The 57,671-nt window shown below is 47.6% G+C and carries 52 protein-coding genes, 1 tRNA gene and 2 riboswitches (1 of these 55 running past the window's edge); of the genes, 13 read left to right on the top strand and 40 right to left on the bottom strand.

What is annotated here, in order from left to right; genetic code table 11:
* Positions 1–301: the final stretch of a M23 family metallopeptidase gene (locus NO352_RS02545; RefSeq protein ID WP_268599237.1), read on the top strand. The gene continues 767 nt to the left of window position 1, outside the view; 301 of the gene's 1,068 nt are visible here — the last part of the coding sequence; its start codon lies off the left edge, out of view; the stop codon is at positions 299–301.
* A gap of 27 nt (positions 302–328) precedes the next feature.
* On the top strand, positions 329–736 hold the full coding sequence (locus NO352_RS02540; protein ID WP_262866973.1) for a bactofilin family protein: 408 nt from the start codon (positions 329–331) through the stop codon (positions 734–736).
* A gap of 118 nt (positions 737–854) precedes the next feature.
* Here the strand turns inward: NO352_RS02540 and ispG are convergent, their stop codons facing one another.
* From ispG to NO352_RS02515, 5 genes are all read right to left on the bottom strand, one after another.
* Complete coding sequence (gene ispG / locus NO352_RS02535) at positions 855–1,952, bottom strand: flavodoxin-dependent (E)-4-hydroxy-3-methylbut-2-enyl-diphosphate synthase (protein ID WP_005547310.1); 1,098 nt, start codon at positions 1,950–1,952, stop codon at positions 855–857.
* Positions 1,953–1,995: 43 nt separating this feature from the next.
* On the bottom strand, positions 1,996–3,243 hold the full coding sequence (clpX, locus tag NO352_RS02530; RefSeq protein ID WP_005547308.1) for an ATP-dependent protease ATP-binding subunit ClpX: 1,248 nt from the start codon (positions 3,241–3,243) through the stop codon (positions 1,996–1,998).
* Positions 3,244–3,256: 13 nt separating this feature from the next.
* Positions 3,257–3,853, bottom strand: coding sequence for an ATP-dependent Clp endopeptidase proteolytic subunit ClpP (gene clpP / locus NO352_RS02525; RefSeq protein ID WP_005547306.1), 597 nt, complete (start codon positions 3,851–3,853; stop codon positions 3,257–3,259).
* 353 nt (positions 3,854–4,206) lie between these two features.
* Positions 4,207–5,493 carry a trigger factor gene (tig, locus tag NO352_RS02520; RefSeq protein WP_005547303.1) on the bottom strand — a complete coding sequence of 429 codons (1,287 nt, stop codon included), beginning with the start codon at positions 5,491–5,493 and terminating at the stop codon, positions 4,207–4,209.
* A 172-nt stretch (positions 5,494–5,665) separates the two neighbouring features.
* On the bottom strand, positions 5,666–6,616 hold the full coding sequence (locus NO352_RS02515) for a hypothetical protein (protein WP_268599238.1): 951 nt from the start codon (positions 6,614–6,616) through the stop codon (positions 5,666–5,668).
* 256 nt (positions 6,617–6,872) lie between these two features.
* Here NO352_RS02515 and NO352_RS02510 point away from each other — a divergent pair.
* A tRNA-Arg gene (locus tag NO352_RS02510) sits at positions 6,873–6,949 on the top strand.
* Between the two features lie 156 nt (positions 6,950–7,105).
* Here the strand turns inward: NO352_RS02510 and NO352_RS02505 are convergent.
* From NO352_RS02505 to NO352_RS02495, 3 genes are all read right to left on the bottom strand, one after another.
* A complete protein-coding gene (locus tag NO352_RS02505) occupies positions 7,106–7,234 on the bottom strand; it encodes a hypothetical protein (protein ID WP_005547207.1) in 129 nt (42 codons plus the stop codon).
* 73 nt (positions 7,235–7,307) lie between these two features.
* Positions 7,308–7,658, bottom strand: a complete 351-nt coding sequence (locus NO352_RS02500; RefSeq protein WP_005547205.1) for a hypothetical protein — start codon at positions 7,656–7,658, stop codon at positions 7,308–7,310.
* Positions 7,645–7,971: a hypothetical protein gene (locus NO352_RS02495; RefSeq protein WP_268621089.1), complete on the bottom strand. Its 327-nt coding sequence runs from the start codon at positions 7,969–7,971 to the stop codon at positions 7,645–7,647. The genes NO352_RS02500 and NO352_RS02495 overlap by 14 nt, the downstream gene beginning before the upstream one ends.
* 205 nt (positions 7,972–8,176) lie before the next feature.
* Between NO352_RS02495 and asnB the strand changes: the two genes are divergently transcribed.
* Positions 8,177–10,024, top strand: coding sequence for an asparagine synthase (glutamine-hydrolyzing) (gene asnB / locus NO352_RS02490; protein ID WP_289354856.1), 1,848 nt, complete (start codon positions 8,177–8,179; stop codon positions 10,022–10,024).
* 99 nt (positions 10,025–10,123) lie between these two features.
* On the opposite strand, the gene NO352_RS02485 is transcribed toward asnB, so the two are convergent.
* From NO352_RS02485 to NO352_RS02470, 4 genes are all read right to left on the bottom strand, one after another.
* Positions 10,124–11,431, bottom strand: a complete 1,308-nt coding sequence (locus NO352_RS02485; protein ID WP_005547200.1) for a homocysteine synthase — start codon at positions 11,429–11,431, stop codon at positions 10,124–10,126.
* A gap of 206 nt (positions 11,432–11,637) precedes the next feature.
* Complete coding sequence (locus NO352_RS02480; RefSeq protein WP_289354855.1) at positions 11,638–12,297, bottom strand: XTP/dITP diphosphatase; 660 nt, start codon at positions 12,295–12,297, stop codon at positions 11,638–11,640.
* A complete protein-coding gene (gene rph / locus NO352_RS02475) occupies positions 12,281–13,066 on the bottom strand; it encodes a ribonuclease PH (protein WP_005547193.1) in 786 nt (261 codons plus the stop codon). Before rph ends, NO352_RS02480 begins: the two co-directional genes overlap by 17 nt.
* Positions 13,067–13,147: 81 nt before the next feature.
* Entirely contained in the window at positions 13,148–14,215 is a 1,068-nt protein-coding gene (locus NO352_RS02470) for a GerMN domain-containing protein (protein ID WP_268599240.1), read from the bottom strand.
* A 274-nt stretch (positions 14,216–14,489) separates the two neighbouring features.
* Between NO352_RS02470 and NO352_RS02465 the strand changes: the two genes are divergently transcribed.
* Positions 14,490–15,041, top strand: coding sequence for a phosphatidylglycerophosphatase A family protein (locus NO352_RS02465; RefSeq protein ID WP_005547188.1), 552 nt, complete (start codon positions 14,490–14,492; stop codon positions 15,039–15,041).
* A 4-nt stretch (positions 15,042–15,045) separates the two neighbouring features.
* Here NO352_RS02465 and NO352_RS02460 read toward each other — a convergent pair whose 3' ends face one another.
* The 8 genes from NO352_RS02460 to NO352_RS02425 all read right to left on the bottom strand — a co-directional run bounded on the left by NO352_RS02460 (position 15,046) and on the right by NO352_RS02425 (position 23,828).
* Complete coding sequence (locus tag NO352_RS02460) at positions 15,046–16,017, bottom strand: MBL fold metallo-hydrolase (RefSeq protein ID WP_268599241.1); 972 nt, start codon at positions 16,015–16,017, stop codon at positions 15,046–15,048.
* Positions 16,018–16,120: 103 nt separating this feature from the next.
* A complete protein-coding gene (locus NO352_RS02455) occupies positions 16,121–16,858 on the bottom strand; it encodes a class I SAM-dependent methyltransferase (protein WP_268599242.1) in 738 nt (245 codons plus the stop codon).
* 236 nt (positions 16,859–17,094) lie between these two features.
* A complete protein-coding gene (locus NO352_RS02450; RefSeq protein ID WP_289354854.1) occupies positions 17,095–18,231 on the bottom strand; it encodes a glycosyl hydrolase family 8 in 1,137 nt (378 codons plus the stop codon).
* Positions 18,232–18,893: 662 nt separating this feature from the next.
* Entirely contained in the window at positions 18,894–19,943 is a 1,050-nt protein-coding gene (locus tag NO352_RS02445) for a Gfo/Idh/MocA family protein (protein ID WP_289354853.1), read from the bottom strand.
* Between the two features lie 39 nt (positions 19,944–19,982).
* Positions 19,983–20,702 (bottom strand): ThuA domain-containing protein, encoded by a 720-nt coding sequence (locus NO352_RS02440; protein WP_268621093.1) that lies wholly within the window; start codon positions 20,700–20,702, stop codon positions 19,983–19,985.
* Between the two features lie 154 nt (positions 20,703–20,856).
* Positions 20,857–21,825 carry a sugar phosphate isomerase/epimerase family protein gene (locus NO352_RS02435; RefSeq protein ID WP_289354852.1) on the bottom strand — a complete coding sequence of 323 codons (969 nt, stop codon included), beginning with the start codon at positions 21,823–21,825 and terminating at the stop codon, positions 20,857–20,859.
* 59 nt (positions 21,826–21,884) lie between these two features.
* Positions 21,885–22,967 (bottom strand): Gfo/Idh/MocA family protein, encoded by a 1,083-nt coding sequence (locus tag NO352_RS02430; protein WP_268594120.1) that lies wholly within the window; start codon positions 22,965–22,967, stop codon positions 21,885–21,887.
* A gap of 93 nt (positions 22,968–23,060) precedes the next feature.
* Positions 23,061–23,828, bottom strand: coding sequence for a sugar phosphate isomerase/epimerase family protein (locus NO352_RS02425; RefSeq protein WP_268621096.1), 768 nt, complete (start codon positions 23,826–23,828; stop codon positions 23,061–23,063).
* Positions 23,829–24,033: 205 nt separating this feature from the next.
* Between NO352_RS02425 and NO352_RS02420 the strand changes: the two genes are divergently transcribed.
* From NO352_RS02420 to nagA, 4 genes are all read left to right on the top strand, one after another.
* The gene (locus tag NO352_RS02420; RefSeq protein ID WP_005547179.1) at positions 24,034–24,903 is read left to right on the top strand and encodes an AraC family transcriptional regulator; all 870 of its coding nucleotides are present in this window, start codon (positions 24,034–24,036) and stop codon (positions 24,901–24,903) included.
* Between the two features lie 155 nt (positions 24,904–25,058).
* Positions 25,059–25,916, top strand: a complete 858-nt coding sequence (locus NO352_RS02415) for a MurR/RpiR family transcriptional regulator (protein WP_163978770.1) — start codon at positions 25,059–25,061, stop codon at positions 25,914–25,916.
* An 8-nt stretch (positions 25,917–25,924) separates the two neighbouring features.
* Positions 25,925–26,653 (top strand): glucosamine-6-phosphate deaminase, encoded by a 729-nt coding sequence (gene nagB / locus NO352_RS02410; protein ID WP_005547177.1) that lies wholly within the window; start codon positions 25,925–25,927, stop codon positions 26,651–26,653.
* Complete coding sequence (nagA, locus tag NO352_RS02405; protein WP_289354851.1) at positions 26,646–27,824, top strand: N-acetylglucosamine-6-phosphate deacetylase; 1,179 nt, start codon at positions 26,646–26,648, stop codon at positions 27,822–27,824. Before nagB ends, nagA begins: the two co-directional genes overlap by 8 nt.
* Before the next feature lie 276 nt (positions 27,825–28,100).
* On the opposite strand, the gene NO352_RS02400 is transcribed toward nagA, so the two are convergent.
* Positions 28,101–28,325 carry a helix-turn-helix domain-containing protein gene (locus NO352_RS02400; RefSeq protein WP_005547175.1) on the bottom strand — a complete coding sequence of 75 codons (225 nt, stop codon included), beginning with the start codon at positions 28,323–28,325 and terminating at the stop codon, positions 28,101–28,103.
* Positions 28,326–28,570: 245 nt separating this feature from the next.
* Positions 28,571–29,413, bottom strand: a complete 843-nt coding sequence (locus NO352_RS02395; RefSeq protein ID WP_289354850.1) for a YhcN/YlaJ family sporulation lipoprotein — start codon at positions 29,411–29,413, stop codon at positions 28,571–28,573.
* A gap of 319 nt (positions 29,414–29,732) precedes the next feature.
* On the opposite strand from NO352_RS02395, the gene NO352_RS02390 reads away from it, so the two are divergent.
* The gene (locus tag NO352_RS02390) at positions 29,733–30,743 is read left to right on the top strand and encodes a ketoacyl-ACP synthase III (RefSeq protein ID WP_289354849.1); all 1,011 of its coding nucleotides are present in this window, start codon (positions 29,733–29,735) and stop codon (positions 30,741–30,743) included.
* A 97-nt stretch (positions 30,744–30,840) separates the two neighbouring features.
* Here the strand turns inward: NO352_RS02390 and NO352_RS02385 are convergent, their stop codons facing one another.
* The 10 genes from NO352_RS02385 to NO352_RS02345 all read right to left on the bottom strand — a co-directional run bounded on the left by NO352_RS02385 (position 30,841) and on the right by NO352_RS02345 (position 43,052).
* The gene (locus tag NO352_RS02385) at positions 30,841–31,887 is read right to left on the bottom strand and encodes a DUF4340 domain-containing protein (protein WP_289354848.1); all 1,047 of its coding nucleotides are present in this window, start codon (positions 31,885–31,887) and stop codon (positions 30,841–30,843) included.
* The gene (locus tag NO352_RS02380) at positions 31,884–33,269 is read right to left on the bottom strand and encodes a GldG family protein (protein WP_289354872.1); all 1,386 of its coding nucleotides are present in this window, start codon (positions 33,267–33,269) and stop codon (positions 31,884–31,886) included. Before NO352_RS02380 ends, NO352_RS02385 begins: the two co-directional genes overlap by 4 nt.
* Before the next feature lie 6 nt (positions 33,270–33,275).
* Complete coding sequence (locus NO352_RS02375; protein WP_005547168.1) at positions 33,276–33,983, bottom strand: ABC transporter permease subunit; 708 nt, start codon at positions 33,981–33,983, stop codon at positions 33,276–33,278.
* Positions 33,976–34,920 carry an ABC transporter ATP-binding protein gene (locus tag NO352_RS02370; RefSeq protein WP_289354847.1) on the bottom strand — a complete coding sequence of 315 codons (945 nt, stop codon included), beginning with the start codon at positions 34,918–34,920 and terminating at the stop codon, positions 33,976–33,978. Before NO352_RS02370 ends, NO352_RS02375 begins: the two co-directional genes overlap by 8 nt.
* A 251-nt stretch (positions 34,921–35,171) precedes the next feature.
* On the bottom strand, positions 35,172–37,502 hold the full coding sequence (locus NO352_RS02365) for a histidine kinase (RefSeq protein ID WP_289354871.1): 2,331 nt from the start codon (positions 37,500–37,502) through the stop codon (positions 35,172–35,174).
* Positions 37,503–37,550: 48 nt separating this feature from the next.
* Entirely contained in the window at positions 37,551–38,135 is a 585-nt protein-coding gene (kdpC, locus tag NO352_RS02360) for a potassium-transporting ATPase subunit KdpC (protein WP_005547162.1), read from the bottom strand.
* Between the two features lie 97 nt (positions 38,136–38,232).
* Positions 38,233–40,242, bottom strand: a complete 2,010-nt coding sequence (gene kdpB / locus NO352_RS02355; RefSeq protein ID WP_289354870.1) for a potassium-transporting ATPase subunit KdpB — start codon at positions 40,240–40,242, stop codon at positions 38,233–38,235.
* 94 nt (positions 40,243–40,336) lie between these two features.
* Positions 40,337–42,016: a potassium-transporting ATPase subunit KdpA gene (kdpA, locus tag NO352_RS02350; protein ID WP_430112316.1), complete on the bottom strand. Its 1,680-nt coding sequence runs from the start codon at positions 42,014–42,016 to the stop codon at positions 40,337–40,339.
* 54 nt (positions 42,017–42,070) lie between these two features.
* The gene (gene kdpF, locus NO352_RS25000; protein ID WP_227775128.1) at positions 42,071–42,148 is read right to left on the bottom strand and encodes a K(+)-transporting ATPase subunit F; all 78 of its coding nucleotides are present in this window, start codon (positions 42,146–42,148) and stop codon (positions 42,071–42,073) included.
* 304 nt (positions 42,149–42,452) lie between these two features.
* Positions 42,453–42,630, bottom strand: a riboswitch (cyclic di-AMP (ydaO/yuaA leader).
* Positions 42,631–42,644: 14 nt separating this feature from the next.
* Positions 42,645–43,052, bottom strand: a complete 408-nt coding sequence (locus NO352_RS02345) for a hypothetical protein (RefSeq protein ID WP_005547154.1) — start codon at positions 43,050–43,052, stop codon at positions 42,645–42,647.
* A gap of 70 nt (positions 43,053–43,122) precedes the next feature.
* Positions 43,123–43,313: riboswitch (cyclic di-AMP (ydaO/yuaA leader) on the bottom strand.
* Between the two features lie 392 nt (positions 43,314–43,705).
* Here NO352_RS02345 and NO352_RS02340 point away from each other — a divergent pair.
* Positions 43,706–44,077: a hypothetical protein gene (locus NO352_RS02340; RefSeq protein ID WP_005547152.1), complete on the top strand. Its 372-nt coding sequence runs from the start codon at positions 43,706–43,708 to the stop codon at positions 44,075–44,077.
* Between the two features lie 139 nt (positions 44,078–44,216).
* Here the strand turns inward: NO352_RS02340 and NO352_RS02335 are convergent, their stop codons facing one another.
* The 5 genes from NO352_RS02335 to NO352_RS02315 form a co-directional block, all read right to left on the bottom strand.
* The gene (locus NO352_RS02335) at positions 44,217–44,435 is read right to left on the bottom strand and encodes a hypothetical protein (RefSeq protein ID WP_005547150.1); all 219 of its coding nucleotides are present in this window, start codon (positions 44,433–44,435) and stop codon (positions 44,217–44,219) included.
* 51 nt (positions 44,436–44,486) lie between these two features.
* Positions 44,487–45,875, bottom strand: coding sequence for a glycosyltransferase family 2 protein (locus NO352_RS02330; protein ID WP_289354846.1), 1,389 nt, complete (start codon positions 45,873–45,875; stop codon positions 44,487–44,489).
* Positions 45,876–45,958: 83 nt separating this feature from the next.
* On the bottom strand, positions 45,959–46,951 hold the full coding sequence (gene rfbB / locus NO352_RS02325) for a dTDP-glucose 4,6-dehydratase (RefSeq protein WP_289354845.1): 993 nt from the start codon (positions 46,949–46,951) through the stop codon (positions 45,959–45,961).
* Complete coding sequence (locus NO352_RS02320) at positions 46,948–47,679, bottom strand: sugar phosphate nucleotidyltransferase (protein WP_005547145.1); 732 nt, start codon at positions 47,677–47,679, stop codon at positions 46,948–46,950. Before NO352_RS02320 ends, rfbB begins: the two co-directional genes overlap by 4 nt.
* Before the next feature lie 230 nt (positions 47,680–47,909).
* Complete coding sequence (locus tag NO352_RS02315) at positions 47,910–51,593, bottom strand: WIAG-tail domain (protein WP_289354844.1); 3,684 nt, start codon at positions 51,591–51,593, stop codon at positions 47,910–47,912.
* Positions 51,594–51,885: 292 nt separating this feature from the next.
* On the opposite strand from NO352_RS02315, the gene NO352_RS02310 reads away from it, so the two are divergent.
* Entirely contained in the window at positions 51,886–52,983 is a 1,098-nt protein-coding gene (locus NO352_RS02310) for a YheC/YheD family endospore coat-associated protein (protein WP_289354843.1), read from the top strand.
* A gap of 160 nt (positions 52,984–53,143) precedes the next feature.
* Complete coding sequence (gene asd, locus NO352_RS02305; protein ID WP_163978725.1) at positions 53,144–53,962, top strand: archaetidylserine decarboxylase; 819 nt, start codon at positions 53,144–53,146, stop codon at positions 53,960–53,962.
* 861 nt (positions 53,963–54,823) lie between these two features.
* On the opposite strand, the gene NO352_RS02300 is transcribed toward asd, so the two are convergent.
* From NO352_RS02300 to NO352_RS02295, 3 genes are all read right to left on the bottom strand, one after another.
* Positions 54,824–56,152, bottom strand: coding sequence for a Spo0E family sporulation regulatory protein-aspartic acid phosphatase (locus NO352_RS02300; RefSeq protein ID WP_268620035.1), 1,329 nt, complete (start codon positions 56,150–56,152; stop codon positions 54,824–54,826).
* Positions 56,153–56,259: 107 nt separating this feature from the next.
* On the bottom strand, positions 56,260–56,370 hold the full coding sequence (locus NO352_RS24995; protein WP_157267298.1) for an aspartyl-phosphate phosphatase Spo0E family protein: 111 nt from the start codon (positions 56,368–56,370) through the stop codon (positions 56,260–56,262).
* A gap of 829 nt (positions 56,371–57,199) precedes the next feature.
* A complete protein-coding gene (locus NO352_RS02295) occupies positions 57,200–57,430 on the bottom strand; it encodes an aspartyl-phosphate phosphatase Spo0E family protein (protein WP_005550971.1) in 231 nt (76 codons plus the stop codon).
* Positions 57,431–57,671: the final 241 nt, after the last annotated feature.

Below are 57,671 nucleotides of genomic sequence, written 5' to 3'. Positions count from 1 at the left end.
CTTGGATATTGGAGGAGATACAGGGGATCCGGTATACGCAACTGCCGAAGGGGTTGTCCTTGCATCAGATAGAGATGAATTGAAAGGAAATTATATCATCATTAGCCATGGGAACGGACTTACAACCCGATACTTGCACTTAAGTGAAAGAATGGCAGCAAGCGGAGATAAGGTGAAGAAGGGAACACAGGTTGGCAAGGTTGGCACAACCGGTCGCAGTACGGGGCCACATTTGCATTTTGAAATTCGCAAAGACGGCGAGCCAATCGACCCAACCACTTATGTGGGTACGCCTGAATAAAAGCAATCAGAAAGGAAAGGAGCAGACATGTTCGCAAAAACATCTTCCGGCAAAAAAACAATCGGTACAGACACCTTAATTGGGCAAGCGACTACAGTGGAGGGCAAGCTGGTATGTGAAACTGATCTGCGGATTGAGGGGACAATTACTGGAGATGTTCACTGCAGCCAAAACGTGATTATAGGGGAATCTGGCAAGGCTTACTCGAATATTCATGCTTCCAGTCTTATTATCGCCGGTCTGATGCAGGGCGATGTCAGCGTAACAGAGACCGTCATTATCGAGAGCTCCGGTAGATTAGAAGGCAATATATTGTGCCGTTCCTTTATCATCAAAGAAGGCGGGAAATTCAACGGCAATAGCCAAATGCAGCAGGACACCACTGCAGTGGCAAACATTTCTACATCTACAGATATCATCACTTCTGACCTATAAATCAGAGACCGTAACAAAATCGTATAAGCACAATAGGAACACCCGACAGCAGCCAACCTGCATGTAGGTGTTCCTATTTTTCGTAAAATAACTGGATTATCTATTTGTCTATTCCCGATTAGTGCTTGCGTCCAGGAATAGTGCCTGTCCGCTCATACTCAGCAACAATGTGGTCGATCTCTTTCTTCAATTCGGAGACAAGCTGATCCTCTGGCACTTTTCGAATCATCTCTCCGTAACGGAACAACAATCCTTCGCCACGAGCTCCAGCAATACCGATATCTGCTTCGCGCGCTTCACCCGGTCCATTTACCGCACAGCCCAGCACCGACACCTTAATCGGAACCTTCACCTTAGAGATATATTCTTCTACTTCGTTCGCAATCGAGAACAAATCAATATCAAGTCTGCCGCAAGTTGGACAAGAGACAAGTGTAGCCGCATTCGAGATTAATCCAAAGCACTTCAGCAGTTCGCGTGCGACCTTCACTTCCTCTACCGGATCCGCACTTAAGCTAACGCGTACTGTTGAACCGATACCAAGCGACAGCAAGGCACCTAGCCCCGCAGAGCTCTTAATCGTACCAGAGAACAGTGTCCCTGCTTCCGTAATCCCCAAGTGAAGCGGATAAGGAATCACCTCAGCAGCCTTGGTATACGCAGCTATAGCCATAGGAACATCAGACGCTTTCAGCGAGACAATAATATCATGGAAATCGAGCTCCTCTAGAATTCCGATATGGAACAGAGCACTTTCTACCATGGCCTCTGGCGTTGGATATCCATATTTCTCAAGCAGGTGATTTTCCAGCGACCCTGCATTAACTCCGATCCGAATCGGAATACCGCGTTCTTTGCAGGCCTTCACGACAGCTTCCACTTTCTCACGACGCCCAATATTGCCCGGATTGATCCGCACCTTATCGATGCCGTTCTCAATCGCCTTCAAAGCCAGTCGATAGTCAAAATGAATGTCTGCTACAAGCGGAATGGAGATACGCTTCTTAATCTCCTTAATCGCATTCGCCGCATCCTCATTGTTGACAGTTACACGGACAATCTGGCATCCAGCTTCTTCTAGTCGATGAATCTCTGCAACAGTAGCTTCTACATCTGCCGTCTTCGTCGTGCACATGCTCTGAATGACAACTTCATTGTTGCCGCCAATCGTTACATTGCCTACTTTTACAGCTCTAGTCTGATGTCGCAAATACATGATACATTCTCTCCCATGTCGGAAACGGACGGAAAAGCGCCTATTAGGCGCTTTCCTCTTGTTTCTTATCTGTCGTCAGTTCCGGAATCATTCGTTCTTTCACTACTTGCTCCGTAATGACACACGTTGTTACATCGTCGCGTGACGGCACCTCATACATCACGTCGAGCATAATGCCTTCGATGATGGCACGCAATCCACGAGCTCCTGTATTCCGCTTAATCGCTTCCCGAGCAATGGCCTCCAATGCTCCAGACTCGAAGTCAAGCTTCACGTTGTCCATCTCCAGAAGCTTCTGGTACTGCTTCGTCAGTGCATTCTTTGGTTCGCTCAAAATACGAACCAGTGTATGCTCATCAAGCGGCTCCAATGTCGAGATAACTGGAAGACGACCAACGAACTCTGGAATAAGACCAAACTTCAACAAGTCCTCTGGAAGTGTCATCGTCAAATATTCGCCAGGCTTCAAGTCCTTCTGACCGCCGTCAGCATTGAAGCCGATAATTTTCTTACCTACACGACGCTTGATAATTTGTTCCAGTCCATCAAATGCACCGCCGCAAATGAACAAGATGTTCGTCGTATCGATTTGGATAAATTCTTGGTGCGGATGCTTGCGTCCACCTTGAGGAGGAACGGAAGCAACAGTGCCTTCCAAGATTTTTAGCAATGCTTGTTGTACGCCTTCGCCGGATACGTCGCGCGTAATCGAAGGGTTTTCGGATTTGCGGGCAACTTTATCAATCTCATCGATGTAAATAATGCCGCGCTCCGCCTTCTCTACGTCGTAATCTGCAGCTTGAATCAGCTTCAACAAAATATTTTCAACGTCTTCGCCTACATAGCCTGCTTCAGTAAGCGATGTTGCATCAGCTATCGCGAATGGCACGTTCAAGATTTTAGCCATAGTCTGCGCCAAGAGCGTCTTACCGGAGCCGGTAGGCCCTACAAGCAAGATGTTACTCTTTTGCAGTTCTACATCCTCAATCTTATTCTGTGTGTTGATCCGCTTATAGTGGTTATATACCGCTACGGACAACGACTTCTTCGCTTGCTCTTGACCAATAACATACTGATCCAGAATAGCACGAATTTCCTTTGGCTTTGGAATGTCTTTCAGATCGACTTCCTCTTCGTGACCGAGCTCTTCCTCTACGATCTCATTGCAAAGCTCGATGCACTCATCACATATATATACGCCAGGACCGGCAACCAACTTGCGCACTTGTTCCTGCGACTTGCCGCAGAACGAGCATTTCAATTGCCCCTTCTCATCATTAAATTTAAACAATCGGTGTCCCCCCTTACTTCAAACCCGGGCTTGCCGGATGCAAAACTTGGTCAACAAGGCCGTATTCCTTCGCTTCATCAGCGCTCATGAAGTTGTCGCGATCCGTATCGCGCTCAATCTTCTCGATCGGCTGACCTGTGCGTTCCACATAAATCTGGTTGAGCTTATGTCTTGTCTTCAAGATCCAGTCTGCGTGAATCTTAATGTCGGACGCTTGACCGCGTACACCACCAAGCGGCTGGTGAATCATAATCTCACTGTTCGGCAATGCGATACGCTTGCCTGGCGCTCCAGCTGTTAACAAGAGCGAGCCCATACTGGCAGCCAAGCCGACGCAAATTGTAGATACGTCCGGTTTGATATGCTGCATTGTATCGTAAATTGCCATGCCGGCCGTAACTGAACCGCCCGGTGAATTGATATACAAGAAAATGTCCTTCTCTGGATCATCTGCTTGGAGGAACAGCAATTGCGCAATGACGCTGTTCGCTACGTCATCATCGATGGCGCTGCCCAGAAAGATAATGCGATCTTTCAGCAGACGCGAGTAAATATCATAAGAGCGTTCGCCGCGATTTGTCTGTTCGATGACCATCGGGATTAAATTCATGGTACCGACCTCTTTTCTTTACATAGCTTTACATTTTTATTTTAACATTTTCTGACCGTGGTGTCATTTTTACACCGATTACCATTATTGTATGTGCGGCAAATGCCCGTAATCCCTACAGATAAGCTCTATATTACAGCTCATCCACAGACGGAATTCACCTAATATGTTACATATTGATTATGTACACCCATAATAGGGTGGTGAAACGTTATGTGGTCAATCAAAGAACTTACAATTCACAAACTTTCGCCAAGCAGGTGGTAAAAAATAAGGCACGCCCTTGAAAGTAACGTGCCTTATCCTGTTACGCCACGCCCGCATTTTCCATGCGTTGCGTAGCCGATATGCAATTAATTTTTGCTATTGTCCACGATGAATTTAACTGTTTTGCGAAGAGCTGCCTCTTCACGCAAGTTTTCGAGCGTACCGTTTTTCTCCAAGATTGTGCGAATTTCCTCCGCAGAACGTTGGTAGGAAGCTGCCATTTTGTCAAGCTCTTCTTGAAGCTCTTCATCGGAAATCGTGATGTTTTCCTCTTTAACGATTTGCTCAAGAACGAGGTTGTTTTTCACACGCTTGTTAGCCTCTATTTGCATTTGCTCGCGCAAGTCTGCAATAGTTTGGCCGGACAAAGTCAAGAACATGTCCATGTTCATGCCTTGCATGCGAAGACGGTTGTCCAAATCTTTTACCATGTGCTGAATTTCAGTTTCGATCATCGCACGTGGAATTTCTACTTCTGCGTTAGCAGATGCTTTTTCAACGAGTTCAGCTTCACGAGTTGCTTCCAGTTCGCGTGTTTTGCGTTCTTTCAACTGTTTTGTAAGATCAGCTTTGTACTCATCCAAAGTTTCGAACTCGCTAACGTCTTTAGCGAACTCATCGTCAAGCTTAGGAAGCTGCTTGCGCTTGATTTCATGAATTTTCACTTTGAATGTTGCAGGCTTGCCAGCCAAGTTTTCTGCATGATAGTGCTCAGGGAATGTAACTTCAACGTCTTTGAAGTCGCCTGTTCCAAGGCCAACCAATTGATCTTCAAATCCAGGAATGAACGTATTAGAGCCAAGCTCCAATGTGTAGCGCTCACCTTTGCCGCCTTCAAATGCTTCGCCATCAACGAATCCTTCGAAGTCGATAACAACGCTGTCGCCTTTTTGTGCTGTTTCTTCATCAACGATAACGAGTTCAGCATGACGCTCTTGCAGACGCTTCAACTCAGCGTCAAGCTCTTCTTCAGTAACTTCAGCTTCCTTAGTTTCCACTTCAAGACCTTTGTAGTCTCCAAGCTTAACTTCAGGCTTAACAGTTACTTTTGCTTTGAATTTGAACGTTTTGCCTTTTGCAAATTGTTCAACTTCGATTTCCGGCTGATCAACCGGTTGGATGTTTGTTTCTTTTACAGCTTGTGTGTAAACTTCACCCAAGATGATGTCAATTGCATCTTGATACAAGCTTTCCACACCATATTTAGCTTCGAAAATTGGGCGAGGTACGCGACCTTTACGGAAGCCTGGAACGTTTACACGCTTTGACACTTTTTTGAATGCCAAGTCCAATCCTTCTGCTACGCGATCTTCATTAACCTCAACTTCTAATACCCCAACGTTCTTCTCTATTTTTTCCCAAGTTGCTTTCATTTTATGCCTTCCCCTCCAAAAAAGATCATGGCTAGAGTGTACCTACCATAACACGTCCTGAATAACCATTTTAGTATAGCCGACTATGATAACTTTTTCAAGGAGTGCATCATTCCTACATTCACCCTCCTTGGAAAGCGCTATCGGCCGCCTGTTGCTTAGCATCCGGATCCTATGATTGCACGCGCAAGGATCGATTCAGCGATCGAAGTGCAAGCTCATATTGGACGCGCATCTCATTACGAATGCCGTACAATTGCTTTACTTCCACTTCTTCATCTATATGCAGCATTCGAGCTATGATAAAGTGCAGGGCTGCTGCCCATGCGACTGACTCCTCCTGCCCATGCTCACACAACTTCTCGTAAGCGGATGAACCGTAAATATGCTTCACATATTGCTGCCATAGCTCTTGAGCAAAATAGGCTAATGACGGCTCTCTTACAGAGGCAGCCTCGTTCACGCGCTCTGCGGGTGCCTTCGCCGCTGCCGGGAACGCCGTATAGTCAAGTGGCGTATCCTCTACTCGAACGTTCAACCATTCCTGCCCGCGAGGGAATCGAATTTCGCCATGCATCCCCCTCCGCTTCAAGACTTGAAGAATTCCGAACTGAAGCAAAGAGCTCAGTTCCTCCTCCTTCAGCAGTTTGACCAGAGCTTCGTCAATCCCCGCATCTTCTGCTGCCGCAAGCTGCTCCAGCACAAGAAGTTTACGATCATCCATTTCCCCATCCGCAAGTGTCGCGAGCAATCGTTCCATATATTGTCCATCTGCATTCAACTTCTGCTGAAATTGACGTCGCAGGATATCTTGTTCGGTTTCTTCCGATTCCTCTTCTGCAGTTGATTTCGTCCAGCCGGCTAATCCCTCTGGTATGTCCAGTTCGCGAGCATCTCTCTCTGCTTCTGGAAACGCCGATACGAGCCATTGAAGCAGCGCATCCCACTCTTCCCGAATCCGTGCATCCTCGCCATCACAAGTCAGCAGGAATTGAAGAAGGGCAATGGCTTCACCGTAGCGTTCAGATTCCAGCATCCGTGTTAACTCAATTTGGTAATAATCATGAGTTTTCGGAAATAGGATAACGTTGTTCCTGGACGGCTCTTTGTAATCTTCTGACATACGAACACCTGCTTTCTGTACTGCGCCTATATATTGCAAAAATCTCTGCTATGTATGCAACTGTATCAATTTATTCAGGCAAGTCTCTTATACGATGCATTATATCATACTCGCCCTTTATCCTGCGCGGTTGCCACGAGTGCTTTCCTGCACATCCAACTGTAAATATGATAGGTAAAATATTTTTTGATTTTTATGTTGCTAAAATTCAAATTCTTTGCTACAATCATACATGTTCTAAATTTACTTAACTTATGTCCCAGTAGCTCAGCTGGATAGAGCAACGGCCTTCTAAGCCGTCGGTCGGGGGTTCGAATCCCTCCTGGGACGCCATTCATTGCTTACAATATACATGAGCAGCCTCGCAGAGCCTAACTTGGTATGTGAGGCTTTTTTTATATCCCCAAAATCTCTACGGACATCTAACTGCATAAGAGGCCCTGCATATCGCAGAGCCTTGAATAATTGCGCTTCATTTCAGAATCCAGCTTATTTATTGTGAAACTCCCAATGGTTCTTTTCGCCCGGATGCTTGAAGTTCTTCGACAGAACCGCATCCGCATGTTTCTTCTGATGCGCATATTTATTGCCCTTATTTTGCTTGAATTGTTCTGGCATATTTACTCACCTCCCTTCATCGTACATCAATCACCTTAGTATGAACACGATGATAAGAAGCAAACCAAGTTGTTTACCAATTCATTTGGAACAAGTCGTCAACCGCTTCCCGTACCTCACTCGATCCAAGCACTGCATCTACGATCGAATCCCGGTCGCTGCAGCTAATTTCGTTATTATTGATAAATGTCTCTGCAGCCACTTCCTCAAAGGCATTATGCAAATTATTGTCGTACCAGTCTGCTTCAAAATGTGAATCATTGCGCAGCAAGCGAACAATCTCATAACCGCCATTTTGTACAGGAGCCACATACGCAAGCAGGGGAGTCTCCTTGTCATCATCTGGGATAAGTCCTACTTCTGCACACAGACGCCCTTCGATTTCAACCGGACGGCGAAATTTTGCAGCCTTAAATTCCATCATTGTCTTCGCTCCTCACTTCTCGTATTTGCTCCACAAATTGCTTTGTTTCTGTGGTTCCGAATTTGTGTATGTAGGCATATACACTATTGAGGTTTTGCTGATACGGCTCGTTAATCATGTCATTCGATTTGCTTGTAAATAACATGAAGCTGTATACTTGATCCGTTTCGGCGTCTCCCACCCCATTCAGCAGCCTTTGAAGCTCATCCCTTTCTGCCTCATTCACATGGACTACAAATTCATAATCACCCGCATCTTGTTCCGCAACAACAGAACGATTCTGTACGGATACATAATAAGGTCGGCGCTCCATTAAGCACCTCCTTTCCTTAATAGAACCATTGCTTCGCTTTGTTTAGATCAGGTTTCAGCTTTTAAGGGAAGCTTTTTTTATCATCTCCCGATGGACATACATCTTATGCCGATTTGCGCATACCCATGGTATTATCTCAATCTTCCAGCATACCGGTATTCGGTCTTCCGGGTGGACAGATTGGTGCGGAAAGGATGAACGTAACATGTGTGGAATTACAGGATGGATTGACTGGAACCGTGATTTGGCCCAATGTTCCGACGTTATCGAGCAAATGACCGAAACATTATCTTCTCGGGGCCCTGATGCGAAGGGAACATGGATAACCGGTCCATGTGCACTGGGACACCGGCGCTTGTCTGTTATTGACCCAGCTAACGGCGCCCAGCCGATGATTCGGCACACGGAGCATGGCGTGTTCGCGATTGTGTATAATGGCGAGCTGTACAATATGAGGGAATTAAGATCGGAGTTAATGAGCCGAGGACATTTATTTGTAACACAGTGTGATACGGAAGTGCTGCTTGTAGCCTATCTGGAATGGAAAGAAGCATGCGTAGAACGGTTCAACGGCATCTTTTCTTTTGCCATATGGGATGAAGCTGGAAAGCATTTGTTCATGGCCCGCGACCGGCTTGGGGTGAAGCCTCTATACTATTCTCAAGGTGAAGGATGGTTCGTATTTGGTTCCGAGCCTAAGGCGCTGCTTGCCCATCCGGACATTGAGCCTGTCATCAGCTTAGAGGGAGCAGCTGAAATATGGATGATCGGGCCTGCCCGAACTCCAGGACACGGCATCTATCAAGCAATGTCAGAGCTGCGTCCAGGTCACACCTTGCAGTATAATCCAGATGGCCTGCGCATCCGCAGTTATTGGAAGCTGGAGAGCACTCCGCATGAAGAGGATGCCGAACAAACAGCCAAACATGTGCGCGAACTTCTGGAGGATACCGTTGAACGCCAGCTTATTTCTGATGTTCCTGTATGTACCTTATTGTCAGGAGGATTGGACTCAAGCGCGCTAACCGCCCTAACGGTTCAACATTATAAGCGTCACAAGCTTGGTCAGGTGCATACGTATTCGGTGGACTATGTGGATAACGACCTTTACTTCCAATCTCACGCCTTTCAACCAAATGCGGATGAGCCTTGGATTCGACGAATGGTAGAAGAGCTCGGAACGACTCACCATTGGATTCAATTTGATACCCCTGAGCTCGTTGCTTCGCTTGAGCACGCGGTAAGGGTTAGAGACATCCCGGGCATGGCCGACATTGACGGTTCATTGCTTTTATTTTGCAAAGAAATCAAGAAAGGCGCCACTGTCGCACTCTCTGGTGAAGCTGCTGACGAAGTATTCGGCGGATATCCTTGGTTCCACCGGAAAGAGGCGCTCAATGCCGGGACATTCCCTTGGGCGCTTGCTACGCCTCTCAGAGCCAGTTTGTTGAAGCCTGAGGTCGCTCATTTGCTCCGCGCAGAGCAATATGTAGCTGACCGCTATGCAGATGCGGTGCGCGAGGTGCCTGTATTGCCCGGAGAAGAGGCTCAAGCCGCGAAAATGAGAAATATGTCCTATCTCAACATTACCCGCTTCATGCCAACCTTGCTGGATCGCAAAGACAGAATGAGTATGGGCGCTGGTCTCGAGGTTCGCGTCCCATATACCGATCATCGGCTCGTCCAATATGTATTCAATATTCCATGGAACATTAAAACTTACGGCGGACGGGAGAAAGGGATCTTGCGAAAGGCGCTGGAGGGCGTTTTGCCAGATGATGTCCTCTATCGCAAAAAGAGCCCTTATCCAAAAACCCACAATCCAAATTACTTGAATACGGTTCGCCGACTGGCACTTGAGAGATTGGATGACCCTTCATCCCCACTCCATCAATTTGTCAATGCAGAACGAATACGGACGATTGCCGCTTCCGAGGAAGCAAGCTCAAATCTGCCTTGGTTCGGCCAGCTGATGTCTGGCCCTCAATTATTCGCTTATCTGCTGCAGGTAGATGCATGGCTGCGAGAATACGGCATCCGTGTAGCATGGTAATCTAACACTGAAATGCTGGTACCCACTGGCTTCCAACAAAAAGACACACGGTAAACGCTGCAGCGTACCGTGTGTCTTTCTTCATTTGTACATCGATTCTTATTTTACTGAGGCAGGCTGACTCGCGCGAATCGCCTGATCCAAATCATACAAAATATCGTCAATCGATTCCGTACCGATAGATAAACGTATAAGTCCTGGAGTTACACCGGCAGTAATTTGCTCCGCTTCATTCAATTGCTGATGCGTCGTACTTGCTGGATGGATGATGAGCGACTTGGAATCGCCTACATTGGCGAGATGAGAGAAGAGTTTGACATGATTTATTACCTGCCGCCCCGCTTCGATTCCACCCTTGATCTCAAATGTCAAAATCGCACCCTGTCCCTTAGGCAAATACTTCTGTGCCAACTCATAGGAAGAATGGCTTGATAGGCCGCTGTAGCTGACCGACTGCACCCCTTCATGCGCTTCCAAGAACTGAGCTACCTTCAAAGCATTCTCGCTATGGCGCTCCATGCGCAGATGAAGCGTTTCGAGCCCCTGCAGAAGCAGGAATGCGTTGAATGGAGAGATCGTAGCCCCCATATCACGCATCAATTGTACACGAGCCTTAATAATATATGCAATTGGCCCGACTGCATCCGTATACACTAACCCATGGTAGCTAGAATCTGGCTCTGTCAATCCAGGGAACTTATCAGTGGCAGCCCAATCGAACTTGCCGCCATCCACGATAATCCCGCCAATCGAAGTACCGTGGCCGCCAATGAACTTCGTAGCGGAATGTACGACAATATCCGCACCATGCTCAAGTGGACGAAGCAGGAATGGACTCGGGAACGTATTGTCCACGATGAGTGGAATGCCATGCTCGTGTGCTATATCGGCCACTGCCTCGATATCCAGTACATCGCCCTTAGGGTTGCCAATCGCCTCCGCATACAGCGCCTTTGTCTTATCCGTGATCGCCTTGCGGAAGTTTTCCGGATCACTGGAGTCAACGAAGCGGACTGTAATGCCAAGCTTCGCCAATGTCGTTGAGAATAGATTGTAGGTTCCGCCATACAGACTCGTCGCAGAAACAATCTCATCTCCTGCTCCCGCGATATTCAAAATGGCATACGTGATCGCAGCTTGGCCTGATGCCGTAGCCAATGCCGCTGCCCCACCTTCCAATGCGGCTACACGCTTCTCAAATACATCTGTCGTTGGATTCATCAGCCGTGTATAGATATTGCCGAATTCCTTCAAACCAAATAAATCTGCAGCGTGATCGGTATCTTTGAAAGTGTAAGACGTTGTTTGATACAACGGGACTGCACGCGATAGTGTAGTCGGGTCGACCTCCTGTCCTGCATGTACAGCCAATGTTTCCAAGCCAAGTTCACGTGGCGCTTCACTCATCTTCATCAATCCTCCTTCGTCTTATTGCCCATAATTTTCTCATATTTTTCCGTTGTTGGAAAGTATAAAATCTGAGTATTTTGATAAGAAAAAAAGGACACCTAAACTGGTCATCTAGTCAGGTGCCCTTCGCTGAAAGGTTTTTGCTTTTAATTTTCTTATCTTTGTTGTGTCATCACGCTTCGAAATACGCTCGATTGACATGGTTACACTTGTGAGTGCTCCTTCTGCAGTACATCAAGTAGCATACGAATTGCATTTCCACGATGGCTAATGCTCTGCTTCTGCTCCGGAGTCAGCTCCGCCATTGTCTTGCCGAATGCAGGAACGTAAAATAGCGGATCATAGCCGAAGCCATGTTCCCCGCGCGCCTCGTCCAAGATGAACCCATCACATGTACCGGTCACATCGACATACTGCCGCTCTGCAGGATCATACAGTACTAGGCAGCAAACGAATTGCGCAGCACTAAGCACATGCTCCGAAGCTTCTCCCAGCTTATCGTGCTCCACGCGGCGAGCAGGCAGCTTCTTCAGCTCCTCAAGAAGCTTAGCATTATTCGCCTGCGTATCCCCGTGCCCACCGGCATATCGTGCGGAGTATACGCCAGGCGCACCAGCTAAACGTTCTACACAAAGGCCCGAATCATCAGCAAGAACAGGAAGTTGTATCGCTTCTGCCACTTCCTTAGCCTTCTTGAGCGCATTCGCATTGAAGGTATCCCCATCCTCTATCACTTCAGGCAATTGAGGATAGTCGGCCATACTGAGCACACGCTTGCCGAGCGAGGCGAAGGCAAGCTGAAATTCCTTTAGCTTGCCTTGGTTGCTGGTTGCAACAATAATCGTATCACTTGCTAGATGCATGTCCGGCCGCCTCTCCGCGTTCTAACGCTGCTCGTGCAGCAATCTTGTCCGCAATTGGGCCGAGTGCCTCCTTCTGCATCTCAACAAGCTCCAAGATTCCCTTCTCCGCAATGGCCAGAAGCCCGTTAAGCTCTTCGCGCGTAAATGGACTCTCTTCCCCTGTACCCTGTACTTCGACGAACTTGCCCTGACCTGTCATCACGACATTCATATCAACCTTCGCCGTGGAATCCTCTTCATAATTCAAGTCAAGCAGCGTATTTCCTTGGATCACTCCAACACTAACCGATGCAAGAAAATCCGTTATCGGATATTTATTTAATGAATGCTGGCTCGCTACTTTATGAATCGCCATTGCCATCGCAATAAAGGAGCCGGTAATGGAAGTCGTACGCGTACCGCCATCAGCCTGAATAACGTCGCAATCAAGCGTTATCGTTCTTTCACCTAATGCATGCAAATCAACAACCGAGCGCAATGCCCGTCCGATCAACCGCTGGATTTCCATCGTACGACCGGTTAGCTTGCCTCGATTCGCCTCACGCTGGTTGCGTGTCTGCGTTGCACGCGGGAGCATTGAATATTCCGCTGTAATCCAGCCTTTGCCTTGCCCCTTCATAAAAGGAGGAACTTTCTCGTCAACCGTAGCCGTGCACAGCACCTTCGTGTCGCCTACTTCAATGAATACGGAGCCTTCCGCGTATTTGTTCGTGTTAGTTCGAATCGTAACTGGGCGGAGTTCATCCGCCTTTCGTCCGTTGCTTCTCATTTAATAGTGCCTCCTACATTTCCACTGTCGTCCGTAAAAAGTAACATCCCCTATTCTACCAAAGAGCTTGGCGAAAAGCATCTATCCTTTCCAAGCCATGTTCACAACAGGCCGCGAAACCGGCTCCGAATAGTTTATCTTGTCTGTTCCTTGAATATCCACATCGCCATTGATTTTCAACTTCACCTTCTTCACGCCCTGGCGCTCTGTAAGGGATAGAACGACAGCCTTAACCAACTCCGCAGGGACTTGATCTCCTTTTTCGAACATCGTGTCTGCCAAATCGATCGTAAGCATATCGCCATCAACCGCAATATCATTTATTTCCGTTTCCTTGGTTGCAACCATGTTCATCGATTTTTTGTCCAACGGTCCCGCTATCATCTGTTCGAGCGTTGTTCTCACTGGATCAGAAGATGGCTCAACCAATCTTGTCACAGGAATAAAGTAAGCTCTTCCCTCTTCGCTGTAGCTTGAGAAATATAAAGTCACCGGCATCGAGTGCAGGTAATTGACCGATAGATCCTTCTCTAAATTAATTCCAATTTGGCGTGACAATGGGGTGTCCATCGGCGTATGGTCAACCGGCATTTCGGTCAGTCTCTTGGAATCCATCCATAACTGCACCTGATCTACATTTGGCAGCGATGTAAGGGTCCAGGCGATAGACTCCATCACCTTACGTTCATCGTTTTTGTCGTATGAAGCAAATTCCTTGGACAGCTCCACCAATGCGGTCTTCTGCTCTGGCTTGAGGGTAACCTTTAAACTCGTCCCCTTCGGAAGGGTAGCGGTAAATCCCGGAGGCAGCATTCCCTGATGCACACCATCCTTCACAAGCATCTCTAGTGATGCTTGGGCAACAACGGCAGGATCTTCAGAGCTCCATTGATACGAAATGGGCGCCAAATAGCCATGGCGATCTTGAGCGTAAACCGTCATATTTGCTTTCTGCTGCGCTGCATCAGTTGGATTGACAGCACGATCAACCGCACCGCCCTCTCCTCCTGCTGCAGCCATCATTTTGGCTTCCACATCTGCTGGCGGCGGATCGATTGCACCGCTTGTGCCACCACAAGCCGTCAATAGAAAGGGCAGCATCAGTACTGCTGCCAGTACACCTTGTCGAAAATATTTTGTCCGCACCATAAGCGCAGCAACCTCCTCTATGCATCTATCGTGTGATCTGCGGGAGCCTGTCTACCTACATCGTGCATGCATAGGCGTCCCTTCGTCATACCCCTATATATACGATAAGGCTGTCCAAAACATGACCTAGTTTCATACATTGTGGCCTCAAAAAGCAAAAAGGAAGAGTAAGGAGAGAAGGGAATGGGTATATCATTGTCATATACCTTTCTCATGCTATGGTGAAGAATGAGTAGGTAGCATGCAATACGAATCAGAGATCGAGGTGACTTCCATGTCAGAACAAAAAGACACGAGAACAGCCAAAGCCTACAGCCTGGACAGCGAGAAGGTCGAAGCAGAAACACGCGAGTGGCTGCGCAAACGGGGAGTTCGTGTAGAGGATATTGCAGAATTGGTCATGTTCCTGCAGCAGAATTACTTCCCTGAATTGACAATAGACTACTGCATCTACAATGTGGAACAGGTGCTGAGCAAACGCGAAGTTCAAAACGCCGTCCTGACCGGAATCCAGCTTGATATTATGGCAGAAGAGGGCAAGCTTACACCTGCGCTGCAAGAGATGATTGAGAATGATGAAGGATTGTACGGCGTGGATGAAATACTCGCCTTCTCCATAGTCAACGTATACGGAAGTATCGGGTTCACCAATTATGGCTATGTCGACAAGTTGAAGCCAGGTATATTGGAGCGCTTGAACAATAAGGACAGTGGACAAATCCATACGTTCCTCGATGACATCGTAGGCGCAATTGCTGCAGCGGCAAGCAGTCGGATTGCCCACCGCAAGCAGGCAGAGCGTGAACAAGAAATGCAGTCCTTGTAATTCACTAAGATGATTGCCACCTTATGACTTGCTCAGAGTCCGTATTGGCAAGGCCACGACGTCTAAGCTCTACGAGATGAGCAAGAGTCTCACCCATGGCGAAACGGAACTGATGCACCGTTAAACGATCCAGCGTACCGAAGCTGATACAGCACAACTCGTAAGCCGTCATCGGCTGATGAAGCGCGGCCTGCATCTCCTGTAGCCGTGCTTCATGATGCCGGATCAGCTCATCTGTCCGGTTCTTATAATAAGGAAACGGATGCCGGTGTCCCGGAAGCGCCAGTTCAACATCGAAAGCAGCGAGCCGTTCCAACCCAATAAGGAAGGAGTACAGCGGCTCGGGATCACTATTCGGCATAAGGCTAACATTGGGCGTAATTTGCGGCAGAACGTGATCACCGCACAGCATAATGCGCGAATCAGCATGATAGAAGCTCATATGCCCCGGAGCATGGCCACCCGTCTCTATTGGCTGCCAGTAATTATCTCCCAACAGCAATGGTTCTCCATCTCTGATGAAGGACACTTCCGGCAAAGGAGAAACTTGGGGGATAAAGCTATTCATATGTATGCCAATTGATTCTACAACCTCTGCAGGCGCTCCCTGCTTGTGGAACAGATCCTGCATATCCATCGTCATTGCAGCAGTTCCAGCCCACATCCGTTCCACATGTCTCCACCCGATTTCTGATAACCATACTGGTGCAGCTAAGCGCTGCTGAAGCCAGCCTGCCATACCGCTGTGATCTGGATGATAGTGTGTAAGGACGATGGAAGCCGTGTTTCCAGCCTCTATATTCAACTCTTCCATCAGATCAAGCCATGCAGCCTCTGTTTCCTCAGTTCGAAGACCTGGATCGACGATTGTCCATCCGGTTGAGCCTTGCAGTAAATATGTATTCACCCACCGAAGCGAGAAAGGAAGCGGCATTCGAACCAGAAAGATATGCTCATTCACTTGCTGAAACTTCATCTTAGCGTTCCCCCCAGACTAGATTGAGTCAATCACGAACCACGCATGCCATTATTTTCCTATCTTATCATCAACAGTGCTAGCATACCAACATCTCAATATCTCATTCCGGACGGGATCCAACCATAATCATTCGGGAGGAAGTAAACTCATCATATAACGACCCGTCATACCCGCCATATACCCTATCCATATGCAGCCCAGCCTGTTCAATCATCGAATGAAAATCCGCCAATTCATACAAACGAACAATTTCTTCATAATGGCGCCGTTCCCCTGTAGACTCGTCTGTTAGTGTAATCTCCTTCTTCACGAACCCATCCTCAATGAACCGGCGCTCTTGAATGGTTACCTCTTCATCCCTACGCTCCGATTCTGGAACCAGATGCTGTGATACATAGCTTGGATTTAGGAAATCAATAATAAATCGTCCGCCTGGGCGAAGCACCCGATTAATTTCATGGAATACCTTTCCATTGTCTTTGTCCACTTGAAAATACCCAAATGAAGTAAATAAATTCACGACGGCATCAAACGGCCCGCTAACTGGGAGCTCCCGCATATCCCCGGATAAGAAGGTTACTGCATGCATCTCATCTTGCTTAATCGCTTCCTTCAAAAGAACCTCAGATAAATCCACTCCTGTCACCTTGTACCCTACTTCCGCAAGCGCAAGAGAATGTCTGCCCATCCCACAGCATAAATCCAGTACCATCGCTGCAGGAGAAAGCTCCAGCCATTCCATCATCTGATGCACTTCCTTAGCTGCACCCTGAAAATCACGATGCTTATATACAACCAAATAGTCACGACCGAAGCTTCGCTCGTACCATTCTTTCATAACCATTCACCTCAATTTAAGTCTTCACTCCATTGTATCGAGTTGGGTTCGAAATGCAAAGATTCTTGCCTCATCCCTGCTGCAGGGTTTACACATATGATGGAAAAGGACTGCCCGACAGATAAGTAATTATCAGCGCTAGGCAGCCCCTTCCTATTAATTACAAAGGCAAAAAAATTCTTATTCCCTATTCGTTCGATTCCCTATTATTTCCCTTTTCCTTGCACACTTTCGTTCTACTTCCCGGCAGGATTGATTTCAGTGAGCAGTACTTGGAGCTGATCAAACGAATAAGCGCTGTTGTCCTTCTCTTCCACAAAGCCACCGTAATTAGGGGATGAAGGGTGCTGTACAGCAAATGCATACATCCTGTGCTTCAATTGCTCAGCAAGCTCATGCTCATCCTTGTACTGAAGGAGTCTAACCGCAAGCGCATAGACCGATGGGGATTCGAATTCTTCTCGAACACTTCCATCCTCCGCATACACACTCGGAATCTTCCCTTTGTTTCTGCTCCACTCCTGTTTCAGAAATTGAATAGTTGCACTGACATCCTCGCCCTCTTCCGCCAAATAAAGCGCGGTATATAAGGAATCAATCATATTAATTTTCCCTGTTGAGGAAAAGCCTGTAGAAGGATTCCAATTGGCCCTAAACAACCCATTGCCCAAAGAGGAATCCTTCATCAGATTCAAACTGTTCATTCGAACCGTCTCCCACTTCTTATCAAACGCAGCAAGCATCCCCATCGTATGGATATCCATATAAGACATTGTTACACGATCCGAGCGGGATTTGAATTTCCAATCATAGTGATCGAACATGTAATCCTTGCTCACATTGCCATCAAGCAATGCCTTGCTGATCCCCTTCGCGATCCGTCTCGCCTCTTCAATTCCCCATTCCCGATCCGCTTCAAGCAATGCACGTGCAATGCGCAAATCATCGACTGCTGCATTCACCGCCGTCGGATCGTGCCGAGGGGAATACCGCCAACGGATATAGCCCTTGTCGGCTAATAGACGCCGCTGCAAAAAGGAAAACTGATTATCAAACAAATTGCGGTTGTTGATTTGTACCGCATGCAGCAGCATCAAGCCTGTTGATTCAGACAGCATCTGATGATTGGCCGCCTGATGCTCCGATTCGGGCAGATCATCACGTAAATTCGTGAAGATGCCCCCTTCTCCGCTCATCATGTGCTTCGTGACAAACAGCATGAGCGGGGATTCTTGTCCCGTCAGCTGGAGCGGCACTGCTGAAACCTGATTCGTATCTGACATCCATATATGTGCACCCACCCAAATGACTACAGTGAGTAGAACGGCCCCTACTAGCTTCCAAATAGTCGACCGATTTCTATTCTTTTTCAATGGAGATGGCTCCTTCCAAGTGAAATTCCGTTATTTCCGTCTCCTCTGTATTTCTCTTCAAATAAGCTCCGTTGTCCCTATAAGCACAATGCCGGACACTGCCGCTTTAGCAAACCGCACCTAATTGAACTTGCAATGAAGCAAGCCATTGCGTTCACCTTGCTTTTCCTTGATCAGATTATACGAACATGTTCGGTTTAGCGCATTAATAGCCATTACCTAGTCCTCGAGACGCATTGCCGCTGTCTTCATAAGTGATCTTTCTTATGAATATGCGTTAACGAGCCATTCTGCGGCGCACCGCAATCATCATGCAATGATCCCCGCTCAATGCGGTCAGTGTGTATTCATCCGTATAGAATGGTTCGCACTTTAAAAAGATTGCATCATTTCAATTCTTCAATCCTTTTCAGGATGCCATACTTCCCCCTCCAGTGTCCACCCTTGACGCGAGCCAATGAATATCCTCTTCTGATCCAGCCTGCTATACAGCTTGGAACTCAGAAGTCTATTGTTCCATGATGCATTCTCCATTTCGATGATAAAGCTTAATGCTGCAGGCATCTCGCACTAGGATGTGCCCGCTGTACGCAAAAAACCTGAATGGCGAGGAAGCATGAGGCTCCCTTGCCATTCAGGTTGCGTTAGCAAAATGAATGAAATTACAGTCTAATTTCTCGGCCAAGCTCCGCCGATTCATAAATCGCATTCAGGATGCGAATCATATCTACACCTTGTTCTGGAGTAAATATAGGCTTCGCTTTGCCTAAGATGACGTCAACAAAATGATCAACATTTTCCTTATGTCCCGCTCCGTCTGTGAAACCTTCCGGCTTCATATTCATATGCTTGCCTGCTGCGACAGTGAACATTTGAAGCTCATTGTCATGCAGACTAAAGCCCGCTTCTGTCCCGCGCAGCTCAAGGAACGATTGCTCCTTCTCAATATGAGAAGCCCAGCTTACCTCAAGCTGAAGCGTCGCTCCATCGTCAAACCGGATAAATCCAGTCGCCAAGTCTTCTACATCGAACGTATCCCGACTGGCAGCAGGCGCTGCCTTATCCATGAAATGGCGGTATGTTGCTCCTGATACAGATACAGGCTTCGGATTGCCCATCAACCAAATAGCCAAATCGATCATGTGCACACCCAAATCAATGAGCGGGCCTCCCCCAGATTTCGATTTGGTCGTGAACCAACCGCCTGCACCTGGGATGCCTGATCTGCGAATCCAACCGCAGCGTCCCGTATACAACTGACCCATCTGGCCTTCCTCAATATACTGCTTCAAAAATTGGGAACGAGAACGGAAGCGGTTATTGCGCATTACCATCAGCACTTTGCCTGATTTCTCGGCAGCCTGCTGCATGCGAAGCGCATCTTCCGGGTTTGTCGCATCCGGCTTCTCGCAAAATACATGCAGCCCTTTCTCTAAAGCAGCAATTGCAACAGGCGCATGCAAGTAATTCGGGGAGCAAATATCTATAATATCCAGTTCCTCGCGTTCAAGCATCTCCTGCCAATCCTCATAAATCCGAACCTGACCAATGTGATCGGCAACTTCGCAGGCAGATGGCTTGTGCGGATCGCACACAGCGACGATCTGGACATGTGGATTTGAGAGAAATGCGGGCATATGCGCCCCACGGAATATGTTCCCTGCCGAAACGACTCCGACGCGTAATGGTTGTGTAGAATCTATTGATGTCATGTTAAATACCCACTCTTTCTTTCCTAAATTGCGAAATGCTTAATTCAAAGGCTCTAACGGCTGTGCATTCCCATACTTCGGATAAGGACGCTCCGACGGCTTCGCCCATTTCACTGCATTTGCGATTACACGACGAATCTGCTCATTGTAGTAAGTTGGATATGTCTCGTGTCCTGGACGGAAATAGAACACTTTTCCCATACCGCGGTTATAACAGCATCCGCTGCGGAATACTTCCCCGCCTGTAAACCAGCTGACGAATACCAGTTCATCAGGCGCTGGAATATCGAAATGCTCTCCATACATTTCTTCGGCTTCTAGCTCAATATATTCCCCAATGCCTTCTGCAATCGGATGCCCAGGAGATACGACCCACAGCCGTTCTTTATCATTCGCCTCGCGCCATTTCAAATCACAGCCGGTGCCCATAAGCTTCTTGAAAATCTTCGAAAAATGTCCGGAATGGAGCACAATCAGTCCCATCCCGTGGAGCACGCGTTGATAGACGCGCTCAACAATCGCATTGTCCACCTCGTCGTGTGCCTTATGCCCCCACCAAATTAACACGTCGGTATCATTCAATACTTCCTCCGTTAAACCGTGCTCAGGCATATCGAGCGTTGCGTAGCGCACATGAAACTCCTGACCCAGTCCTTCGCCGATAGCTGTATGAATTCCTGTCGGATAAATGTCAGCCACCGTTTTGTTGTGTTGTTCATGTCTGTACTCATTCCAGATCGTTACGTTTTGTTTTGTCATCGCTGCATGCTCCTTTGTAGTCGAATCGTCCATTCGATTATATAAATCCATGAACAGACATTTGCTATTGTTCGTAAAGCAAAACGCATCTCCCTAACATCCCCTTATGGACGAGAACGAGGAAGATGCGATGCATGTACACCTTATTTCTCGATTATACCCACCACATCTCGCCAAGCGGTTCCTTCATCAGAATTGGCTTCAAATTCTCAACTGCCTTCGTGAAGCCTTCATCAACCGACATTAAGCCGTCTTCATGCTCAATACTGACAACATAGTCATAGCCTACAAGACGGAGAGCACTAATTATATCCGCCCATGTCTTCATATCATGACCATAACCGACCGTGCGGAACTGCCAAGCGCGATCCAACATCATCGTATAAGGCTGCATGTCTGTAATCCCGTGCTTATGCACGTTCACAGGATCAATTGTCGTATCCTTCGCATGGAAATGATGAATCGCATTTGACTGCCCTAATATGCGGATCGCTTGAACAGGATCGATGACCTGCCACCACATATGGCTTGGGTCAAGGTTCGCTCCAATCGCTTCGCCTGCTGCCTCACGCAGACGGAGCATAGTGCCTGGAGAGTGAACCGAGAAGCCGCCATGCAGCTCAAGTCCGATTTTCAAGCCGCGTTCAGTTGCTAGCTTGCCAACCTCTGTCCAATAAGGAATGACCTTCTCATTCCATTGCCAGTCCAAAATTTCCTGATAGTCATTAGGCCATGGCGCTACCGGCCAGTTCGGGTACTTCGCGCCCTCATGGTCGCCTGGGCAGCCGGAGAAGCCGTTCACCACCGGCACATCCAGCTTCGCAGCCAAATCCAGCGTAGCGATGAAGTCGTCATGATATTGCTTTGCAATATCCTTCTGCGGATGCAGTGGATTGCCATGACAGCTCAATGCGCTAATCGTCAAACCACGGGAAGCAACTGCTTCCTTGAAAGCCTTGAGCTTCGCATCGCTAGCCAGCAGCTCATGCGGATTACAGTGCTTGTTGCCCGGATAACCGCCAGTACCGATCTCTACTGCCTCTACGCCTTTGGCCGCTACCGTATCAAGCGCCTCTTCCAAGGGCAATTGTCCGTACAATACTAAGAATACACCTAATTTCATAACCGTTCTTTGCCTCCTTCGGTTCTCAGTAAGCTCGCCTTCGTTGTCTTCTTACCGATTTAGTCAAAGTAAATTGCTTTGCCGGTGCGGGAAGATTCGTAAATCGCTTCAAGAATCTCCGAAACCACGCAAGCTTGCTCAGGCGTAATAATTGGTGTCTTATCATTGTCAATCGCGTCGATCCACATGCGCATCTCTACATCTGGCGGATTCTCAGAAGCACCCTCATAGAAATCAACGCCGCCAGCGTTCAGCTCGAATTTTTGTTCATACAACTGGCCATACTTTTCGCCATTAATAGACAGACCATCATTCATGTCCGCTCCGCCTTCTGTACCGCAAAGTGTGCACTTCGCTTCAATACCGGAAGTCACGTTCAGCGCCCAGCTTGATTCCAAAATAATGGTCGCGCCGTTTTTCATCACGATCATACCAAATGCGGAATCTTCTACCGTGAATTTTTCTGGATCCCACGGCCCCCAAGCGTTTGCTGCATTCTCGCGGCTGCTCAGCTTATGGTAAGCTTTGCCGAGCACAATATGCGGCTCATAGTTGTCCATCATCCACAATGTCAGGTCGAGCGAGTGGGTACCGATGTCGATAAGCGGACCTCCGCCTTGCTTCTCTTCATCCAAGAATACGCCCCATGTGGGAACCGCACGGCGGCGGATGGCATGTGCTTTAGCAAAATAGATGTCGCCAAATGTGCCGTCTTCACACAATCTCTTCAAGTAGCGGCTGTCGCTGCGGAAACGGTTGTTATATCCGACAGTCAGCTTCTTCCCCGTCCGCTTTGCCACTTCAACCATACGGCGTGCATCTTCTGCCTTCTTCGCCATTGGCTTCTCGCACAGAACATGCTTGTCGCTCTCCAAGAAAGCGATCGTAATTTCAGCATGAGAGTCGTTCGGCGTACATACGTGCGCGATGTCGATGCTGTTATCTTTCAAAACTTCTTTATAATCCGTATATATTTTCGCATCTGCCGTGCCGTATTTCTCTTTGGCTTCTGCCGCGCGCTCTTCAATGATGTCGCAGAATGCTACCATTTCCACATTGTTCAGCTTCGCCAGACTTGGCATATGCTTGGCATTCGCAATGCCGCCGCATCCGATGATTGCAATTTTATAAACCTTGGACATGAATCCATTCCTCCCAGAAAAGTGAATTAAATTGATATAAGATAAAGAATTTATCGTTCTATTTGTAGAGGCACGCACCTCTTGAAGTTCGTGTTACAGCCCAAGATTGTCCTTAATCCATTCACGGCTGCCGCGCACGCTATCAAGCGGAGCGCGCTGACAATCATCCTGCTCGACAATCAGCCATTCCGTTCCTGCTGCACGTGCAGCCTGTGCTACAGCTACCAGGTCGAGTTCGCCTTGACCAAGCTCCATCGTCATTGGATTGCCATTGTCATCATACTTCAAATCCTTGTAGTGAATGAAAGGAACACGGCCTGAATACTGATTGATGATCTCGAGCGGGTTATATCCGCCATGCTTCACCCAGCATACGTCCAGCTCAGTGAACAGCTTATCTCCGGGCAACTTGCCAAACAGCAAGTCAAATACGGTTTCATCCCCGATTTTCGCTTCGAATTCATACCCGTGATTGTGATAGCCCAGCTTCATCCCATGAACTGCAAGCCGTTCAGCGACAGCCTCAAGCTTGCTTACTGACTCATTCAATATGTCTTCATCGGCCTCATGCAGCTTCGGGATACCTGGACAAATGATGTTACGGTTGCCAATAGCAAGATTCATTTCAATCTGCTCATCCAAATGATCTGTCAATTGCTCGATGCTGACATGCGAACCTGCTGCCTTCAAGTTCAACCGCTTCAGTTCGCTGGCCAATTGCTCTGGCGTCAATCCACCGTAACCTGCAAATTCCACTCCCTCATAGCCCATAGTTGCCACTTGCTCCAGCGTTCCGATAAAGTCTCTGCCCATATCGTCGCGCAAGGTATAAAGCTGCACTCCAATTTTCAATGGATCCACCTCATTTTGTGTATGAATCTTTATGAAAGATAATGATATCAAGTTGTTTTTTGAAAAGGTTTTCAATGAGCTGACTTCATTGTGCCACATTGCAAATTGGGTGTGAATGAAGGATATCCTTTTAACATGAACAATCTTGCTATCTTTGCTATACTCTTTGTAAAAGAAGCGAGGATTCTGAATTATAGGCACCGCGGAGGAAAATATGACTGAACCTGCTGTCAAACAAGAAGAATTTACAATTATGTACTCTGGACATGCCAGACACACCAAGCCATTCACGCTCGGCATACCGAAGCTGGAGCATTATCTCATTCGGATTCAGCTAGAGGGCAATGCCCATGTTTGGCTTGATGAAAGATATGTCGAATTCAAGCCTGGCGATATGCTAATGCTGGCTCCAGGCAGCCACTATGACTTAAAGATTGGTTATCGCCAGCCTGAAACTGGCGTTCCCCATAAAAAGGTTCATAGCCTGGACTATTATTTTATCTTAAATGGGCCTTGGATACAGGAATGGTGGAATCAGATGAAACCGCTCGGAAAGGCAGACATCGGAATCGATGATCGCCTCCTTTCCATTTGGCGGGAGATTATGCAGGAGCAGCGTTTGTACGGAAGCCACAACATGAACGATATTGTTAAACACCTAAGCTTCGCGTACTTCCGCATGCTGGAGCGAACACTGAATGAGCGGGCACATCCCTCCTATTTGAATCGAAATCGAACAGAGCAGGTCGCCCATCACATGAAGCATTATATTGAGATGAATGTAACCGAGCCGTTCACCCTGCAAAATGTTGCAGACCGTGTCCAGCTCAGCGTCTCGAGAGCCTCTCATATTTTCAAAGAAACGTTCCATCAATCCGTCATGGATTATGCCATTCAACTCCGATTGACGATGGCATGCGAGCGGATTCTGCACGGATATATGCCGCTGGAGCAGATTGCTGAAATGTGCGGATTCCAGAGCTATTCGTACTTCCATCGTACCTTCAAAAATCGTCTTGGCATCGCCCCAAGCGATTTCCGAGAACAGCGTCAATTGGACAACCATGCCGAATCAGGCAAGTGATTAGGGCAAGAGTTGTGAGGAAATTGTGGTATTTTGCATAACTTCCTTGTGTTTCTGCTATAGATTGACTATGATGATATTGAAATTATTTTCATGATTATGAGATTTATCACTAAAATTATTTTCACCATATTGATGTAAGAGGATGATTGTTTTTGTCTAGCATATTGCACGCGATTCGGCAGCAGGTTCAGGATTTCCATCCGCAGGAGCGCAAAGTGGCGGACTATATTTTGCAATTTCCGGGTAATGTAGTGACGATGGGCATCACGGAGCTGGCTGAACAGTCCGGCACTTCACCCGCAACCGTCACTAGATTTTGCAAATCCCTTCATTTTCGGGGTTATCCGGATTTCAAAACGAAGCTGGCAGCCGATATGGCACAGCAATCCACTCCACTCTCCTATCAGGACATTATCGCAGGCAATCCGCTGCGCGATATTGTTACGGCCATCGAGTCCAATCATATTCGCTCGATATCCGACACGACGCGGCTGTTAGACATGATCACACTGGAACGTGCCATGCGCGCCTTCCAGGCGGCAAGACAGATCGATCTGTACGGGATGGCGACATCCGGCATTGTAGCCTTGGATTTCTATCAGAAGCTGATTCGCGTAGGCAAGCGTGCAACCTGCTTCTCTGACCCGCATATGCAGATTACATCTGCCGCCAATTTGAATGAGCAGGATGTGGCGTTCGCCATTTCCTATTCCGGAGAAACACCAGAAACGATTGATGCCTTGCAATGCGCGAAGGAGCGCGGAGCGACGACTATCTCACTTACGAAGGTCGGCGCCAACCGCCTAGCATCCCTGGCCGATATTAATTTATCCGCCTCCTCCTTGGAGGAGGGCATGCGCCGAGGCGATATGGCTTCACGCATCGCACAGTTGCACATCATCGATATCTTGTTCGCCGGAATGGTTAGTGAGAAATTCGATGATCATATTCCGAAGCTTGAGCAGTCGTATCGCATGGTACGCAAGTACCGTAAAGATAAAGGGAGGTAAACCTACTAATGAACATCTTGACTTTCCAAACGAATGAAGAATTGAACCAAATTGGTGCAGGCATCATTGCAAGCCTGGTTCAAACGAAGCCAAACGCCGTTCTCGGCTTAGCTACAGGCAGTACGCCAATCGGCATCTACCAAGAGCTGATTCGCTTGAATGAGAAAAAGCATGTTAGCTTTAAAAATGTACGTTCCTTCAATTTGGATGAATATGTAGGCCTTCCTGAAGGTCATCCGGAATCATACATGTCGTTCATGAACAAGCAATTGTTCGACCATATTGATATCAACAAGGACAACACTCGTGTACCGAACGGAAATGCAGCTGACTTGGAGCAAGAGTGCAAGCAGTATGATGAGATGCTCGCTGACGCATCTATCGATCTTCAATTGCTCGGCCTCGGCCACAATGGCCACATCGGCTTTAACGAGCCAGGCCAAAACCTGCATGCAGGTACACATCTCGTACAATTGAAGGAAGAAACGCGACAAGCAAACAAACGATTCTTCAATTCTATTGATGAGGTTCCTACCCAAGCGGTAACCATGGGTGTAGGATCGATCCTGAAGGCGAAAATGATTATGCTCGTCGTTCGCGGTGCGGACAAGGCGGACATTGTACATCGTGCGCTTAAAGGCCCGGTTACGACTGAAGTACCGGCATCGCTCTTGCAAACTCATCCGAATGTAGTAGTTCTGCTTGATAAGGAGGCTGCACAACATTTCCATGGCTAATTCAACATTTACCTTAACCAATGCAAATGTCGTAACACCGAACGGCGTATTGTATGATGGAGTCGTTCGGGTAGAAGATGGTCTGATTTCCTTTATTGGAAAGTGGTCGGAATTGCCACAGCCCGAGCAAGATGCTTGGGGCAAGGAAAGTGTAGACGCTAAGGGCGGCTGGGTGCTCCCTGGCTTTATCGATTTGCATATTCACGGAGGCTTCGGCGCAGACTTCATGGATGCTAACGCTGAAGCCTATAATAAGATTACGAAGTTCCATATGGAGCATGGTACAACGGCTATGCTTGCTACTTCCATGACACAATCTCATGAAGCATTGGATCAGGTTATGGCAGCCGTTGATGCTTATATGAAGCAAGGTATGAAATACACTCAACTGGCAGGCGTTCACTTGGAAGGCCCGTTCGTGAATCCGAAGTACAAGGGAGCGCAGAACGAAATCTACATGATCGACCCTCAAATTGATTGGTTCGAGGATTGGCATGCACGCTTCCCTGGATTAATGAAGCAGGTCAGCCTTGCTCCTGAGCGCGCCAACGCCACAGAAGCCATTCGCTGGCTGCGCGCTCACAACGTAAATGCTGCAGCCGCGCATACGGCCGCAACGTACGACCAAGTAACAGCCGCAGCAAATGCAGGCTTGAATCAAGCGGTTCATACCTTTAACGCCATGACGCCGATTCATCACCGCGATCCAGGTGTAGCAGGCGCTGTGCTGACAGATGACCGGATTACAGCTGAGATCATTTCTGATGGCATTCACGTGCATCCGGCTTGTATCAAAATGCTAAGTCGTACGAAGACTTCCGGCAAGCTTGTAATGATTACAGATGCTATGTCTGCAGCAGGTATGCCAGATGGCCAGTATGACCTAGGCGGCCTCGCGGTAACGATGAAGGAAGGCGTATGCCGCCTGACTGAGGGCGGTTCGCTCGCCGGCAGTACGCTTACGATGATTCAAGCTGTCAAAAATATGATTCAATTCACAGGACTTCCGCTGCATGAAGTATCGCGTCTTGCAAGCTTGAATCCTGCGAAGCAAATCGGAATCGACAGCTTTACCGGCAGCATCGAAGTTGGCAAACAAGCTGACTTAGTATGGACAGATGCTGATTTGAATATCGAACGCGTATGGGTGAAGGGCAGCACTCATATGTAAGTTATTTTTAGAAAACAAGCCTATAGGAAAAAAAGATGGCTTCCCGATCGATGCGCATCATCGTACTTCGGGAAGCCATTTGTTGATTGCAGGGCATGACCATCGGAACAAAAAATAAAGCGTATGGGCCACGATGCTCGTTCTACTGCAGCATGGATATACGCTCGAATCTATCCGAGTCTGTCATTCGGACCTACTCTCAGAGAACCTTTCTTCCCACATCAAGCGATATGTTCCAGAAGGCTGAATTGTCAGGGCGATGGGCTTAGCTTATTGTTAGATTTTTAACTCCCCAAGCTTGATTAGCTCGACAACCGCTTGCGAACGACCTTTTACGTTCAATTTCTGCATCACATTCGAAATATGATTTCGAACGGTCTTCTCACTGATGAATAACTGCTGCGCAATGTCACGGGTCGTTTTGTCCTGAACTAATAATTCAAAAACTTCGCGCTCACGATTAGTCAGTAGAAACTTATTTTTGTGATCGCTACCCTTCAAGTGTCACCCCTCCTTGCCCGAGTTTTTGTAATTTAACAAGGTTAAGGGATACAGTCAAATTTATACTATGAAGGGTCATTACACTTGGTGCGGTACTGCTCAAAAATGGGCTTACTTATGTGGTGGAAAGATGCATTTCACGTATAATTCCGCTTGCATGACGAATGCTAAGCCTTATGTGCGAATATGTAAACAGGACTCCGTCCTCAGCAGTTGTGAGGAATGAAGTCCGTTCGGAACGAAAATTAGCGAGTTCCTGGTGCCATGTTATGAATGCGAGTCGGTTGATTGTAAGATTGGCTCGCAGCATTTGTTGGGAACAAACGGTACACCAGTTCTTGGAACTCATTAGTAAACCCTGCGATTGGATGTCCGGCAGCCGCTTGCTTGCTGTAATCATTCATGCGGTTGACGAAGTCTGGATTCGCAGATACATACACATTATTACAGTTCGGAGCTTCTTTCTTCACAACGTTGGCAATATGTTCTTTGACTGAAGCAGGCATATTATCATTTCCAGCAGGTGTGCCGTCATACGTACCCAAGTTCCCTGCAGAGTAAGGACCTTGCCCATGGCCGGCTGGGAAGCTTTTGCTCTTCATGCCGGATGTTGTGTGATCCGTAACGACCGCCACATAAGCATTATTATTGTTCGTCAACATAACATGTGCCGACTTTACGCCCTTGACAGATGTCAGTTTTTTCGCAATCTTTTGGTTCATTTCCATCTTATTTACCGAATGAGCTCCATAGCGGCCTCCATCCATACGATTGAAGCCGTCCGTACGATTGAAGCCGTCCATTCGATTGTAGCCATAGTTGCGATAAGTACCGTTGCCGTAGTTGTAGTTGTTAGAACGGTAACCGTCTGGGCCGAAATCATTGCTGTAAGAGCGCAAACCGTCGCCTTGGAAGTTCGTATTGTAACGGTTCACATTGTAACGATGATCCGTTCCAAGTGGATTTATGCCATCATAATTATGCTGGCGCACACTCTTCGTGGACATATTTCTATTTCCACAACCTGTAATCCCCATTGTCATCACTAATGCTGCCGTCAACGTTAGCAGAACTGCTTTTGCTTGCATCAATGTTCCTCCTTGTTCAGTTCATAATTGGGGTGCCACCAACTTTAGCATGCGCCGACGCTCTAATGTTATGCCGATAGGTTTTTCCGATAATTCCACTCCTTGACTTTCATCATGAAGCTTTTAACAGAATGAGGAATGTTAGGATAATACTAATGAGAACAGAAGCTTGGATTGACAATAATTAACGTGAAACGTATTATTTTAGTATTAGGACATAGTACCAGGTACTAATTTTATTTCACAATTTCACAAGCCCTCATTATGAAACGGATTATTCAGCCTATACCCCATCATTGATTAGGAGAGGATATACCCTATGCAAACGGTTAAGCTTCATACGAAAGCCCAAATCACAGCTTTTGGTACCTTTGTGCCTGAACGCCGTTTAACGAATGAGGATCTGTCGCAAATGGTCGATACGAATCATGAGTGGATTGTTCAACGAACGGGCATGATTGAACGCCGTATTGTTGATGAAGGAACCTATGCCAGCGATCTTGCTTACGAAGCTGCTAGAAATCTCGCCGACACGTATCATGTTGATCTCCATACGGTTGATGCGGTGCTTGTAGCTACATCAACACCAGACGCCTTCTTCCCGAGCACGGCTGGCATCATTCAGGGTAGACTTGGCATTCCTCATGCAATGGCACTGGATATATCGAATGCCTGTGCAGGTTTTGTTAGTGCCATGCAATTGGCAATAGGACTCATTGATGCGGGCATGCATCGGAAAGTATTGGTGATTGGCACAGAGGTTCTGACCCGTACGGTTGACTATGCGGATCGCAGCACCTGCATCTTGTTCGGAGATGGGGCTGGAGCGATTCTTCTGGAGGCTGGCACTGCTGAGCAGCAATCTTGTTTCCTTGCTTCTGGATCATTGACGACAGGAGATTTAGGCGGGATATTGCATCGAAAGGCTGTCGCCGATCGGATTGGCGATGTAGAGATGAAGCCTGACAGCACTTTAGTTCAAAACGGGCGTGAAGTTCTGAAGTGGGCACTCCGCCAAGTTCCTGCAGGCATCCAAAAATTGCTACATGATACTGGATATACAGCAGAGCAAATTGATATCTTTGTGCCACACAGCGCTAATCTGCGGATGATCGAATCAATCTGCGAACGCAGTGGGATTCCGCTGGAGCGTACCCTCACAAGTGTTCAGTATTACGGTAATACATCCGCAGCCAGTATCCCGCTAGCCATCGCTGAGGGATTACGTGACGGACGTCTAACTCCAGGAGCACTCACCTTGTTGTACGGATTTGGCGGGGGTTTTTCGCAGTCGATATTACTGATGCGCTGGCCAGAATTACGGACGTGACCATTTGTGATTTCCCAGTTTCCCTACTAAAATGAATCCTGCACAAATAACCCGGCTATGTTTTTTCATAGCCGGGTTATTATAAAGTGCAACTACGCTATTTTGCTTTTTCCACTCTAGAGTCTATCCAGGCCTTGCATGTCTCGTCAAACGCATTCTTCGGAACAGCAAAGGCCCATGCTTCGCCCTGAGGGATGATCCATACCTTATCCCCTATTACATACCCTTCATAGCTCTTTTTCTCCGCTGAGCTGATCTCATCAGGCTTTAAGGACAGTTCGAGCTTCCAATCCGGATTGCGGGGTTTTCCGCCCAAAAGTTCTTTTTTTTGCTTCGGAAGCTCATTCGTAGACCAATCCCGAAACTGATTCATAAGCACAGAAGCCTTATCCTCCGTAATGGGCTTGCCCTGAAGCTGCCAATCCAGCTCGGTTTGCTCTGTCTGTTCAGCTTGATCGGATTTCCCCTCACCTACTGTAGTTGTATCCTGTTTTTTATCCGCTTGTGAAGGCTTGGATTCCTTCAATGGGTTCAATGTATAGGTCTTGCCTCCATAGCTCCACACGAACTGTTCTACACGTTCAAGCGGAAAGGTAATCGGCTCCTTCAGCACGAAATCATACGTACTCCGCTTCAGTCCCGACCATTCGGATTCCGAGACTTGATATACCTTGCCTTGATCATTCACCAAAGCGTAATAGGTGCCCGAAATCGGCGATTCATTGCCAATCTTGATCGTATACTTCGCTCCGTCTGCACCGATTGCCTCAAACGTCCATGCTGGCTGATCCAGACCGTATTTCTCTAAATGATCGGCCTGTTCCTCTACGACAGACTCTGCCTTCGCCTTCGTCAAAAGAGAAAGCCAATCCTGTACTGGATAAGTGTTGAGCGGATATGCGTTAGGCTCAGTCATCCCCCATTGTCCATTTTTCTTGTGAAACGATACCTTAGAGCCGTCTTCCGCTCCTGTTATTGTAAAAGAATTTACGTCCTGCTCCTGTAGCGATAAGAGCGACACGGATGTATCCTCCTTCTTACTACGGAAGAAATCATGAGAAGAAGCATACACATAGCCGACAATAAAAACGAGCACCAGCAGCAAGGTTGGAATAAGCTTCTTTACTTGCGTATTCTTGTTCATGCAGCCCTTCTCCTTCTCCACCATAATGCAGCTCCGATCCCTAACAGGAGTACAGGGAAGCCGATAACTGTCGTCCAAAGTATCGTTTTACCTTGCCCAGGCGTGAGATAGGCGATTTGGTACGCTTCATTTTCCCGTGGACGAATTGTCACTTGATCTTGATTGCCTTGCAGCCAGTTCATGCTGTTCAATGCAAAATCACGATTGCCCTGCGTATAGAGATTCTGATCCTCAACATAGCTGGAACCACCGACAATGACTGCCTTCGGCTTCCCATCTGTAGTCGTCACAGCTGCTCCCAATGTCAATGGGCCCGCAATATCCTTAGCATCACGCTCACTCCCCTCCTGCATAAGGCGAGGAATATCTGTTTCACCATAGGAGTTGGCAGAAGTCTTCAAGATAGGCTCCACCTTTAGCTTATCCGTTCCCACTGCATCCAAATGTAGGCCAAGTGTAAGCAGCGTAAGCAAATTATATTGCGACAACTTGGATGTTAATTCATGCTCTCCGTATTCAGGCACAATTGTAAATGGATCATACAGCGTGCTCTTCTTCGGCTCGACAGCGACTGCATGCTTGTTTGTCACACCTAGATGCTTCAGCAGACCATCGATATTTTTCCACGACTTAGCCATGTCCGGATTGAAGCCGAGCGCAATGTACAGTTTCCCTTTGTTGTCCACATATTGCTGCAGCAGCTTCGCTTCCTTGTCCGTTATATCCTTATTGGCTCCCAGCATCATGACAATATCCGCGTCTTGCGGGATTGCGCCCTCTCGATACAGGTTCAGTTCTTTCACTTGAATATTGTCCTCTTCCAGACTTGAGCGAAGTGCAGATAATTGCGATAACGGCAGTTCCTCATGTCCAGACAGTACGTAAGCTGTCGATTTATGATCATTGGTCAAGCTTCTTACTGCTTGCGTCATTTTTTCCTCACCGCTGAAACGATAAGCCCCGTATCCTTCACCACTGCTGAACATTTCATACAATCCCACCGTCTTGCGCTTCGTCCCGCGCTCGAACACAAGGGAGCTCCCTGCTAGCCCATATTGCTGAGCTAAGGATGGTTCCTTCATTAAATCAAGCTGCTCGAACGTAATATGCTTATTCCGCTTCGCATACTGCTCCGCCATGTCAGCAACCTCCCTAACAAGCACAGCATCATCCTGCGGCGTATAGAACAGCTTCAAATTCACCTTATCCTCGATCGAAGATAAAGCCGTAGTCGTTTGCTCGGACAGTGTAAAAGACTTGTTCTTCGTTACATCCCATTGCCAACCCGTCATCGATTGCAAAAAATAAGTCAACAACACAAATATTCCGAGAACGGCAGCCGATCGCACAACCGCATTCGTTCTTCGCAGCCATTTGTTCATCATTCGTTACCTCCACCGTTTTCTTTCAAGCACTTGGATGCTCAGCACAACGAACACAAGCGCAAGTGTTAGGAAAAAGAGTACGTCGGATCCATTCAGTACCCCTTTCATAAAGGATTGCAGCCGGTTGTTCATCGAAAAAGGAGCAATCCAATCGCCGACGGCAGATGACGATACGGAATCTAACAGCCAGAACATCAGCAGGATCACGAATGCGGCAATGGCAGTTACCATCTGATGCTCAGACAGTGCAGATGCGAATAAGCCAATGGATGCCATGGCAATCGTTAGTAGCAGCAGGCCAAGTACTGAAGTCATCAGCACAGGCATGTCCAATTTTCCAAAGAACGACATGACAAATGGATAGACCAAACTAAATCCGACCAGTACAACCATTAAGACACATGCCGCTGCATATTTGCCAAGCACAATTTCACTTATTCGCGCAGGTGAAGTGAGCAGCAGTTCATCTGTACCATGGCGGAACTCATCTGCGAATAGCCGCATCGTCAGCAGGGGGACGACAAAGATATACATAAAAGTCGTATTACCCGTTACAAGCCGGAAGTCAACGATACTCGGCTGAAACAACACAAAATTCAAATAGAACATAATCCCGGAAATCAGCACATACACCGCAAAGGCCGCATAGGATGTCGGCGATGTGAAATATGCAAGCATTTCTTTGCGAAATATCGCGCTACATCTACGCATCCCCAGACTCCTCCTCTGTCGTCAATCTTGTAAACACATCTTCCAGGCTTGTTGATTCCCGCTTCATTTCGAGAATTGGGAACCCTGCATTCGCCAAAGCAAAGAATAGGGCTTCCCTTACATCCGCCTGTTCTGTCGAGGTTATGCAAAGATGAACCTCTTGATCATGGCTTTCAGACTCAATATGAGCAATCTTCGGCACATTTGTTGCCGCATCTACTACCTCTGAAGCAGGGCCCTTCACGATTAGATGAAGTTTCGTTTCCTGACCTAGCGCCGCTCCCACCCGTTCAGGCAGTTCGTCTAGAACGATTTGTCCTTGGTGAATAATAATAACCCGGTTGCACAGCGCGTTCACTTCCGGAAGAATATGTGTACTTAGCAGTACCGTATGCTGCTCTCCCAACTCACGAATAAGCTGGCGTATCTCGACAATTTGGTTCGGATCAAGACCTGATGTGGGCTCATCAAGCACAAGCAGTTCCGGCTTATGAATGATGGCCTGCGCCAATCCCAGCCGCTGCCTGTATCCCTTGGACAGCCCACGAATAGTCTGAGTTTCTCTCCCTTGCAAGCCTAATCTGACTACCATCTCATCCATTCGTTTGCTTCGCTCCCGAACTGATACGCCTCTAATATCTGCTACAAAGCGCAAATACGACTTCACCGTCATATCTAGGTACAGCGGCGGCGTTTCTGGCAAATAACCTATCTTGCTTCTCGCTTGTTCCCCATGATCCGCCATGGAAATGCCATCAATCGAAATACTCCCGCTTGTCGGATGCAAATAACCCGTTATCATTCGCATCGTCGTTGTCTTCCCTGCGCCGTTAGGGCCGAGAAAACCCACGACTTCGCCGCGAGCCATAGAGAAGTCGATATGGTGAACACCTCGACGTTCGCTGTACAGCTTGCTGACGTCTTTCACTTCCAGCATCATAATCCCCCTTGTTCAGACTTGATACAAGGCGTACCTCGCCAGCAAGCATAAAGTACGCCTCTGTATGAATCGTTACTTCCATGTTATCGATCCAACTCTAAAGCAAGCTGAAAATAGGCTGAAAGGCAACTTAAAAACTTGTGTCTAATTTGTGAATAAAAAAATCATAGCCCGCTTACGGCTATGATTCATTCAGTTTATATGGGAAGCATGATCATCATACGCAGTTCCTGTAATTTTCATAGTCGTTATTTCGTTCGCAAATCCTCCCATTCAGAGAGGACGAGTACATCCATATGCCTTGCCTGGCGCATCAGTGCCTCCATTGCCCCCAGCCTGCCCCAGCGGCGGGAGCGGATTGGCATACCTACGATAATTTGACTGGCACGAAGCTGATCGGCCATTTGTACAGCCGACTCAGCCCATTTTCCTCGCGTCACTGCCGCGCGCTCGTGGAACGTACCTCCAAGCCGCTCGGTCAGTGCCCGCACTTCGGACATTTCCCTCTCCAAAACAACAGATATCTTGCGCTGCCCCCAGGGTGCAACCGGCAAATGAACGACATGCATGGGGGCCTTCAGGCGATGAGCAATCCGAAATCCATGCCGAACGAGTCCTTCTGGACGCACGTCAGGGCCAATGCAGACGAATATCACCTCTTGCCTCCGCCATGGACCGCGGAACAGTGCCCTTCGCTCCCACGATTCCAATCGCTCATCGACATCGTCAGCCACCTCTCGCAGCGCAAGCTCCCGCAAGCCGATCAGATTGGGAACGCGGAAGAAGTTCGATAAGGCTTGCTCTACTTTATCCGCCTTATAGATCAACCCAGCACGCATTCTTTCCTGTATCGTCTGGGGCGTTACATCTATTAATTGAATTTCACGCGCTTGCCGAAGCACGATATCAGGCACAGTCTCGCGCACACGTACCCCGGTCAAATGCTCTACCGCGTCATTCAAGCTTTCTAGATGCTGGACATTGACTGTCGTGACCACGGATATGCCCGCTTCGAGCAAGCATAATACATCCTCATAACGCTTGGCGCGCATACTTCCTGGTACATTCGTGTGGGCCAACTCATCAACGAGCACGACTTCGACATGAATGCGAAGCAGTTCTTCTGTATCCATCTCCTCCAGCATCTTGCCGTTATACGCAATACGCTTGCGCGGAACGATTGTCAGTGCTCCTACTTGAGACGCCGTTTCAGCTCTGCCGTGCGTTTCCAGCAGACCAATAACGACATCAACCCCTTGCTCAAGCAACCGATTGCCTTCTTGCAGCATATGATACGTTTTGCCTACGCCGGGTGCTGCACCAATAATCACCTTGAGCCTTCCCCGCTTCAAGCCAGCAGCCTTCTCTTGAATCCGCTGCTCCGTGACCCGCTTAAAAAGCGGCTCCGCCTCAGCCGATGCAGCTAGGCGAGCAGGCAGTATCCGCTCTCCTTTCACGAGTGAATGATCGGCGATCAGGAACAAGTCTGTCGTTTCAATGCGTCTTAGCAGCGCCCCAATTAGCGAGCCATTCCACCACTCCTGCCATCGTGTCTGACGAGAGTGGCCGAGTACAAAGCGCGTGATGCCATGAATCTTCGCATACTCAGCTAATGCAGCGGCCATATCGCGGCGAGAGCGCGAAGGAATCTCCTCCCATACCGCTTCAGTCTTCATGGCCATCTTCTTCAGAGAACGGCGAAAAGCAGCCTGCTCCGTCGTTAATTCCATATCCGGCTGAACAAAGGTCACAATATAAAGCTCCCCGTTCAACCGCTTAGCAATCTGCTGCCCTCTTCGAACATATATCGAGCCATTCCAGCCGAATTGCGCGAGAACAAGAATTCGTTCGGATGCCCCCGATGGCCCCATAAGCCCCAGCTCATTTCGATGCTGCTCCAGAGAACCGTTCACATGATCAGCCATCGTTCGCAGTGCAAGCTCACGCAAGATGCTGATTCGGCTGCGTTCTTCTGCCCGGTGCTTCCGCGAATGACCCTTGCCTCTAAGCTGCCCATACGTTCTGCGCTCCATTAAAGACTCCGCAGACACGTCAAGGAGGCGGACTTCGTCTGCCTCCTTCAACACCTCACTTGGTACGGTCCATTCGCTGACGACCCCTGTCATTTTCTTGGCCGCCGCTTGAACACTTTCATCTTCATAGGCATTCATCGTCGCAATGACACTGATGCCGCGTCTGAGCAATTCCCGCACATCCTCTAGCCTTGTAGGACGCAAGGCAGCCATTCGATTACGATGAGCCAGCCCATCAATTAATACAACATCGGGCATCCGTGCCGTAATCGCCTCCACATCGATATCGTATCGATGCAGACCATCCTTCTGCCATGCGATCATCGCTATTGCTTTAAGGGGAGGCTCTTCTCCGCCTGCATCCAATCCTACCTCAGACCATATCTCCTGTGTTGGCAGCGCTGTCCCATATACGACATCAAGCCCTTGCTTGGTGCAATTCCATCCTTCAAGCAGAAGCTGCGTAGTCTTGCCCGCTCCACTAGCAACGGCCATCAAAATACGGAGTCTCCCCCGCTTCATTTGCTCCAGCATGCGCAATATCATTTCTGGCGACTGCCGACGATATTCATCCCCTTCATTCACAGCCGACACCTAGCCTTTCATTTCGTGCTGCACTTCCAGGTTAAGCATAAATACATTGACGCGCATCTGTCCAAATACGCCCAAGTCCCTGCCTTCCGTATATTTCTCAATCAATTGTTCCAACCGTTCCTTGGAAATACCGCTTGCTTTCGCTACACGAGTCAGCTGTACGCGCGCCGCTTCCGGTGTGATATGCGGATCAAGACCAGACGCGGAGTTCGTCAGCAAATCCTGCGGGATCGGCTTTGCAGCTACATCTGGGTTCACCTTGCCCCATTCCTCAACCGACTTCACTACTCTCTCCTGAAGAGCTAGATTTGATGGAGCGTAGTTCGGCGAACCAGAGCCGGCAGCATCATTGCCAATGCTCGAAATTCGTCCATGAAAATATTGCGGTTCTGTAAAATTCTGTCCAATCAGCTTCGAGCCTAGCAATTGCCCCTTCTCATTGTATACCATGCTTCCATTCGCCTGCTTCGGCATGACCGCCTGCGCAAGCCCCGTCATCGCAAATGGATAAGCTAGTCCGCACAGCAGCAGTAGACCGATTGTCGTCCGTACCATCGCTCCACCAATATTCATACGCTCTCCCATGTTCGTTCATCCTCTCTTCTTCCTTGATCGAACCCGAAATCATATATTCAACAATATTCTCTATCTATGTCATTGCCGCCAAACACCCAAGCCGATGCTACACCAGCATTCCCACAATCAGATCGATCAGCTTAATGCCGACGAAAGGAGCTATCAGCCCGCCCAAGCCATACACGAACAAGTTACGCTGCAGCAGTTTAGCCGATGACATCGGCTTATAGGCGACGCCTTTGACCGCCAACGGAATTAATAACGGAATAATAATGGCATTAAAGATAAGTGCCGATAAAATGGCCGATACTGGCGAATGCAAGTCCATTATATTCAAGGCAGACATTTGCGGGATGGCAATCATAAACATTGCGGGTATAATCGCAAAATATTTCGCTACATCATTTGCAATACTGAATGTCGTCAGAGCACCGCGCGTCATTAGCAACTGCTTGCCGATAGACACCACTTCAATAACCTTCGTCGGATCAGAGTCGAGATCAACCATGTTCGCAGCTTCCTTCGCTGCGGCCGTACCGCTGTTCATCGCAATGCCGACATCGGCTTGCGCCAGCGCAGGAGCGTCATTCGTACCGTCCCCAGTCATTGCTACAAGCTTGCCCTCCGCTTGCTCCTTGCGAATAAGCGCCAGCTTATCTTCCGGCTTGCTCTCCGCGATGAAGTCATCGACACCAGCTTCCCGCGCAATCGTCGCCGCCGTCAACGGGTTATCCCCTGTACACATCACGGTACGGATGCCCATGCGGCGAAGCTGCTCGAACCGCTCCCGCATCCCGGGCTTCACCGTATCCTTCAAATAAATTAAGCCATATATGTCACGTCCTACGGCTACCGCCAGCGGCGTGCCGCCGGCAGAAGCGATCGCATTCGAATTGGCATCCAAATCCTGCGGCACAGTACCTCCTTGGGCGATAACCCAGCGTTTCACCGCATCAACAGCTCCCTTGCGCACACAGCGTCCATCCTTCAAATCCACACCGCTCATGCGCGTTTCCGCTTTGAAAGGGATGAATTCTCCTTGGACAGCAAGCTCAGCATTATACGTAATTCCTGCCTTGGATACCCAATCCACGACGGAGCGCCCTTCAGGCGTTTCATCATGATGGGAGGCAACTGCCGCCCATTCAGACAAGGTATTCACACTCACACCTTGAACCGGAATGAGCTCATGAGCCAAACGATTACCGAACGTAATGGTTCCTGTCTTATCCAAAATAATCGTATGAATATCCCCGCACGCTTCAACCGCCTTGCCTGATGTTGCAATGACATTAAAGCGGGTTACGCGATCCATACCAGCGATCCCGATAGCGGACAGCAAGCCGCCAATCGTGGTTGGAATCAAGCAGACCAGCAGGGCAATCAGTACCCCGGCATTCAATTCAACCTGCAAATAGTTACTGAATATAGGCAGCGTAACGACAACGACCAAAAAGATAAGCGTCAAGCTGACAAGCACGGTATGAAGTGCAAGCTCATTTGGTGTCTTCTTGCGCTGTGCGCCCTCTACAAGCGAAATCATCCGATCCAGGAACGATTCTCCCGGGTCGCTTGTAATTCGAACACGAATCTCATCACTGATCACTTTCGTTCCGGCCGTTACGGAGCAGAAATCCCCGCCTGCTTCTTTCAATACAGGAGCAGATTCTCCCGTAATCGCCGATTCATCGACAGAGGCCAATCCAGAGATTACCTCACCATCTCCAGGAATTATTTCCCCTTCGCGAACAATTACGACATCTCCCTTGCGCAGCTCGGATGAGGATACGCGAACCGTACCTGCTTCCGTAATTTTATTAGCCCATAAATCCCGCTTCGCTTGCTTCAAGGAATCTGCCTGTGCCTTGCCCCGGCCCTCTGCAAGAGCCTCAGCAAAGTTGGCGAACCACACTGTAATGAACAAAATGAAGCTGACTGTGCCGTTGAACCAACGCGGCATTGGCGAGCCAAATGCATCTGGTACGAATGTAAGCAGCAGCGTAATGACGAAGCCTACCTCGCAAATGAACATCATTGGATTTTTAACCATCTGACGCGGATCAAACTTTCGCAGCGCATCAATCGAGGCTGCCCGCATTAAGCTGCCTTGGAACATGCTCCGTTCCTTCGTATCTGTAGTATGTCTGCGCGCCGGTTCATATGGTGCGGGTGTTTTCATCTGTTTTTCCGTTCTCATTTTCCGTTCCCCCTTATTTCCACAACGTCAGATGTTCTGCGACCGGTCCAAGCACGACTGCCGGGAAGAACGTCAGAGCACCTACAATAAGCACTGTGCCGACAAATACGATACCGAACAGCGCCGTATTCGTTTGAAACGTACCGCTTGTATTCGGAATCGGCTGCTTCTTCGCCATCGAACCGGCTACTGCCAGCAGAGTAATGAGCGATACATAGCGCCCTAAGAACATGACGATCCCTGTGGAAATGTTCCAAAATGGTGTTGCGTCGCCCAACCCTTCAAAGCCGGAACCATTGTTCGCAGCCGAGGACGTAAACTCATACAACGCCTGAGACAATCCATGGAACCCTGGATTGGACAGCGTATCCGCCTGTGTAGCAACTGCAATCGCAGTCGGTACAAGAATCAGGATCGGATGCACCAGCAAAGTAACTGCCAGCAGCTTCATTTCCCGGCTTTCCAGCTTGCGTCCCAGAAACTCAGGTGTTCGTCCGACCATGAGACCGGATAGGAATACGGCAATCATGACGTACAGCAGCACATTCATAAAGCCTGCACCAACACCGCCGAATACGGTGTTCAGCATCATATTCGCCATCGGGATCAAGCCGCCAAGCGGTGTCAGCGTATCATGCATATTATTGACGCCGCCCGTCTCTGATGCAGTCGTAACGACCGAATATAGCGAGGATTGAGCAACGCCAATGCGTACTTCTTTCCCTTCCATGCTGCCAGGTCCGCTTAATCCCGCAGCGTTCAATACCGGATTCCCCATATATTCCGCCGTAAGAGAGGAACTAAGCATAATTAGGAACAGGATCGCCATCGAGACGAATAGAACTCGTCCTTCCTTCTTGTTGCCGACCATACGGCTGTAGGTAAATGGAAGTCCTGTACACAGCATTAGCATGAGTAAAATATGAATTAAATTCGTCACACCATTCGGATTCTCAAATGGATGAGCAGAGTTCGCTCCAAAGTGGCCGCCACCATTGTTGCCAAGCTCCTTAATCGACATCATAGCTCCTACAGGGCCAAGCGGAATGTGCTGCTCTGCTCCTTCAACAGTTACTGCACTTTCCATTGGACTTAAGGATTGCGGTACCCCATTCCAGATGAACAGCACACTGGCAACGATCGCAATTGGCAGGAAAATACGCGTAATCGAACGTACAAGGTCTGCCAAGAAATTGCCGAGCGGTTTGCCAGTCAAACCGCGAATAATCGCCATCACTGCCGCAAGAGCTGTAGCAGGAGACGTGAACATTAAGAAAATAATGCCCATCATTTGCGACAGCAGGGACAGCCCACTTTCACCGCTGTAGTGCTGCAAGTTCGTATTCGCCATGAAGCTGATCGCCGTATTGAATGCCACTCCCGGTTCCATGCCCGGAATCCCATTCGGATTAAGCGGCAATACCCCTTGAAGGCGGAATATTGCATATGTCACCACAATCATCAGCACGTTGGTGGCAACTGCCGTAAAGGCGTATGCCTTCCAGCTTTGCGATTTGTCCTTAATGCCGAAACATGTAAATAAAAATCGATCTATCGGCCCAAATACAGAGTCCAGCGGTCTTGGAGCTCCGCTATTATCAAACACCCCTGCCATATATATTCCGATCGGACGCGCTATCGCCAAGGCAAGCAATAAGGTAATTCCAATGGCGATCCATTCGATTGCACTCATCGTTCCGTTCCACCCTTCTCTAATGTACAAATATCAACAATGATTCTGCCTAAACTAAAATCGTTCCGGCTTGACTAAGGCATATAACAAGTAAATGAACAAAGCCGTAATCAAGGTGAATAAGACGATCATCATGAGCGATCACCTCGTTCTTCCACTTCCGCCTTGCACCAATGGAGAATTCCCAATACGCTCAGTCCAAGCAGCGCGATAAGAATCATCATGACTGCATCAAACATTGTCCCTTCCTCCTCCTGAATAAGGTTCTCATCTTACAGGCAATGCTGCCGCGATCCCGTTCTTATCAAGCCTTATTGGCTCAATAAGAACGCGCAGGCAACACAAAAAGCCACACGGAAAGAGGGACCCTTTCCGTGTGGCTTCACTCACGCATTGTCAAATAAACGTACGCGTAATTGTTCCACGACGAAATAAAGGCTGCCTCCTTGGACGCTTACGAGGTTAGCTGACGGATTCGGGCGCGAAGAGTCGCCCTACCAGCCAGGAACGGATTCCTGTGCCGGATTCACCCCTTGCGCGAACTGTAAATGTACAGTTGGCGCACGAACGTTGGTTCCCCCGTTCCCATGAATGGGATTCAGCGGTGAGCATTGCCTATATGGATAAATTAGATGATATCAGATAGTAAAAATGATACTTGATCCGATTGCGTATAAATGACGTAATTCGCACCAAGCAATCGGTAAATCGACTGCGGATGATGACGCTTCGTTACGATTGTGATCGGCTCCGTCGTCCATTGTCGGCATATTTGAAGCAGCCGGCAGGATAGTGCAAAGCTTTGTTCAAATACATAGATTCGGCCAATTGGAACATGAGGCACAGCCCACGCCTTCGGCTCCGTCGTATTGATTCGACATACCGGAGTAACTCCAATACCTTCCAATCGCTTCGCCAACCGTCCATTATGGGCGATACCCGCTATCGAATATCCTGCTCCTTTCAATTGGCGTATAAAGTCAATTCCCATCTCACAGCCTGCGAACACTGCAATGACCCGGTCCGCATCGTACATATCCATTTCCTCCTGTTCATCTGTCCGAAGCCCTGCTTGCAAGAAAGAGGTACGTCGCCATCTGATCAGGCGCGCCTCTCCCGTACGCTTACGAGGTTAGCTGACGGATTCGGGCGCGAAGAGTCGCCCTACCAGCCAGGAATCGATTCCTGTACCGGATTCACCCCATGCGAACGTTGGCTGCTGACTATTACTCAGCTCTGCATTCGCTTTATTGGTTCCCCCGCTTCCGCTTTCTGCGCAATTCAGCGATTGAGACGCAACGGATATCGTTGTTGTTGCTGAACTGAATCTTACGCCTTTCCCCCTCCTGCTGTAAATGAAATGAAAACCATAATTTCTCCATTTCCAAGCAATTGTGATGAACTAATCCCATCTTATCTCTCATTACAGCCTTATTACCTCGCAATTTCTCCACTTTGCTTGTACGGCGATGATTTCATGAGAAAAACAAAGAAATTTAAATAAATACCCGTATGTAAACGCTTTGCTTGACAATTCATTTCAAAATCATGGATTGGCATCTATTTACAATCTTTGTGCCAAAAGGTAGGATACGCAATACGATCGAATGGCTTTCCCATTGCCGTCGGTACAGACAGATTCAATGCATATGTGTAGCGCTTCAATACAAATACAGGAGGATGGACAGAATGTCATACGCAGAGCTTGGCGAGTCCCAAAAATACAAGCTTACAGAACAATGGAAAATTTGGAACGACCTGCATGGCGAACAGCTATTCCAGCCGCAAGATACACAAATTTATATATCTGACGAGCTTGTTTTTGTTCGAATGAAGCCCGCTCAGCTCCATGCCGACTACATGCCTAGCAGGATCAATAAGCACTTACTCCAACGGGCGCAGCGCGCCTTTTCCCAGTGGGAGCAGCAGCAGCGCGGCATCATGTGGGAATCAATTATTCCCCGCGCCCTAGGAGTTCATATTGCACGCATGTGGCTTTCCATGCCTTTGCAAGGAGGTTCTACGTTGGATGTCATTCAGCTTGAGGTGCGGCCAAAATAAGAGATCGTTACAATTAGGGAGATGTTGAAAACAGCGAAATTCGCAATTCAAAAGGGGATGCCATCACCGAAGACTTTATGTCATAAAACACAAAAAACAGCCCTCCTCTTGCTTCGCAAGCGTCAGACTGTCTTTGATCCTATACTTGATTGGAATATATCAGGTGATGGCCATCTTCGAACCCCTTGGCAAACCCGGCTTCGAAGCCATCTCGATACGCAGTTGCTTCAGCTCCCTTATAAATGTTCGAATGCGTCTTCTTTGTCAGCTTAGATTTTCGGTGTCGAATACGTTGCTTCAGTCCCGACAATTGTCTATCCGTTTGTCGGATTTTCCGTATCCGCTTCATTTTATCCAATCGTGTTCTCCCCCTTTCTGCCGCCATTCAACTGCTGCTTAACGGACTCATTTATAACAGATGCAAATGAATTTCTGGAGCTGCCATAATGGGGAGCCCTTCCTCAAGGGCTTCCTTGTCGATCTCGGTACGCTCCACTACTTTCTCAGTCAATTCCCAGCGCGTTAAAGCATGCTCACTCATGAATTCCCTGTATAGATCCCCTTGTCGTTGATAATACCTTCCGGATTCTGTAGTAAACACACTGCCCTCCGCGATTCCCCCATCTTCTGTATGTGATTCCTTCCATTTCTTCGTCACGCTTTCCGCGTCTACCGTTGATCCTGTCGGCCATCCCCTCAGATCAACCTGACTTACGCTTACGATCGGGATGGTTAGGTTCCCTTCAACCGGATGCTTGGTACCCTGTTCAATCCAATAGACAGTCTCTGACAATCCCGCCACAGCCACATGAGTCGGATAGAATGTCTGGCAGCGTTCACCGTTTTGTTTGCCATAACGTTCACGAACACGATGCATCCAATTATAAGGGTTCCGCCACTTTTTCTGGAACAGACTTGCATAATTATCATTTGTGGATTGAGATTGATCCCCAGATGCAGTTGTCCCTTTACTGACAACCTGATATATGCATGTATCCTGAGCGACGACTAGCTTCCGACCACTAAGCCTGATTCGGACATTGTAATCCTCGACCTCATAATATACATGACCATAGCCCTCGTCAAAATAGCCAGTCTCTTCAAATAAGCTACGACGGAACAATAAACAACCGCTTTCCAAATGATCAGCACTGTTCCATTTACTAGGATCCAAAACAGGGCTAGTGGATTCTGAATGATAGTGATGCAAATTTTCCATCTGTTCATCGGTATCCGCAAGCTGCTGCTTCTCATCCAGAACGTACGTCACTGGGCCAACCATTCCAATCTCAAGATCACTATTCAGACATGCCAGCATTTTCGTCAGCCAATTGGATGTAACGAACGTGTCTGGGTTCAAAATACATATCGACGTGCCTTTTGACATCATCAATCCTGTATTCACAGCACCAGCAAATCCTCTAACTTTCTCATGAATATAAAACCGAAATTGTCCGGATTTCTTATTCAAAAAAGCAGATGTACCATCCGTAGACGCATTGTCAACGACGATAATCTCATAAGGCACTTCCGTATAGGCGCGTATGCTGTCTACACACTGTTCAAGAACATCCACCTGATTGTAAGTAGGTATGATTATACTCGTACCCTCAAACTGCTCACCATACTTCTCCTGTCCAGCTTGAAGACCTTCTATATATCCGAGCGAATAGCCGTATTCATAACGTTCAGTCAGCCTTTCACCCTTGCGCTTTCCTAGTAAATGGCGAGCTATTCGCTGGCCTTGAGCCTTTGTCTGCCGAGATGTTCGCGGCAACGGTCGGCGTTTTTTGAACATATCTATTCGGCCCCTCTTTCTATCGTTTTACCAATTGTCACTCTTGTTCGTTGAAGGCAGCCGCTGCTTGCTTGAACCAAAAACTAGCGGCTTTCTAAATACGCATTAGAGCGCACTCGCTCACACCATGCTTGATTCGATACATACCATGCAACCGTCTGGCGCATCCCCTGTTCAAGCTCAATTTGGGGACGCCAGCCTAATTCTCGCTCACTTTTACTAGGGTCAATAGCATACCTCTTGTCATGTCCTGGACGATCCGAAGTAAACGTAATAAGAGATTCCGGCTTATTAAGCACTTGAAGGATCATCCTCACGACATCCAGATTCGTCCGTTCATTATGACCACCTATGTTGTATACCTCACCGACTTTGCCCACTCGCAAAGCAAAATCAATCGCAGTGCAATGATCTGTCACATGCAGCCAATCCCGTACATTTGATCCGTCTCCATAGATAGGAATCGGCTCGTCATGCAATGCCCGCAAAATGATAGTCGGAATCAGCTTCTCCGGAAATTGCCGCGGTCCATAGTTGTTCGAGCAGCGTGTAATAACAACAGGCAGTCCATACGTCTGCCCATACGCGCGGGCAAGCAAATCGGAGCCGGCCTTGGATGCGGAGTAGGGGCTATTAGGTGCAAGTGGCGACTCTTCCGTGAAACACCCGGTATCCTCAAGCGATCCATACACTTCATCTGTGGAGACATGGATAAACTTCGAGACTCTGTGCCGTTTGGCAGCCTCCAGCAGTTGAAACGTCCCCCATACATTCGTTCGAACAAACGCCTCTGGATCAGCTATACTTCGGTCAACATGGGATTCTGCCGCAAAATGCACAACCGCATCGTAAGCCGTTTCAGCGAAAATACGCTCCAGTTGCACGTGATTTGTAATGTCTGCCTTAACGAACCGATAGCGCTCAGAAGACGACACCTCTTCCAAGTTATCAGGATTGCCTGCATACGTCAGAACGTCCAGATTCGTAATGCGTAAGTTGCTATATTGGGACAGCATGTAGAGGATAAAATTGCTCCCGATAAATCCCATGCCGCCTGTTACCAGCACATGCGTCATAACTGCACCTCCCATAGCTGCTGCGATGCCTCAGACAAGGAATCAAATGTCCCCGCATCGATCCACCATTTCTCCAGCAAATTGTAATGCAGCTTGCCAGCTTGGGCGTAACAGTTGTTCACGTCTGTAATTTCCAGTTCTCCTCTGGTAGAAGGGGCGATCGACCGAATGTGCTCAAATACATGAGTGTCATACATGTAAATGCCGGTTACACAATAAGAGGAAGCAGGGACTTTCGGCTTCTCAACGATTCTTACAATGCGATCCTGGCGCTCCTTATCGAAAATCGGTACGCCATATCGATGCGGATCCTTGACCTTCTTAAGCAAAATACGCGCTTCCCCAAGATCCTGATTGCGATATTCGTCTACATAAGGCGTTAAATTATCCAAAAATAAATTGTCTCCTAACAAGACAACGAATTTTTCATCTGGCGGAAGATAGGGCTCTGCTAGCGACAGCGCCTGTGCAATGCCTCCTGCCTCTTCTTGAACTGCATACGTAATATTGACCCCCATGGATTGTCCGCTTCCGTAATATTCGGTATATAGCGCAGCTGACGTTTTGCCGATGACCATGAAAATATCCGTGATACCCGCTGAGCGAAGACGCTCAATCGCATAACTGACCATAGGATGCTTCCCAACGGGTATTAAGTGCTTATTGATCAGCTTCGTCAATGGATAGAGGCGTGTCCCCGTGCCTCCAGCCAAAATGATGCCCTTCATTACATACACCCTCCCTGAGTGGAACATATAGAAATGAGCTCTCACGTCATAGATTTTACTCATCGTTCGTGTTCAATTGTGACATGTGCGGAAAGTCCATTATATGTGGGAACAATTTGTCATGTGAGTAGATGTTGGTTGGCAAGGATAGAACGCAACCGCCAGCTGCCGCAGATGGAGCTGACGGTTCCGGTAAGCTGGGAATATGGGAGTATCACACTCCGTTACTCCTACCCAATTGCTATCCAAGACACCAATCCATTCGGATGTGGGCTAATGCGTGTTCGCATAATTTCGATAATGGCGTGATCAGTGGATTGGGATTTCATTACGGCGTAACATGCAGAATGATTCGTCATCGCTACCAGTACATAATTCTCATTTTGATAGGGTTCATCAAATGAAATACGCAATTCGATCATCTCATCAAGATCTCGGAATGAAAATGGCACCGTGCCAAATTGCTGCAGAGCGGCAGTATGAGTCGATGAGGCTCGAATTGGTGTAAATGCACAATGTTCTGTTGTGATTACGCCAGGAGTGATATCCGCTGAGCCAATTAACGGTTGCTCAGATATTTTGGAATCCCACGTTTCGGATAACATAAGAAACAGTTCCTCATCCAAATGCTCGACACTTATTACTCCCGACGCCAGATGATCACGCTCAATCGACTGTGCTTGAATATGCGATCCACTGACTGCATGCGGAGCAATATGGTGCTGTTGAACCGATTCTACTGCTAGATGATACGGATGCACGGATCCCTCTGACAGATGATTCGGGTGCACGGCTCCCTCTGACAGATGATGCGGATGCACGGATCCTTCGGCCAAATGACTCGGATGCACGGCTCCCTCTGCTAGATGATGCGGGTGCACGGCTCCTTCAGCCAGATGTTGCGGATGCACGGATCCTTCGGCCAAATGATTCGGATGCACGGCTCCCTCTGACAGATGATTCGGATGCACGGCTCCCTCTGCTAGATGATGCTGTTGCACGGATCCTTCTGCTAGATGATGCTGTTGCACGGATCCCTCTGCTAGATGATGCGGGTGCACGGCTCCCTCTGACAGATGATGCGGATGCACAGCTCCTTCAGCCAGATGATGCTGTTGCAACGCTCCTTCGGCCAGATGTTGCGGATGCACGGCTCCCTCTGCTAGATGATGCGGGTGCACGGCTCCCTCTGCTAGATGATGCGGATGCACGGTTCCTTCGGCCAGATGTTGCGGATGCACGGCTCCTTCAGCCAGATGTTGCGGATGCACGGCTCCTTCAGCCAGATGTTGCGGATGCACGGCTCCCTCTGCTAGATGATGCTGTTGCACGGCTCCTTCGGCCAGATGATGCGGGTGCACGGCTTCCTCTGCCAGATGATACGGCTGCACGACTCCCTCTGCCAGATGATACGGCTGCACGACTCCCTCTGCTAGATGATGCGGGTGCACGGCTCCCTCTGACAGATGATGCGGATACACTGCCTCTTCCGCTAGATGATTCGGATGCACGGCTCCTTCCGCTAGATGACTCGGTTGCACGGCCTCTGCTGCTAAATGAACGGAAGCAACACTGCCGTTGGCTAATTTGTCAGAGGTAACGCTCATATTCGCCAGTTTGCTTGAGGTAACCGCCATATCGGCAAGCTTTTCGCTTGATACACTCTCTGGTGATAGCTTCAGCGATGTGATTACATGGTCAGACAAGTGATGAGAATAGATCGAGGATGAGCTTATGTGCCTGTCGCGCACTGCATGTGTAGCGAGCTTTTCACTCGTCACTGTCTCTTGCTTCAGCATCGCCGAGTCTATCGACTCGGAACGGATATGTTCGGAGCCAATTGCTCCTGAAGTAATGTGTTCACCCTTAATCGAATACAACTCTATTTCCTGAGTCCCTACAGCGCCTGAACTAATATGGCGAGATTGAATACTATTGTCGGCTAGTGCCTCTGAGGTGACACTCTGATCCGCAAGCTTATGCCGGGTTACAGCATCATCAGCAAGCTGCAAAGTGGTGACACTATGAACAGCCAATTTGCTCGTGGTCACAGCTTCATTGGCAAGGTGTACCGAAGATACAGCATTCGCATCAATATGTCTTCCTTGTACCGCCCCGTGTGCAATGTTCTGCTTATTAACAGCTCCATCCTGCAAATGCCGATTCGCAATGCTGTCCTGTTCAATATGCTCCCCGCTAATTGACTCTTCCTGAATATGAGACGTTCCAACTGCCATTGGCGCAATCTGTTGGTAGCCCACTGCATACTTGGCAATATGACGGGTTTGAATCATGTCGTCGGCAATTTTTTGCGAGGTGATGCTTTGATCCGCGATTTTGGAGGAGGTGACAGCTTGATCAATCAATTTCACAGTTGCAACAGATTGATCGGATAGTTTATCCGTCGTGACCGCTTGTTCGTGCAAATGCCAGCTATGGATTTCGCCCTCACGCACATGCTTCTGATGAACCGCCTTCTGCTGCAAATGGTCAGATTGAACAGCATCTGCTGCAAGATGTATTGCATGAATGGATTGAGATTGAAGATGCTGGCTGCTTATCGACTCCGTTGCAAGATGCGAACCGTCAATTTGGCCGGAGCCAACATGCCGACTTTCTACTGCACGCTCGGCAATGACACGACCGAGTATGATTTCGTTGGCTAGATGATCGCTTGTAATACTTGAGGGGGCTATTTTCCCGCTCGTAATGGAATGATCACGCAGCTTGGAGGCCGTTACGGCATCATCACGCAATTTAGAGGTGTCTACAACTTCATTGGCTAAGCTTTCCGTCTGAATAGCGCCGCTGCGAATCTTCTCCGCAGTTATGGATTGATCCTGAAGCAATTCATTCGAAATGATCAGTTCACTTAAATGCTTCGTTTGAATTGAGCCCTCTGCTAATTTATTGGAATCAATCGTCTTATCGGCAAGCTTCTCGGATGTAATACTGCCGTCTTTAATTTTGCCTCCTGTAATTGAACGATCCCTGATTTTGCTCCCTGATATCGCATTGCGGGCAATATGCTCCCCTATTATCGCCTCAGGTGCAATTTTCCCGCCTGTAATTGCTTCATCAGCAATCTTGATTGAGGTAACGGCAAAATCCTTCAACGCTTCTGAGTCTATGCTCTCGCGTTTGATCTTAGTTCCACTTATCGAGTATGTGGCCAGCTTTTCATTGGTAACTGCCTCATCCACAATATCATCGGTATATATAATCGCTTTTGGCCGGAAAATGCTTCTCTTCTCGAACAGTTGTCTTTCCTTCTCTGCCTGCGACGCTTCAGCATCTTCTGTTCGAACTGTTCCATCGCTAACGGTTTCTTCAGGTAAAACGGAGTTGTCCTGTGAGCTAGACGCGGTCGAGACAGCATCTACTTCTTCATTAGCAACGGTTCCCCTGATTGGCTTGGAAGATTTCTTAGATTTTTTCTTATCGGAATGGCCGCTTGATTTTGAAAGCCTGTTAACAGATTGCTTCGTTATCGAATCATCTGAACCTGTATGATTGGGATCAACAGTTCCTACAGTATCAGTAATGCGCGTCGCCTGTATGTCCTGCTTGCTTTGCCCGATGGATGAAGCAAGCGTTGATGTTGCGGCGCTTCTGCTTGCCTGAACGTCAAAGGAGATAACCTTGCTCGAGTCCCCTCCTTCTACAGCAGTTCGTTTTCCTTGTACAGAATCATCAGGTGCAATCCATGCTTCCTGAATTTGTGCTTCTTTGACCTGATTTTGACTGAATTGCTGCGCCGCCGCAAATGAAGTAATCGCCGCTTTATTTGACTGTACTGCACTTTTCGATTTCGATAAACGATCCAGCATCTTCAGCTCCGATTTATTCGGATTATCTACATAATACGAAGTCCTTTTTCCTTTTTGGGACGAGCTTCCTTTCTTCTTTTTCAATCTGCGCACTCTCCTTTCCGATGGGCTTCTACCTACACCTACCCCATCATATGCACCTAACCGGCTCCCCGACACTCGCCTAAGCGTGAATCTCTATTCATCGACAAGGGTGTATCCTTGTTAGCCATCCCAGCATCCATTCATTCCTCTTAATCTGTATGAAGCAGGCTTCGAATCCAATTATTGAAGTTTCTTCTATACTCGTCCAAGCCACAGCTAAAGGACATGCATACGATGCAATACCCGCCGCCGGCTGGCTGCTTATCGCATGTTTCCTTAAGGAGGTAAGGCTATGTCCGACAATCGAATCGGAATATTGTTCAGTGCACGATTGCTGCGTGAATTTATCAGTGGCAAATTGAAATTCGAATCCACTCATTTATATGAAGAGGCAGCACGACAGTACGGACTCGTTCCTTGCTTCTTCCGAATTGAGGATGTTCATCTTCGCCAAATGGAAGTAGACGCCTATGTAAAGGGCCCCTCCGGCTATGTTCGCTGCCGCATGCCAGTGCCATCGGTCATTCATAACCGTGCTATTTATAAGCGCTCGTTCTTACATGCACGAGTCCGTTCCTTGGTTCAAGCAAATATTATCTTGTTCAATGAGGTCAATCGCTATAGAAAAATAAGCATTTACAACCTGCTGCGGACAGATCCTCTGCTCGTTACTCATTTGCCTAAGACGTTGGTGGCTACCTCGTCTGCCATCTCTGACTTCATGACACGCTATGGAGCGCTCATCTTGAAGCCTGACAACAGCAGCGTAGGCCTTGGGCTCACCAAAACGGAAAGAACGAGCAAGGGATGGAGAACGACTTACATGCTGCGGACATCAGCAGGACGAGCACGCTGGAGAACCGTAGATTTGCCGGCAGGTGAGCTGCCTGCTGCTGTAAAGCGCGATATGTTGAAAAAAGTCTATTTGGTTCAGCAATTGCTGCCGCTTGCTCGTTACAAGGGCAGACCCTTCGATCTGCGCGTATCCGTACAGAGAGATGGGTCTAAGCAGTGGCAGATTACAGGGATCATCGGTAAGGTCGCACCTCCCTATACGTTCGTTACGAATGCTGCACGAGGAGGGACCACCTATAGATTTGAACAGTTAGCTGCATCTTCATTTCCTCATCTTGCAATAGATGTCCTTCGGGATCGCATATGCCGCTTTTCTCTGCGTATTGCTTCCCGTTTGTCTAAATCGCTTCCTCAATTGGCTGACCTCGGGCTTGATATCGGCTTATCTCCCGAGGGTTTGCCTTTATTTATCGAATGCAACGGAAAAGATCAACGTTACGGCTTTCGTGAGGCACATTTACTTGATTGCTGGAAAGCAACATATGCAAATCCGATTGCTTACGGCGCGGCTTTATTGCATCAAATTAAGGGGTAATCGCTCGTTATTACCTTCGTAATGGACTATCATATTGAAAATGATGGCGTTCTGTGTCAAGATAGTCCACAGGAAACATGGTTTGATTTCGTTTCTTGAGGTGCTGAAAATACAGGACGCCATTAATGAAGCGTCTTATAAACCAGGTGATTAATTGAAGATGAAAAAAAGAATTTTACGCTTGTTAACTGAATTATCCTCCCGCAAGTGGGTATCGCGCATTGCAGGGCGCTTCGCCAATTCCGGCTTAAGCCGCCGATTTATCCCCACCTTCGCCAAAACGTACAATATCCGTGTGGAAGAAGCTGAGAAGCCAATAGAGCAATACGGAACCCTGAATGAATTTTTCACACGTAAGCTGAAGCCGGGAATGCGTCCAATGTCTGCTGAGGCAGATCAATTGGCAAGTCCAGTTGATGCCGTCATCACTGGCATGGGTCCAATTCAGGAAGGCAGCATCTTTAATGTAAAGGGGCAGGACTATACGCTCGATGAACTGCTGCATCACTCTCCGCATCGACAAAAATACAATCATGGCTACTGCTTTGTACTCTATTTGAGCCCTTCCGATTATCATCGGATTCACGCTCCTGTTACGGGTGTCACAGTAGAAAGCGAACATGTACCCGGACGCGTCTATCCGGTGAACGACTTCGGTCTGCATCATATGCCGCGGGTGCTCAGCCGAAACGAAAGACTGATCACATACATACGACACCAGTTGGGTGAGGTGGCCGTTGTCAAAGTCGGAGCGCTCAACGTGAGCAGCATCCGCTATGCCGACGATCGAGTTAAAGCTTCATACGAACAAGGGCAAGACCTCGCCTATTTCGAATTTGGTTCAACCGTTGTCCTGCTTACGGAGACGAATACGTTCCAGCCTTTGGAGGGATTAGCGCTCGGGGCTAAGGTGAGGATGGGCGACTGCTTAGGGACGTTCCATGCAAAGCCAGAACGAGGACAGAAGATTCAGTCCTAAATAAAAATAGGCCTTTGATAAGTCGTGATCTAAAGACTTATGCAAAGGCCTATTTCAAACGTTTCATTTTTTATATAGTAAACTATTTTCAAATTCCCCATCCAGTATGGGGATTCGGTCATTTACCCAAATCACTCTAAAAACTCTTAAGTAACTGATTACCAAAGTGCAAGTGCTAATATGTCTTAGACATACAGTGCTCCTGTTACAGGAAACGCAACTCAATATCTAATCCTTAATGTCGGAAATAATTCTGCAACATCTGAATTTACTACTTAAGTAATTTATGGTGATTTATGCAACTTACAGGAGGAATTCGTTTGCTTGATAAATTAAAACGGGTTATTACTAATCCGGTTTATTTTATTTACCTGGTAGTTATATTTATAGTTGTTGCGTTCCTGATCGGAGCCTATGCTTTGAATAAATCCTAAATATAAAAAAGTTCGAAGCCGCATTTTTATTGTAATAAACAGCCACTAAATTCCACCTTTTAACTGTAACACAGATAGTGGATAGTTTATGACAAGCAGCCTGAGTTAAATAACAAGCAGATGACCTCTGAATTAATCGGGGTCATCTTTTTTTTGCTTCGGCGGATTCCAAATCTCGCTTTTGAATATAAATTTGCAGGAGGAACTCACGATGTTCATTTTATAAAGGGAGATTTCGTCACTGTTGCAAATGCGCGATGGCTGTCTCATATTCAATTCATTCCGATATAGGCGAATCAAACATCTCTAAATTTTGCTTAGTAGACTTTACAGCCTTCATGCAGTTTTCCTCTATTAGACTTGCTGTTTGGATCGTGAGACCCGCATTTTGATTCGATAGATAAACAGTAAGCGCTATAACTTTATGTCAGTTCGGCAGCGATAATCTTTTCAAAATGCTCTTCTTCTGTATTTCGACAATGTAGCCATCCAGCTCCTGGCTAAGTCGAACGACAGAAGCATCAGTCAAATTCCGGCCAGCCTCTACCGCGCTAATCATATTCAATCGCGTCTGCTCCATTTGTCTTAACAAGGCCTCGTCCGTATCTGTTAATCTAGTGAACATGGTTATCCCCTTCTTGAAAAAATCGATAGCTTCTTTCTGTCTATTCATTCCGCTCAGCAACTTCCCTTTATTGATATAATAGTTTGCAAGCTCATTGATTTTTATCGGATTTGTGAAGTCTTCTTCCAAATAGTCGGGTTCACGCAGTAGCAACTGTTGGGCGGCATCCATATCTCGTTTTTGAAGATAGATATGAAGCAGTGAGTTTACGATGTTCAATTTATAAACTGACGATTTCAAGCAGAGCTGCAATTGGAAGATGGCCGACTCCACATCTCCTCTTTTCTCATACAGCTTGGCCTTCATAAAAGCGACATGATCCTTCAGGAATGGGAATCGGGTCAAGCTAATACGTGCTAAATACTGCTCTGCCAATTCATAGTTGGATTTCTTAAAGTAAGATGAACTAATAAGCAGAATGGAATATGCTTTATAGGTACTGTCTTTCCCGTCACTGTCCAGCAGCAATTTGCTAAACTCAATACTTTCCTTATAAAAATGCAAGGTATATGCATGTACACCTAACTTGTAATAGAGAATAATGCGTTCATCACACGACAAAAATTCAGCATAGGGCAACACCTTTTTTCCCGAAAGATAAGTTTCCGCCATTTTGCTGAAGTTATCCCGCTCCACGAGATAGCGATAATACTTTCCTTTGGCAACATAAGTATCCATGCCTCGCATTTGAGCATGTGCAATTGCATAATCCATTAACGCAAGCCGATGCTCAATACTGCCCGATCCTTGTTGTACAACGCTCATTAGCTTGCCTAGCCGTGCTTCAGTGCTCTCGTCTTTACAGGCCAATACATGCACCATTACATCTCTTGCAAGCGAAATATCACCTTCTGCAGAGACGAGCTGTTGCAGCAGACCAAGCCATATGTCCGAATGAATTTTCGTAGTGGCTAGTGCCGTCACTACCTCATGAGCAGGAATATTCAAAGCCGTGAAGATTGAGTCCAACGAAGCATAATCTCTTGGAGTACCACCATATTCTAGAATCGAAATCATTTTTCGATGTACACCAGATATTTTCACAAGATCTTGCTGGGTCATATTCAATTCATGCCGATATCGGCGAATTAACACCCCCAAATTCTGTTTAGTAGACTTTACAGCCCTCATGCATCTTTCCTCCATTAAACTTGCTGTTTGAATCGTGGGTACCACATTTTGTTGCGATAGATAAACAGTCGCGCCCATATTTCATCAATTTCTTAATAGGGAGCTTTTCAATATCCCCTTTTTCTGTATTTCAACAATATATCAAGCTCTTGACTGAGCTGTACAACAGAGGCATCTGTTAAGTTGCACCCCGTTTTACCCGCGCTCATCATACTCAACCGTGTCCGTTCAGCTTCCGTAATAGCTCTATATCGTTTTCAGTCAATTCAACAAACATGCTTACACTTTGAATATAACAATCAACGGCTTCACTGTTCTTTCCCCATCTATGAAGCCATATTTCTTTAATTTTGTAATAGTATGCGTGTCCTGATATTGAAATCGGATTTAAGTAGTTCACATTGAGGTATATATGTTCTTGTTGGAGTAGTTGCCTAGCTGAAGACCTATCATTTTTTGATAGATACAATTCTAGAAGTGAATTCACAATGCCTATTTTTATAAGAAGACACTGTAAAACATTTTTGCAATTGGCAAATTGCCAATTCTATGTCTCCTCTTTTTTCATGGAGTTTAGTAGTAAGAAAGTCGACATGTTCTTGTACAAAGGAAAATGGAAACTGGCTATAGAATTCAAATACCTTTCCGCCTCATTATAATCTTCAAGACGAAAATATGATGAACAAATAAGCAAGGTGGAGTATGCCTTGTAAATGCTCTCTGAGCTATCTTCATCGATTCCTAGCTTAGCCATTTCTATTCTGGACTAGCTAACCTCTTCTGTCGATAGGGATGCCACTATTTCCGCCCCTGGGATACGCAATAGGTAATCAGTGACTTCAACACTGCATGTTCTAGTGGCATTTCTCCCTCTTCAATTGCGATAACACTTTCATAGTCTACACCTGCTTCTTTTGCAAATTCCTGCTGTGTCATACTCACATTCCGGTAACATTGAATTAGTTCCCCCGAATTTCTCGTACTCCATAACGGAACCCATGTAAATATCCTCCGCTATACCGGATAGTCATCGCCCTGCTCACTAGCTCAACCAGCTATTTCAATCTCCAAGATTGCCTTTTTTAGCAGTCTTTTCTTTTGAATTTCCACCAAATACTCATCGAGCCGCTGACTAAGCTCAATAACATCGGCGTCAGTGAAAGTTTTGCCGGCTTCAAGTGCTTCTTGCAGCTGTTCGCGAGCTTTTTCGATTTCATCCAGCAGTATTTCATCCGACAAACTAATTTCATTAGTAGGGATATCAAAGTAAAACCGCATCTTGTTAGCCTCCCGATTTAATGAGATTCTATTTTATAGTGATTGTTTCTATTATCCGACAATTATGTATCATTGTCATTATATAACATTCTGCTTATTTCACTATGTTTCTCTAAAATAAGATATATTCGACGCTCTTCAACATTTGTTGCGATGCGTACTAGACAATCAAAACCACCCGTCCAACGGGTGGTTTGCACTTGGGGTATAACCCCCTGTTGCCAAACTGCGCCTAAAGACG

This window comes from Paenibacillus sp. S-12 (assembly GCF_030363895.1).
Taxonomy (GTDB): domain Bacteria; phylum Bacillota; class Bacilli; order Paenibacillales; family Paenibacillaceae; genus Paenibacillus_B; species Paenibacillus_B alvei.
The sequence above is the reverse complement of the archived record's forward strand: the minus strand, read 5'-3'. Positions and strand labels throughout refer to the sequence as shown.

Bases quoted from the DNA above. Each gene is read 5' to 3' on its own strand.
- NO352_RS02465 (WP_005547188.1), top strand. From the start codon at position 14,490: ATGTCAGAACAAAAAGACACGAGAACAGCCAAAGCCTACAGCCTGGAC.
- NO352_RS02340 (WP_005547152.1), top strand. From the start codon at position 43,706: ATGTCATACGCAGAGCTTGGCGAGTCCCAAAAATACAAGCTTACAGAA.
- NO352_RS02430 (WP_268594120.1), bottom strand. From the start codon at position 22,967: ATGTCCAAGGTTTATAAAATTGCAATCATCGGATGCGGCGGCATTGCG.
- NO352_RS02300 (WP_268620035.1), bottom strand. From the start codon at position 56,152: ATGAGGGCTGTAAAGTCTACTAAACAGAATTTGGGGGTGTTAATTCGC.
- NO352_RS02440 (WP_268621093.1), bottom strand. From the start codon at position 20,702: ATGACAAAACAAAACGTAACGATCTGGAATGAGTACAGACATGAACAA.
- rph (WP_005547193.1), bottom strand. From the start codon at position 13,066: ATGAGAAGCAACGGACGAAAGGCGGATGAACTCCGCCCAGTTACGATT.
- NO352_RS02500 (WP_005547205.1), bottom strand. From the start codon at position 7,658: ATGATGGAATTTAAGGCTGCAAAATTTCGCCGTCCGGTTGAAATCGAA.
- NO352_RS02330 (WP_289354846.1), bottom strand. From the start codon at position 45,875: ATGTTCAAAAAACGCCGACCGTTGCCGCGAACATCTCGGCAGACAAAG.
- asd (WP_163978725.1), top strand. From the start codon at position 53,144: ATGAAAAAAAGAATTTTACGCTTGTTAACTGAATTATCCTCCCGCAAG.
- NO352_RS02460 (WP_268599241.1), bottom strand. From the start codon at position 16,017: ATGAAGTTTCAGCAAGTGAATGAGCATATCTTTCTGGTTCGAATGCCG.
- NO352_RS02540 (WP_262866973.1), top strand. From the start codon at position 329: ATGTTCGCAAAAACATCTTCCGGCAAAAAAACAATCGGTACAGACACC.
- NO352_RS02395 (WP_289354850.1), bottom strand. From the start codon at position 29,413: ATGCAAGCAAAAGCAGTTCTGCTAACGTTGACGGCAGCATTAGTGATG.
- NO352_RS02420 (WP_005547179.1), top strand. From the start codon at position 24,034: ATGACTGAACCTGCTGTCAAACAAGAAGAATTTACAATTATGTACTCT.
- NO352_RS02370 (WP_289354847.1), bottom strand. From the start codon at position 34,920: ATGCTGGAAGTGAAAGACGTCAGCAAGCTGTACAGCGAACGTCGAGGT.
- nagB (WP_005547177.1), top strand. From the start codon at position 25,925: ATGAACATCTTGACTTTCCAAACGAATGAAGAATTGAACCAAATTGGT.
- NO352_RS02485 (WP_005547200.1), bottom strand. From the start codon at position 11,431: ATGAGTGAAGCGCCACGTGAACTTGGCTTGGAAACATTGGCTGTACAT.
- NO352_RS02515 (WP_268599238.1), bottom strand. From the start codon at position 6,616: ATGTCAGAAGATTACAAAGAGCCGTCCAGGAACAACGTTATCCTATTT.
- NO352_RS02310 (WP_289354843.1), top strand. From the start codon at position 51,886: ATGTCCGACAATCGAATCGGAATATTGTTCAGTGCACGATTGCTGCGT.
- NO352_RS02375 (WP_005547168.1), bottom strand. From the start codon at position 33,983: ATGCGTAGATGTAGCGCGATATTTCGCAAAGAAATGCTTGCATATTTC.
- NO352_RS02295 (WP_005550971.1), bottom strand. From the start codon at position 57,430: ATGCGGTTTTACTTTGATATCCCTACTAATGAAATTAGTTTGTCGGAT.
- rfbB (WP_289354845.1), bottom strand. From the start codon at position 46,951: ATGACGCATGTGCTGGTAACAGGCGGCATGGGATTTATCGGGAGCAAT.
- NO352_RS02365 (WP_289354871.1), bottom strand. From the start codon at position 37,502: ATGATATTGCGCATGCTGGAGCAAATGAAGCGGGGGAGACTCCGTATT.
- NO352_RS02470 (WP_268599240.1), bottom strand. From the start codon at position 14,215: ATGGTGCGGACAAAATATTTTCGACAAGGTGTACTGGCAGCAGTACTG.
- kdpA (WP_430112316.1), bottom strand. From the start codon at position 42,016: ATGAGTGCAATCGAATGGATCGCCATTGGAATTACCTTATTGCTTGCC.
- tig (WP_005547303.1), bottom strand. From the start codon at position 5,493: ATGAAAGCAACTTGGGAAAAAATAGAGAAGAACGTTGGGGTATTAGAA.
- kdpF (WP_227775128.1), bottom strand. From the start codon at position 42,148: ATGATCGTCTTATTCACCTTGATTACGGCTTTGTTCATTTACTTGTTA.
- NO352_RS02505 (WP_005547207.1), bottom strand. From the start codon at position 7,234: ATGCCAGAACAATTCAAGCAAAATAAGGGCAATAAATATGCGCATCAG.
- NO352_RS02320 (WP_005547145.1), bottom strand. From the start codon at position 47,679: ATGAAGGGCATCATTTTGGCTGGAGGCACGGGGACACGCCTCTATCCA.
- NO352_RS02380 (WP_289354872.1), bottom strand. From the start codon at position 33,269: ATGAACAAATGGCTGCGAAGAACGAATGCGGTTGTGCGATCGGCTGCC.
- ispG (WP_005547310.1), bottom strand. From the start codon at position 1,952: ATGTATTTGCGACATCAGACTAGAGCTGTAAAAGTAGGCAATGTAACG.
- NO352_RS02495 (WP_268621089.1), bottom strand. From the start codon at position 7,971: ATGGAGCGCCGACCTTATTATGTATCCGTACAGAATCGTTCTGTTGTT.
- NO352_RS02385 (WP_289354848.1), bottom strand. From the start codon at position 31,887: ATGAACAAGAATACGCAAGTAAAGAAGCTTATTCCAACCTTGCTGCTG.
- NO352_RS02345 (WP_005547154.1), bottom strand. From the start codon at position 43,052: ATGTACGATGCGGACCGGGTCATTGCAGTGTTCGCAGGCTGTGAGATG.
- clpP (WP_005547306.1), bottom strand. From the start codon at position 3,853: ATGAATTTAATCCCGATGGTCATCGAACAGACAAATCGCGGCGAACGC.
- asnB (WP_289354856.1), top strand. From the start codon at position 8,177: ATGTGTGGAATTACAGGATGGATTGACTGGAACCGTGATTTGGCCCAA.
- NO352_RS02390 (WP_289354849.1), top strand. From the start codon at position 29,733: ATGCAAACGGTTAAGCTTCATACGAAAGCCCAAATCACAGCTTTTGGT.
- NO352_RS02435 (WP_289354852.1), bottom strand. From the start codon at position 21,825: ATGAAATTAGGTGTATTCTTAGTATTGTACGGACAATTGCCCTTGGAA.
- kdpC (WP_005547162.1), bottom strand. From the start codon at position 38,135: ATGGGAGAGCGTATGAATATTGGTGGAGCGATGGTACGGACGACAATC.
- NO352_RS02455 (WP_268599242.1), bottom strand. From the start codon at position 16,858: ATGAAAGAATGGTACGAGCGAAGCTTCGGTCGTGACTATTTGGTTGTA.
- nagA (WP_289354851.1), top strand. From the start codon at position 26,646: ATGGCTAATTCAACATTTACCTTAACCAATGCAAATGTCGTAACACCG.
- kdpB (WP_289354870.1), bottom strand. From the start codon at position 40,242: ATGTTCCAAGGCAGCTTAATGCGGGCAGCCTCGATTGATGCGCTGCGA.
- NO352_RS02480 (WP_289354855.1), bottom strand. From the start codon at position 12,297: ATGCATCTAGCAAGTGATACGATTATTGTTGCAACCAGCAACCAAGGC.
- NO352_RS02445 (WP_289354853.1), bottom strand. From the start codon at position 19,943: ATGACATCAATAGATTCTACACAACCATTACGCGTCGGAGTCGTTTCG.